This is a genomic window from Nocardia kruczakiae NBRC 101016 (assembly GCF_001612965.1).
In the GTDB taxonomy this organism is placed as follows: Bacteria; Actinomycetota; Actinomycetes; order Mycobacteriales; family Mycobacteriaceae; genus Nocardia; species Nocardia kruczakiae.
The window spans coordinates 230,687-288,357 of the sequence record NZ_BDBL01000003.1; the positions used below are offsets into that span (position 1 = coordinate 230,687).

Genomic DNA, 57,671 nt, shown 5'->3' on the forward strand with positions numbered 1-57,671 from the left:
CCACCGCGGTCGCCTGCGCCGAGCCCGCACCCGCGAACCCGGCGACTCCCCCGAATTCGAGTATCCACACGACCGTCCTCCCGGGTATCCACTACACCTCGAGCATCGTCGACGGATCGGTGCGGATCAGCACCGACAGCGGCTCACTCACGGTGCGCGGCAATCAGTTCCAGGCCCTCGACGGACAGGGGAATCTCGCCGCCGGGTTCCCGCTCACCTACCGCAAGGACGACAAGGACTGGCCGATCGCGGCACGGATCGACGGCAACACCGCGATCCTGACCCCTGGCACCGATCCCGCCTCGGCCCGGCCCGCCACTCCGGTGGAGCTTCCGCGTCCGGTCGCGTCCGAAGCTCAGTTCCAGAATGCGATGGCCACGGCCGCAACGGAATTCGGTTTGGCGATCAGCGTCGGTACCTTGATAGGCACACTCATCGGCCTCCCGCTGGGCTGTATCGCGGGCGCGCTGACCGTGGGAACCATCACCTTCCCGGTCTTCTTCGCCGGTGCGCTCGGCGGATGCCTGGCCGGCGCCGCCGTCGGCGTCGCCTTGGGGTCCGCCGCCGGAATCATCCTGGTCGGCGTGCCCGTCGGCATCGCCGCCCTGATCGACTTCACCAACCAGGTCACCGCCCCCGACCCGGCGACCACACCCGCTCCCTAGCAACGACGAAGAGACACAACCCGATTGCCGTTGCGGCCGCGCTCGCAACGGCAATCGACATTATTCCTGCCCGCCCCGGCGTCGGGCCAGTCGAGTGCGCCGGTCGCTGATGATGCAGAAGGGCTACGCCGAGGGATTGCGAAGGCACCACGGCGATCCGAGCGCAGGACTTCTTCTTCCGGAAATTCGCCCGCGACAACGGCATTGCGCTCGCGCACGTACTCGGGCAGGTCCGCGCCGAATCCGACGCCGACCGCGGCCGATTGAAGAACGAGGAGGTTCTGCTCTCGCGTGCCCTCGAGGACGTCCAGGAGATCATCGGCAGGCTCACCGCCCATCTGCTGGCAGCTGCCGAAGAGCCTCCCGTGGTGTACAAAATCGGCCCGAACGCTGTCCGGTTCCTCCTTGCCGTCGGCGATCTACTGGTGGCCTGGCGCCTCATCGTCGCCGCCGAAACAGCCCTCACCACCATCGAAGCCGGGCAGAACACCGCGTTCTACGCCGGCAAGGTCGCAGTGGCCTCGTTCTTCGCCAACTCGGTGCTCCCCCACGCCACCGCCGAACTCGCCGTGGTCTCCGCGACGGACGCAACCGTGATGGACCTCGCGGAGGCCGGCTTCTGACCGGCGGCGGGCAGACACCGGCAGGGGTATCAGGGATATTCTGACTGGTACCTGCCGGCGGAAGTTGACGAGTAGCCGATGGTCGAGAGCGATCCGTACAAGACACAGCGTGATGGCGGTGTCGACGTCGTCACGGAGTTGCATTCTGCGGGTTTCACGGACGCCGAAGAGATCGGACGAGGTGGTTTCGGGCAGGTGTTCCGTTGTACCCAACCGGCGGTGGATCGCACGGTGGCGGTGAAAGTGCTGAGCGGCGAACTCGACGAGAACCGCGCGCGCTTCTTTCGCGAGCAGCGAGCCATGGGGCGGCTCACCGGGCATCCGAACATCGTCGACATGCTCGAAGTGGGCGTGACGGGAACCGGCCGGCCGTACCTGGTGATGCCCTATCACGCTCGCGGTTCCCTCGACACCCGCATCCGCCACGACGGTCCCTTGCCGCTGCCCGATGTGCTGCGGCTCGGGGTGAAGATCGCGGGCGCACTGGAAACCGCCCATCGCGCCGACATCCTGCACCGCGATGTCAAGCCCGGCAACATTCTGATCACCGACTACGGCGAGCCGGCGTTGACCGACTTCGGTATCGCCCACATCACCGGCGGCTTCGAAACCTCCACCGGCACGATCACCGGATCCCCCGCCTTCACCGCACCGGAAGTACTGAGTGGGGCCGCGCCCAGCCGAGCATCGGATGTGTACGGGCTGGCGGCCACCCTCTTCTGCGCCTTGACCGGGCACGCCGCGTTCGAGCGCCGCAGCGGTGAACAAGTAGTCGCGCAGTTCCTGCGCATCACCCGGCAGCCGGTTCCGGACCTGCGCGAGCAGGGAATCCCCGGGGATGCGAGTTCGATCATCGAAGCGGCGATGTCGCACGAACCGTCCGATCGCCCCACCGCGGAGTCACTGGGCGAACAACTGCGGCAGGTGGAACGAAGCCATGGATTCGCAGTCGACGACATGGCGCTGCGCAGCGAACCGGGTACCGAGAAGCCGGCCGGGACCAGCCCGCTGGGTGCCGCGGGAAGTGGTACCCGCAGCCTCCCGCTCGAGTTGACCAGCTTCATCGATCGGCACTCCCAGGTGACGACGATCAAGAATTTGCTGACCGGGTCGCGGTCGGTCACCCTGACCGGAACCGGCGGAGTGGGCAAATCCCGGCTCGCACTGCGGGTCGCCCACCAGCTCAGGCCGGATTTCAGCGGCGGGGTGTGGCTGGTCGAGTTGGCCGACCTGCGCGACGCCACCTCGGTTGTCGATGTCGTCGCCGCCACTCTCGGTCTGCGGAACAGTGGTCCTGAGCCGACCCTGGATGTCATCGTGCGATACCTGTCCACCCGCGATCTGCTGTTGCTGCTCGACAATTGCGAACACGTGATCGACGCGGTGACGACACTGACGGAATCGCTGTTGCGCGCCTGCCCGCGTATCCGCATCCTGGCCACCAGCCGCGAGGCACTGAGTGCCGCCGGCGAAACGGTGTTCGCGGTGCCCCCGCTGACGGTTTCGGCTCCGGCGGGCAGGACGGCTCGCCGCACCGCTCGTGCGGACGCCGTCACGCTGTTCGCCGCACGGGCGGCAACGGCCGTACCCGGATTCGATGTCACCGACCGCAACACCGACACCGTTGCCCGGATATGCGCCCGATTGGACGGATTGCCCCTGGCAATCGAACTCGCCGCGGCTCGGCTCCGGACCATGTCCCCCGACCAGATCCTGTCCCGACTCGACGATCGCTACGCGCTGCTCACCCGCGGGAGTCGTAGCGCCCCGAAACGCCAGCAGACCCTCCAGTACTGCATCGGCTGGAGCTACGACCTGTGCACCAGGTCCGAGCAACGCCTGTGGAACCAGCTTTCGGCATTCGCTGGCGGGTTCGAGCTCGATGCCGCCGAATATGTCTGTGGCCCCGATCTCGGCGACGCCGAACTACTCGACGCCGTGGCCGCGCTGGTGGACAAGTCGATTCTGATCCGCGAAGACACCGACAGGACCGTCCGCTTCCGCATGCTCGAAACCATCCAGGAGTACGGCAGACGCAGGGCGCGAGACGAGGGCGAATACGCCGAATCGAATCACCGCCAACGGGATTGGTGCGAACGACTCGCACTGGCAGCGGAAAGGGATTGGGTGGGCCCACGGCAGCTGCAGTGGGTCGGGCGACTGGAACGGGAACTGCCGAATCTGCGGAAGGCATTGGAGTTGAGCGTGTCCGAAGGGGCCGAGAGTGCACTGCGGATGACCGCTGCTCTCTATCCCTTCTGGACGATAAGAGGGCGACTCACCGAGGGGCGCCGGTGGCTCGAGCACGCGTTGATCCATACCCCCCACATACAGACCGTCGACCGCGCCAGAGTCCTCTACCAAGCCGTCGAGACAGCCGCGATCCAAACCGACTTGCCGGCCATCGCCGACAAAGTCTCGGAGCTCGAAACTCTGGCCGAAAACATCACCGACCCACTCGTCACCGCCCTGCTCGCCCACGCCCGCGGATACGAGTGCCTGGCGAGCGGGGACCTGCCTCGTGCGAGCGCCCTACTGACCGATGCCATCGACATCTACGCCGACACCGGCGAATCGGGGCTACAACTCGACGCCCAGATCTCGCTCGGATGGTCGTACACACTGCAGAACGACACCGATCGCGCCCTCCCCTATTTCCGCGATGCTCTCACCGCCACCGAGTCGGCCGACGAGACCATGCGTCGATCCTGGACACTGTGGGCTGCGGGATTCACATTGTGGCGACGGAACGAAACCGACGGCGCCACGAGCTATTTGCAGGAGGGCATTCGCGCCGCGAGACTACTGGAAGACCCCCTCGTCGCCGCGGCTTGCGCGGAAATCCTGGCCTGGCTGGCCGCCGAGGACCGCCATCACCGGCGCGCGGCGGTGTTGATGGGTGCTGCCGATGCGTTGAGCAGCGTCGCGGGCAGCTCGGCCTTCATGTTCCACGATCTGCTCGTCTACCGTGAAAACTCCGAGCGAAGCAGCCGCACGGTGCTGGGATCCCGAAACTTCGACACCGCCCGACGAGAAGGCGCAGCGATGGACTTCGACACGGCGGTGTCCTTCGCCCTCGGCGAGGGGTCCGAACCCGCCGGGCCGACAGCACATTCGGACCGGCAACTGACCAAGCGAGAACGCCAGGTCGCCGACCTCGTCGCCCAGGGATACACCAACAAGTCGATCGCCGCCAGGCTGGTGATTTCACAACGCACCGCGGAAGGCCATGTCGAACATATCCTGACCAAACTGGGCTTCACCTCGCGCGCCCAGATCGCCGCATGGGTCGCCGGGCAACCGCCGGTGTGAACAGGCCACGTCAGCCGCTGACCGTCGGCGGCTCACCGGTCATTCGTGTCCTCGTGGGGGTCGAGAGTCAGGCGAGCACCCAGTTCGGGAAAGGTGCGTATCGCTTGCAACGCGGCCGCCAGCTCAGCGACGGTCGCCGGATCGTCGAGTTCGCCGTCCAGACGCTCCTCGAGCCGGCGCATCCGATAACGGACGGTGTTCTCGTGGCAGTACAGCACGCGCCCGGCCTCGGCGGCGGAGGAGCGCGCGTTCAGCCACGCCTCCGCCGTCGTGATCAAGGTACTGCGATCGTCGTCGGCCATCGTGAGCACGCGCCCCAGGACCCGCCTGACGAAACGGCGAGTCGTGTCGAGGTTGCCCATCACGAGTTCGGCCATGGGGGTGTCGGGTAGCTGCCGTATGCCGGTGGCATCGGGTTCGACCGTTTCCACTGCGATTTTCGCGAAGCGCAGTGCGCGCGGCGTCCGGTCGAGCCGGTTGTACGGCGGACTCATCCCGACGCGAGCGGACGCGAATTTGGCGACCAGCGAACGTATTTCGTCGGTGCGGCGCCGCCCGCAGGACAGAATGACGATCTCGTGTTCCGGCCCCGTCCGCCACGCGGAGGCCACATCGAGGGCACGCAGCCGATCCTCGAGTCCGGGCAGCGCGGGCCGGCCGAGCTCGGGTGTCTCGGCGACGAGGACGAGAAATGAACCGTCATAAGGCATATCGAGCAGCTTGGCGATTTCCCAGGCGGTGTGATTCTCGTCGGAAGGGCCATTGAGCAGGGCCGCCACCAGCGCCGAGCGCCGCCGATCCGCGAGGATCATGGCCTCGCCGACCGCGGCGCGATAGGACTCGGTGAGCGCGGTCGAATAGTCGTCGGCCATGGCCCAGATGTCGGTGGCGACGTTCAGCAAGGCATCGATCGAACACTGCCCCGAAGCACGGGCGGAATCGAGCAGTCGCTGCCAAAGAAAAGCGAATCCGAGCCGAAAAGCACGCAATACCTCGGGCAGCGGCGCCCCTTGGCCGGCACGCTCGCGGCCGGTCGAACGCGGTGCCAGCAGCGCCCGCGTCCGGCCGTGCGCCAGCCGATGCAGCATGTACTCGAGATTCGATCGGGTCGACCGGCGCAGTTCCGCGCGCGGCACCACGCCCGGCTCACGGTAGATCTCGATCTGATGAACGATGCGGTCGACCAGGTCGTCGGTCAGCTCGTCGAGCCGCCCGGTCAGGCCGTTCGCTATCGGCACGATCAAGGAATCGGGAACGCTGCGGGGCACGATGCGAGGCTACGGCCACGCGGCACCGGCGAGAATATCGCCGGGCACAGAATTCCCGGTCGTCCACTGTCGCCCGCCATATGGGCCCGGGGCGGTCAGGTGCAGACGATTGTGGATGTGAGCAACCTCGCCATCAACCTCAAGGACGCCGCCGGCCAGTTTCCGGACCGTGCCGCGATCCGCCTCGACGATCAGGTCCTGACCTACGCCGCGTTCGACGATCTGAGCGCGCGCGTGGCCGGGCGGCTGCGCGAACTGGGCGCACAGCCCGGTGAGCGAATCGCGATGATGCTGCCCAACGTCACCGCGTTCCCGATCATCTACTACGGCATCCTGCGGGCCGGCCTGATCGCAGTACCGATGAATCCCCTCCTGAAGGAACGCGAAGTCCGGCATCACCTCGCCGACTCGGGCGCCCGAATCCTCTTCGCGTGGCATACCGCCATCCCCGAAGCCACCACCGGAGCGGCACAGACGGAGGTGCGCCTTCTCACCGTCACCGACGATGCCGCGACCGAGTTCGCATCGTGGCCGGACTCGCCGGAAGTGACGGTCCGCGACGACGAGGACACCGCGGTTCTGCTCTACACCTCCGGCACGACCGGCACCCCCAAAGGCGCGCAACTGACCCACGCCAACCTGCGGGCCAATGCCGCCGTCGCCGCACGCACATTGCTCACCGCCACCCCGGACGACGTGATCATGGGCTGCCTGCCCCTGTTCCACGCGTTCGGGCAGACGTGCTGCCTCAATGTCGCCGTGCTCAGCGGAGCCACCATCACATTGGCCCCACGCTTCGACCCGAAGCTGGTACTGAAGCTGATCGAACGCGACGGCGTCACGATCTTCGAAGGCGTGCCGACGATGTACGTGGCCATGCTCGGCGCGGGCCCCGACATCGCCGACACCGGTACGTTGCGGCTGTGCCTGTCCGGCGGCGCGGCGCTCCCGGCAGAGGTGCTGCGAGGATTCGAAGAGCGATTCGGCATTCCGGTCCTCGAAGGGTACGGACTGTCGGAGACCTCGCCGGTCGCCTCGTTCAACCGCGTCGGCGCCGCGCGGCCCGGGTCGATAGGCACCCCGATCGAGGGCGTGCGGATGCGCGTCGTCGATGCCGACGGCAACGATGTCGCGCCCGGTGAGGCCGGCGAGATCGCCATCCGCGGCCACAACGTCATGAGCGGCTACTGGGATCGCCCCACCGCGACCGCCGAGGCGATCAGGGACGGCTGGTTCCACACCGGCGATATGGCGAAACAGGACGAAGACGGCTACTTCTACATTCTCGACCGCAAGAAGGACCTGATCATCCGGGGCGGTTTCAACGTCTACCCGCGCGAGATCGAAGAGGTCCTCTACGAACACCCGGCCGTCCTCGAAGCCGCGGTGCTCGGCGTGCCCCACTCGACCCACGGCGAGGAAGTAGCCGCCGTCGTCGCGCTCGCACCAGGGGCCGAAGCGACCGCCGACGACTTGCGCGACTACGTCAAAGCCCGCGTGGCGGCCTACAAGTATCCACGCCACGTGTGGCTGGTCGACGCCCTGCCCAAGGGACCGACGGGCAAGATCCTCAAGCGCGACCTCGTTGTCCCGCAAGGATTGTGGTGAATCCGGTGTTGGGCAGAGCGGTGGCCACGGCACGGAAGGACCGGCACTGCGGCGGCGGGTTACTCGACCGGAGAGGCGTGCGCGGCAACGACCCGCCAACCACGCGAGTCGTCGTGCGCCCAGGTGCGGGTGTAGCGCATTCTGGCCGCGAATGGTGACCCGTGGACGCTTCCCTCGACGAGTCCGAGGAACCAGGTGACCCCGGTTGTCCCTTCCACCAGCACAGTCAGCTGTTCTTCCTCGAGCTTGCTCACAATCTGAGCCTTGGTGCGGTGCAGCTCGAGATCGTCGGCCTTGGTGAACGTGTCGGCGCCGAGCGTGAAGATCAACCGATCATCGAGTAATTCATCCAGGGCCTGGACATCCCCAGCCAGCTGCGCGGTCTGAAGTCGCCGTTCGGCATCCCGCAAGTCCTTCTCCATGGCCTTCATCCTGCCAGCCGGGACGAGGACACCACTCCCGCTACGAATCCGGCGGCGGTGAGCTGAGCGAGAACGCGTAGCGTCCGGGACTCGTCAGCCTGGCCATTCACCGGTCAGGCGACGGGCCGCGGTCGCGCCGGCGCGGTCGACGGCCGCTTTGACGCCGGCGAAGATCGCGCCCTGAACAATGGCGGCGATCAATACCTCGCGCCAGGTCCGGTCCTCGTCGGTGGCGTCGGGTGCGTTCTCGTCGTGACCGAGCAGTTTCCATGTCTGCTTGAACACCAGTCCGGCGAGGAGGCCGCTGAGGGCTCCCAGAATGAGACCGACCGGCTTGTAAGCAAGCTTGACCGCTGTCATCGGCTCACCTGTTCCGTCGGTTACGGACGAGCAGCACGACACAGGTCCGCTGGTAGGAACTGGTGTTGTGCCGTTGTGTACTCGACACGACGATCACCTCCGTCTTCTCGCTCGTGCCCGGGCACACCACGCGACGCGGGCCCGATCTTCTGTGCGATGCGTACCCCGGATCAGTCGGCTCACACCGACGCGGCGCGTGGCCCGATGGGCCGGTGCCGGTCGGTGACCGTCCAAGTCCGCTCCTAGCTCAGCGTTTTCAGCGCCGCGGCATCGTAGGCCTTCAGCTCGTCGATCCGGCCGCCCAAGACCTTGGCTGCCCATTCCGGGTCCTGCAGGAGGGCACGGCCGACGGCGACCAGGTCGAACTCGTCGCGCTCGAAGCGGTCGAGGAGGTTGTCGAGGCTGCCGAGTTCGGCGCCTCTGCCGGTGAAGGCGTGGAGGAAGTCGCCGTCGAGGCCGACCGAGCCGACGGTGATGGTGGGCTTGCCGGTGAGCTTCTTGGTCCACCCGGCGAGGTTCAGGTCCGAGCCGTCGAACTCCGGGAGCCAGTAGCGGCGGGTGGAGGCATGGAAGGCATCGACGCCGGCAGCGGCGAGCGGCGCCAGGATGGCTTCGAGTTCCTGCGGGGTCTCGGCGAGCCGCGCGCTGTAGGCCTCCTGCTTCCACTGCGAGAAGCGGAAGATCACCGGGAATCCGGGCGATACCGCCGCGCGGACCGCGGCGACGATCTCGGCCGCGAACCTGGTGCGCGCCACCGGATCTCCACCGTAGGCGTCGGTACGGCGGTTCGTGTGCGCCCACAGGAACTGGTCGACGAGGTAGCCGTGGGCGCCGTGCAGTTCGACGCCGTCGAAACCGATCCGCTCGGCGTCCGCGGCGGCCTCGGCGAACGCGGCGATGACGTCGTCGAGATCGCGCTGCGTCATCGCTTCACCGGTCGGCTCGGTGCCGTCGACGCGGATACCGGAGGGGCCCATGGCCGGGGCATCGGGGTAGGGCTGTTCGCCGCGATTGCGGACCATGCCGATATGCCACAGCTGCGGCACGATCGTGCCGCCGGCGGCGTGTACGTCCGCGGCGACCTTCGCCCAGCCCGCCAGCTGCTCCGCGCCGTGGAATCGCGGAACCCGATCACTCTGTCCGGCCGACTCGTGGCCGACGTAGGTCCCCTCGGTGACGATGAGGCCGACACCGGCGGCGGCGCGGCGCGCATAGTAGGACCGCACATCGTCACCCGGAACGCCGCCGGGAGAGAACATGCGCGTCATCGGCGCCATCACGATGCGGTTGGGGACGGTCAGGCCGTTGAGCGAAACGGGGCGGGACAGGATTTCCGCTGCGCGGGAGGTGTCGGACACGGTGACGGTCACTGGGTACTCCTCGTAGAAACTTGACAACTTTTATGGTTGATAACCTCAAGCATTGCCCACGGTAGGGGTGAATAGTTGAGATGGTCAAGTTTCAGGACATAGGATGAATTGCATGGCCGAGGCTCCGCACATCGACACCGCCCAGCTCATGGAGCTGCTCTCGGTGTCGCTGGGCGTCTACTACAGCGAATTCACGGTCGCGGCGGCGAGTGAGAACCTCACGGCAAGTCAGGGCAAGACGTTGACGGTGCTGCGCCGGGGCCCCGCCGCGATGCGCACCCTGGCCGAGACCCTGGCGTGTGATGCGTCCAACGTCACGGGGATCATCAACCGGCTGGAGAAACGGGGCCTTGTCCGACGGGAGGCCAGCTCAACCGACCGCCGCGTCACCAATCTGGTCATCACCCCCGAGGGTGAGCGCGCCGTCGACGCGATCCGCGCGAAAATGCACCGGACCCGAGAAGGCCTGAGCCGACTCGGCGACGAGGACCGTGACCGTCTGTCCACGCTCCTGGAACGGGTCTTCGTCCAACCCTGATATTCGACAAAGACCGTGGCTCGGCAGGGTAAGTGCCGAACCCCGGTACAGGGCAGCAACTTTGCCGACGGCGAGGACTGGTTGACCGCCGTGAAGTACTGCGCCGCCGCCATGACAGCGATCGGCGCGGTCGCAAGGCTCGTGTTGCCAGAATGCGCCGTGAACTTGCCAGAAATCGGATGTTTCGACGGCTAACGTTTTTCGTGCGCCCAGGCCGGTCGCGGCGGGTGCTGAGGCCGCCGAGTGCGCAAAGTAGCCCGCTCCTGGAACTGAACGCGGATCCGCACGTAGGAGGGGAGATCCGCGCTCAGGCCGGACCCACCGTGCCGACTTGATAGTTTGAAGTCGTTGTGCGGCTGGGCGCGAGAGGGAATCTCTGTTGGATTCGGAGTATCGGTGGGAGGACGAATCGTCGGCGACCGCCGAGACGCCCGCCGAGCGGATCGAGTCCTGGCACCATTACCTGCGGAGCCGACAGGGGTCGGTGGGATTGGCGTTCGCCGACACCGTCGACGACTTCGCCTGGTCGACCACCGCACAGCGGGTCGGCGAACTGCAGATCGTGCGCTTCGATTCCGATCCCGTGCATTACCGCAGAACCGGACGAGATGTGCGGGGCGACGGCGACGACAGCTACCGGTTGCTGCTCCCACTGCGCGGGGAATTCAAATTCGCGCAGGGTGACGCCGCGGAGGTCGTCGCTCCCGGCAGGGCGGCGTTCTTCCATTGGGGATCACCGCTGGTGATGCGTCAGGACGAGCCACTGCGCGCGCTGATCATGAGCGTTCCGGAGGCGTCGGTGGATCTGTCCCGCGCCAGGAACGCTCCCCTCGCGCTCGACGGACGGCGCCCCCTGGTGCGATCGCTGGTGCGGCAGATCGGTGAGCTGCACGCCGGTCACGGCGACTGGACCGCAGCGGATTTCGCCGTAGCGTATTCCAGCGCCCTCGTATTGCTCGACGGAGTGCTCAACCACGACCGAACCCGCGTCGCAGCGGGCGGCAAGTACGCGAATCTGGCCGCCCGCGCCCGCGAGATCATGGGAATCCACGCCGATGACAGCAGACTGACACCGGACGCTGTCGCCGATCTGTGCGGTTGCTCGCGACGAACGCTGCACAGCGCGCTCACCGAGGCGACGGGCCTGGCCCCGGCGGCACTGCTGCGCACGATTCGCCTCGACCGTGCGCGGCGACGCTTGTCGTCACCCCTGCAGGTGAACATGGACACGATCGCCCACCAGACCGGGTTCACCACGACACGCCGCTTCCGCGAAGCCTTTCAGCGCCGGTACGGCCGGAGTCCGGAGCAGATGCGCGCCGAACTGTACGGGCCGTAGCGGATTCCCACCGGCGAGCCGGCTGCCCACGAACGAAAACGTCAGGCGGACTTGGTGTTTACGCCTGAATGACCTCGACGCGCACCAACGCGTTCGGCGAGTCACAACTGGCCCACGACTGGTTCTGACCGTACTGCACCGGGCCGTACTTCCAATAGGTGAACGGGACGGGCCACGCGACGCAGGTGAGCTTCACCTGCTGCCAGGTAGGCAGCTCGCAATTGGACATTCCACCGGTATTGAAGATGTTGTAGACGTGACAGTTCGCCTGCCACACCGGCACATCGGCGTTGGCCACACCCCCGCCGACGAGCGCGGCGGCAGCCGTCGCCCCGGTAATGACCGCACTGGCTGCGAGTCGCTTCGCGAGAATCATGTCGAAACCTCCTGAGCAGTTGTGCCTGAAAGATCGCTGAAGATTCGCGGACGTTACGCCCGTCGGTGCGCGACCGATGAACACGGCAGCGGGAGTGGGCCGTAGGTCGGCCAACTCCTGCTGCCGGATGCGCTCTCGGCACGGTCGCCAGAAGTTGACCCACAGCGTTTACCAAAGCGTGGTGCTTTCATCCCGTACCGCCGGATCGCGTCGTGATCACGTCGGAAACCGCGATCGCCCAGCAGGATTCGGCGGGCGGTTTCAGACTGGTGCGGTGACCGACTACCTGCTGCGCCCGATCGGAGCCGTCGAATCCGAGCTCACCGACCGCGCTACCGCACCGCGCCAGGCCGACGAGGGCGCCCCACCGGCGTGGGTGGTGCTCGACGAGCGTTACGCCGAAGCGCTGGAAGGCCTCGCGCCGGGTATGGACCTGGTGCTGCTGACCTGGCTCGACCGCGCCGACCGGGACACTCTGGCGGTCCATCCCCGGGGCGACACGAGCCGGCCGCTCAGCGGTGTCTTCAGCACGCGCGCACCACACCGTCCCAACCCGATCGGGGTGCACGAGGTCCGGATCCTGTCCATCACCGGCACCCGGATCCGCGTCGCCCATCTGGAAGCCTTCGACGGAACTCCGGTTCTCGACATCAAACCCGTTCTGACCGCGTCCGCGGCGAACCGGTGAGATGAGGGCGATCGCCGGCCAACTCCCGGCGGGGCGCCGCGGTCAGTCGTTGTCGCAGAGCGCTTTCAAGGTCCGCGGGACTTCTTCGGCCGGCAGATAGCATCCGGTCTGCTCGAAACCGCCGATGGTGTGGGTGGTGTAGTCGCCGTAGCCGATGCGCAGGAAATCGTCGCCGCTGAGGCCGTGCACCGTCCAGTCGAAGGCCACCCGAGCGCGGGCGACGAGCGTGCGCAGGGCCATCAGATGATAGCCGCGCGTGACGAATTGAGCTGGGATACCGCGCAATCCGATTTTCAGCGGGCGCGCCACCGCATCGGCGCCGCCGAGGTCGACCACCATGCCGAGGTCCTGATGCCGGTACGGCGTGGGCTGCCCGCCACGCAGCGTCGCCACCAGATTCCTGCCGAGGTGGCGGCCCTGGCGCATGGCGTGCTGCGCGGTGGGAGCGCACAGTGTGCCGGCATCGGCGGTCAGGTCGGGGACCGCCGCCGCATCGCCGCAGGCCCACACACCGGTGAGTCCCGGCACGGTGAAATCGGCGTCGGCGACGATGCGGCCCTTCGTCGTCGCCGCGCCCAGATGTCCGGCCAAGGGGCTGGGGACCACACCCGCGGTCCACAGCACCGTCCGCGTCGGGATGAAGCGGCCGTTGGTGAGCTGAACACCATGGGCGGTAACCTCTTTCGCCGACGTGCCGGTGATCAGTTCGATGCCGCGGTCGGCCAGATTCCGCTTGGTCTGTTCCCCGAGTCGCTGTCCGAGTTCGGGCATGATCCGGTCGCCGTGCGTGACCAGATGCCAGCGCACCATGCCGGATTCCAGCTTCGGGAAATACCGGCGCGCGGCGGCCCGGGTGACCTTGTTGAGCACGGCCGCGGTCTCGGTGCCGGCGTATCCGGCGCCGATGGTGACGAAGTTCAGGCGCTCCCGGTCTTCCTCCTCACCGCCGCGCACCGCCGCGATGTCCAGTTGCTGCAGCACGTGGTCACGCAGGAACATGGCCTCGGCGAGCGTCTTCATCCCGAATCCGTACTCGTCCAGTCCGGGCACGTCGAGGACGCGGGTGATGCTGCCCGGAACGAGCACCAGATGGTCGTAGTCGAGGGCATTTTCGGTGCCGGCGGATCCGCGCACCACGACCTGCCGGGTATCGGGATGCACCCCGATCGCCATGCCCGGAACCACCTCGGTGCGCCGCAGCACCCGCCGCAGCGACACCGTGATCGACCGCGGATTCAGCACACCGGAGGCGACCTGCGGCAACAGCGGCAGATAGAGCAGCCCCGCATCCGGTGTCACGAGTTGGATGAATGCTTCGTCGGAGCCGAGATGACGTTCCAGGTAACGGGCACATTCGACGCCGGAGAAACCACCGCCGATGATCACGATCTTCGCGGGACTCACGAATTCACTCTACTGATCGCATCGAAGACGCGGGTCCGAGTTCGTCGGCGGGCCCAGGCCGTGGTCGTGACGGCGAAAGGCGAATCGGCGCAACACATACCGGCGACAATCGATCGCCGGGCGGTTCGCCCGCTACGCCGTGGCGTCCGGGACCGGGCGGGCCGGGGGCTGCGGCGCCAGCTGGACACCGGCCAGACCGGTCCAGCACAGGCTGGCGGTGGTGGCGACGGCCTCATGTTTGGGCAGAGGTTTGCCGGTGGCGACCCAGTCCCGCGCACACGATTGGGCGATCGCGACCAACTCGGCCGTGATCAGCCAGCCGTGTTCGGCGCGCGGCAGCGGATGCGGCGCCAGCGCCCGGGCGAGCGTCTCGATACAGATGGTGGCGGCCCGATGCGCGATGCGCTGCGCCGACGGTTCGTCGGCCACGGCGGCCCCGGCCAGCAGGGCGGCACTGCGTGGCCGGATGTCGGCGAAGTCGAACACCGCCGCGACCGAGGCCTCCACGATGGCCCGCATGCCCTCGGCGGGTTCGAGTGCGGCGGTGAGTGTCTCCTCCAGTTCCTGCATCGCCTCGTGCAGCACGGCCAGATACAGTTCCAGCTTGCTCGAGAACGACTTGTACAGGACGGGCTTACTGATCCCGGCCCGGCAGGCGATCTCCTCCATGCCCGCGGCCCGATACCCGCACGCGGCGAACAAACCCGCCGCCGCGGCCAGGATCACCCGCCGGCGTTGCTGCCTGGCCTGCGTCATCTGTCTGTCCACCACCTGGCACCTCCTGCGCCCACGGTACCGACGCCCCGGTTCGGCACAACCGCGACCCGCACGATCACGCCGATTTCGCCGGCTTACGCCCGTCCGGCCGCGCCTACGGAGCGAGGACTATTCGCCCGAACACTTCGCCCGCGTCCATCTTCCGGTGCGCGAGAACGGCATCGTCCAACGGAAGTACCGCGTGGACCACCGTGCGGAGTTCGCGCAAACGATCGCCACGGTCGGCCGACGAGGTCGTCACCGCCACCGCGCCGGCGCCAGTCGGTCCGGCCACGCTGTACCGGCGCTTCCCGACCAAGCGGATCCTGGCCACCGAGGCGTTCGCGGAACAGATGCATGCCTGCCGGGCCGTGGTGGACGAGGGACTCGCGGAGCCGGACGCGTGGCGGGGCTTCTGTCTCGTGGTCGAGAAGCTCTTCGCACTGCACGCTCACAGCCGGGGCTTCACCGAAGCCTTCACGGCCGCCCTTCCGCTCTGACGCACGCCGATACCCGGAGGTGGCGCGGGTCACTGCTTTCCGGTCGCTCACCGGCCGATTGCCGGGCGAGCGGGCGGCGCATGTAACCTTTCCTCCCAGGAACTCGCACCTGAGGCGGGTTCACCCCAGCCTGGTGTGGTCAGAAGGGAGATACCGATGGGTAAGCGTGGGCGTAAGAAGCGCAGCCGCCGTAAGAATGCGGCCAACCACGGCAAGCGGCCCAACTCCTGAGCCGTCGCGCCGTGCGCCCCGGGACCGCCCAGCGGACTCGGTGCACTGCTGAAAACGACAATGCGGCACGCCATCATGGATGGCGTGCCGCATTCGTCTGTGCGGTCAGGACTCGCGTTCCACGCGGGTTTCGGTGATCGTGATCGACCGCCGGATGTCGAGAGTGAGCCGCTCGCGCAGCGATTCGGGGGCACGATCCCCACCGCATTTGCGGCTCAGCAGGCGCTTGAGCTTCTCTTCCAGACCGTATGCCTCGATGCACGGCGAGCAATGGTCCATGTGGTGCTGCAATCGCGCCCGCGTGGCCTCGTCGCATTCGCCGTCGAGAATCAGCCAGACGTCGGTCAGTACCGCCGAACAGTCCAGTTCCATCTCGTCCCCGGCGCCCCGATCGTCGTGCTCGTGCCCACTCGTGCTCACTGGGTTACCTCCTGACGCGCCCCGTTGCCCGTTCGGTTCCGGTCGAACCCCCGCTCGTGCGCGACATCGGCCAACAGCCCCTTGAGCTGTTTGCGTCCGCGGTGCAGCCGGGACATGACGGTGCCGATCGGGGTCCCCATGATGTCGGCAATCTCCTTGTAGGGGAAGCCCTCCACGTCGGCGTAGTACACCGCCATCCGGAATTCCTCCGGCAGCGACTGCAGTGCCGCCTTGATGTCGTCGTCGGGCAGCGCCTCCAGCGCCTCCATCTCCGCCGAGCGAAGACCGGTGGAGGTGTGCTCGGCCGTGGCGGCGAGTTGCCAGTCGGTGATCTCGTCGGTGGGGTACTGCGCGGGCTGGCGCTGCTTCTTGCGATAGGAGTTGATGTAGGTGTTGGTGAGGATCCGGTACAGCCAGGCCCGCAGGTTGGTGCCCTCCCGGAAGGACCGGAAGCCCTGGTACGCCTTGGCGAAGGTCTCCTGCACCAGATCCTCGGCGTCGGCCGGGTTGCGGGTCATCCGCAGGGCCGCACCGTAGAGCTGATCCAGCAGCGGCAGCGCGTCGCGCTCGAAGCGCCGCGCGAGTTCGGCCTCGTCGGCTGTCGAGCGCACCGTCGAATCACCATCGATCTCCGTGTCCTCGGCGTCGCGAGCCTCGGCATCCTCGGACGCCGTGTCGTCGTCCACCGGGTCGTCGGGGATCTCGATATCTTCCGGCCGGGAACCGCCCGCGGTGTCACCGCGGGGGCGATCGGCCGCCAGTTCGTCGTCGCTCGTCACGGAAGTCCCTTCGGTCGCCGTAGCATCTGAATCTACCGCGCGCGAGGGCCGCCGATCGAACCCGGTGTCCGGGACGATGATGTCGATCAGCGGGTACGACAGCGAGTCGCCGGTCGTTACCGGGCGTTCGTCGACGAGGACGGTCACCGGCATCTCCTTCGAACTTTTCCGAATCTCGAGCGGCTGCGAAGGCAGCTGCGCTGTGCTGGCGGAACAGTGCAACATGCACGACGCCGACTGTGTTCCCACCGCACGCGTCACACCGGCCGACATGCGATTGCCGGGTGTGAACCGGCGCCGCTAGGGTGACCGGCATGGCCGCATCGACACCCGCGATCCGGGCACTGACCCAGGCGAAGGTGCCCCATGTGGTGCATTCCTATCCACACGATCCGCGCAGCGAGTCCTACGGCGACGAGGCCGTCACCGCCCTGTCGGAGCGGGTGGGTGTGACGGCCGCGCAGATCTTCAAGACGCTGGTCATCGAGCTGTCGACCGGCACGCCCGCGGTCGCGGTGCTCCCGGTTCCGCAGTCGCTGTCGCTGAAGGCGGCGGCCGCGGCGCTGGGCGCACCCAAGGCGGCCATGGCCGACAAGGCGAAGGCCCAGCGCATCACCGGTTACGTCCTGGGCGGCGTGTCGCCGCTCGGACAGAAGCGCGCACTGCCCACCGTGCTGGACGAATCCGCCCTGAGCTGGGATCGCATCCTCTTCAGCGCCGGCAAGCGCGGGCTCGAGATCGAACTCGCCCCCGCCGAGCTGATCCGGCTGACCGGCGCGGTCACAGCGCCCGTCGTCGCCTGATTCCCCGCAGCCCGGGAGATCCGACCACACGGATCGGAAATATTTGCATGTAACAACTAGTTGGTGTATACAAATACTTGATTGATACAAGTAGTTTTCGGCCGATATGCGGTCGAGTGGGCGAAAGCGGGAGGTCCGATATATGGACAGCGAGCAGGTGATCGATCAGATCGCCCAGCAGCTGATTCGTCTGGGGCGGATCCGGGAGCGGACGAACGCCCAGGTGGCGGCGACCTCGCACGGCGATATCGACCTCTCGGCCTACCGCATCATCTTCCGCCTGCTCTGGGACGGCCCGATGCGCTCCGGCGCGCTGGCCGAGGCCATGTACTCCGACGCCTCCACGATCAGCCGTCAGGTGGCGGCCCTGGTCAAGCGTGGCCTGTTGCGCCGCGAGGCCGATCCCAGCGACGGCCGCGCCAGCGTCCTGACCGTCACCGACGCCGGCAAGGAGATGGCCGCCCAGCTGCGCGCGCGGCGCAACGAGATGATCGGCCGCATCCTGACCGACTGGAACGACCCCGACCGCGAGCAGTTCGCGGTCCTGCTGCACCGCTTCGTCGACGACTACGAATCCGCACGACCGGCGATACTCACCCTCCCCTCCCCCACGGAAGGCCCTGCGCCGGAGAAGAATTCGTGACCACGACCACCCCGGCCGCAGCCGGCACCGCACCGAACGCCGCGGGCTTCACCCACCGGCAGGTACTGGTGATCATGAGCGGCCTGATCCTCGGCATGCTGCTGGCCTCGCTGGACCAGACCATCGTGTCCACGGCCATCCGCACCATTTCCGACGACCTCAGCGGCTATTCGCTGCAGGCGTGGGTCACCACCGCCTACCTCATCACCGCCACCCTCAGCACCCCGCTGTACGGGAAATTGTCGGACATGTTGGGGCGCAAGCCCTTCTATCTGGCGGCGATCGCCATCTTCGTCGCCGGATCGCTGCTGTGCACCATGGCGCAGTCGATGTACGAACTGGCCGCCTTCCGCGCATTCCAGGGGCTGGGCGCGGGTGGACTGATGTCGCTGGCGCTGACCATCATGGGCGATATCGTCTCGCCGCGTGAGCGCGCCCGCTATCAGGGCTACTTCCTGGCCGTCTTCGGCACCTCGAGCGTCGTGGGGCCCGTGCTGGGCGGCCTGTTCGCCGGTCAGCCGGCCATTCTGGGCATCGACGGCTGGCGCTGGGTGTTCCTGGTCAACGTCCCGATCGGACTGCTCGCCTTCGCCGTGGTCACCAAGGTCCTGCAGCTGCCGCGCCGCCCGCATCCCGGTGTGCGAATCGACTGGTGGGGTGTGCTGATGCTCGCGGTCGGCATCGTCCCGCTGCTGGTCGTGGCCGAGCAGGGCCGGGAATGGGGCTGGGGCAGCCCGGACGCCATCGCCTGCTATCTGGTCGGCGCGGTCGGCGTGCTCGGCTTCGTCGCGGTCGAGGCGAAACTCGGCGATCTGGCCCTGATTCCGCTGCGGATGTTCAAGAATTCGACCTTCGCTCTGGGCGTGGTCATTTCGTTCGTGGTGGGCGCCGGCATGTTCGGCGGGATCTCCCTGCTGCCGCAGTATCTGCAGGTGGTGCGCGGATCGAGTCCGACCGTCGCGGGACTCCAGATGCTGCCGATGGTGCTCGGCATGATGACGGCCTCGATCATCGCGGGCCAGACCATCTCCCGCACCGGCCGCTACCGTATCTTCCCGCTGATCGGCGCCGGCCTGCTGACGCTCGGACTGTTCCTGCTGCATCTGATCGGCGCCGACAGCCCGCTGTGGCTGGTGATGATCTTCATGGCGATCACCGGATTCGGCCTCGGCAACCTCATGCAGCCGCTCACGCTGGCATTGCAGAACGCACTGCCGCCGAAGGATATGGGCGTGTCCACCGCCGCGGCCACCTTCTTCCGGCAGATCGGCGGCACCTTGGGCGTGGCGGTCTTCCTGTCCATTCTGTTCGCACAGCTGACACCGCACATCAGCGACGAATTGCACAGTGCGGCAACCCGACCGGCCTACCAGCAGGCGGTGGTCGACGGTGCGCACAGCAGCAATCCGGCCGATGCGGCACTGTCGAAAGGCCTACTGTCCCACGATGTTTCGGCAGCGGGACAGGTGATGAGCGACAGTTCGGTGATCCAGCGGTTGAATCCGACGCTGGCCCGCCCGTTCCAGGTCGGTTTCGCCGATTCGATGGATACGGTATTCCTGGCCGTCACGGCCATCGCCGGGATCGCGCTGCTGCTGGTGGTGTTCTGGAAGGAAGTGCCGCTCCGCACGGCGGGTGGGCTGCAGGCGAGTGCGGAGCCGGATCCGGCGGCGACTCCGCAGAGGTGATCCGGCGCGGGCGGCAACACTCCGCTGGACACGCTGCGCCACACCCACGATTCCCGCCAATTACCCGAAGCTCACCTGTCTCTGTGCGTTACTTGTCGGGCAGTTCGTTCTCCCCCCGATTCGATCCGAACCGAGGATGTGATGCGAAATGATCCATCGTCCGCGCGTACGTAGCCTGCTCGCCGCGACCGCCGGCGCCGCCCTGCTCACTCTGGGATCCGGTCTGCTGACGGCAGCGCCGGCCGGCGCTGCTCCGAGCGCGCCGGTCCCCGTCCACGATCCGAACTATCCGCTCGGCGGCGACGCCGAACATCCGGGCACGCCGGATAAGGATCCACAGGCGGAGAAGGCCGAGAAGCTGGGCGGCCACACCACCACCGACATCATCGAACTGGCCACCGACACCACCACGAAGATCGTCGAGATGGGCGCCGACGCCCTGAAATGTGGGCTGAATATCGCGATACCATCCGTGAAATGTGACTAGCGCAGGCGGACAGCGCCGGGCCGGGTTCAGATCAGGCTGATCTGCCCGGCCTGTTCGCTGCCCGCGCCCGGCACCGGCTCCAGCAGTTGCGGACCGTTGTTGCGCACCGAATTCACCAGTGGCGAGACCGGCCGCGCGACGATCGACGAAATCACCTGCGGCTTCGGGGTTTCCAGTAGTTCGTGCGGCGCCGGATGGTCGGGGTCGAGCCAGGCGTCCCAGTGTTCGCGCGGCATCATCAGCGGCATCCGATCGTGGATGCGGGTCAGGTCGCCCACCGCGTCGGTGGTGAGGATCGTGCAGGACATCAGCGGGGCCATATCCCGCTGCGCCGGATCCCGCCACACCGACCACAGGCCGGCCATGTACAACCGGTTCCCCTCCGCATCCGACATGTAGTACGGCTGCTTCACGGCCTTGCCGGACCCGGTCGGGTGCGGTTCGGTGAGCCACTCGTACCAACCGTCCATCGGAACCAGACAGCGGCGCTTCTTCACCGAATCCCGGAACGAGGGTGCGGTGGCGGCACGGTCGGCGCGGGCATTGAACAGCGGCTTGCCCTTGGCCGGAACCCCCGGCTCGGCAGCCTTGGTCCAGACCGGGATCAGCCCCCAGCGCATGCGGCGAATCCGCAACGCCGGATCGTCGTCGGGGTGGTCGTGATCGTGGCGGCGCACGACGGTGAGGATCTGATTCGTCGGGGCGACGTTGTAGTTGGCGCCGTTTCCGGATTCACCGCCGCGCGCCGGCTTTCCCGAGGCGGCGTCGCCACTCGGCGCCCCGTCGGCGGTTTCGTCGAGGGCATCGAGTTCGACCGCCAGCCGGGCAGGATTCGCCGTGGTCGCATATCTGCCGCACATATCTCCATGCTGCCATTCCGGACCGACAGAATCCGTAGGCTCGGCTATACCCGCACAACGAGACGAATCCAACTGAAGGCGATTGACATCACATCTTGGATGTGAGAACTTTTTGCCATAACTCTCTCATTAGGGGTCGCCGAATCATGTCCACCACCGAGTCCACCGCCACCACCGAGTCGGCACAGGCAGCCGAAACCGCTCTGCCCACCGAGCTCTCCTCACTGAATCCGGCCACGGGCGAGATCATCGCCACGCACCCCATCGCCGACGACGAGGCGGTGCGCGCGGCCGTTGCCAAGGCCCGCGCGGCCGCCGCGACCTGGGGCGGCCTCGGTTTCGCCGACCGCAAGCGGGCGCTGCTGCGCTGGTCCAGCCGCCTCGTCGCCCGTGCCGACGAATTCTGCGATCTGATCCACGCCGAGAACGGCAAACCGCGCGACGACGCGTACCTGGAATTGATGCTGGCCCTGGAACACATCGCCTGGGCCGCCAAGAACGCCGAGAAGGTCCTCAAACCGAAGAAGGTCTCGCCCGGCGCGCTGATGTCGAATTTCGCGGCCTCGATCGAACAGCGGCCGCTGGGCGTGGTCGGGGTGATCGGCCCGTGGAACTATCCCGTCTACACCCCGAACGGCTCACTCGCCTACGCGCTGGCCGCCGGCAACACCGTGGTGTTCAAGCCGAGTGAATACTCCACCGCGATCGGCAACTTCGTCGGCCAGGCCTTCGTGGACGCCAACCCCGACCTGCCCGAGGGCGTTTTCGTCACGATCAACGGCTTCGGCGCGACCGGTGCCGCGCTGGTGCGTGCCGGGGTCGACAAGATCGCCTTCACCGGCTCCACCGCGACCGGTAAGAAGATCATGGCCGCCGCGGCCGAAACACTGACTCCGGTGCTGCTGGAATGCGGCGGCAAGGACGCGGTGATCGTCGCCGCCGATGCCGATATCGCGGCGGCAGCCGACGCCGTGGCCTACGGCGCGACGATGAACAGCGGCCAGACCTGCGCCGGTGTCGAACGCGTCTACGTCGACAAGTCGATTCGCGAGCCGTTCCTGGCCGAGGTGAAGAAGATCCTGTCGAACGTGCACGCCGGATCCGACGACAAGGCCTCCTACGGTCCGATGACCATGCCGTCGCAGGTCGACATCGTGCGCCGGCACATCGAATCGGCTCTGGCCAACGGCGGCACCGCGGTGCTGGGCGGCCCGGAGTCGGTGCACGCGCCGTATATCGAGCCGGTGGTGCTGGTCGATGTCGACGAGAGCTCGGACGCCGTCTGCGAGGAAACCTTCGGCCCGACCGTCACCATCCGCACCGTCGACAACATCGACGAGGCGGTCGACCTGGCGAACAATTCGAAGTACGGCCTGGGTTCGGCGGTGTACTCGCGCAAGCACGGGCTCGAGATCGCCCGCCGCCTGCGCGCCGGTGCGACCTCGGTCAACTCGGTGCTCGGCTTCGCCGCCATCGCGTCGCTGCCCTTCGGCGGCGTCGGCGACTCCGGTATCGGCCGCATCCACGGTGCGCCCGGTCTGCTGGAGTTCACCAGCCCGCATTCGATCGCGGTGCAGCGCTTCGCCATTCCGGGTATGGCGCTGCTGAGCTACAAGCGCACCGAGAGCACGATGAAGCTGCTGCGCAAGGTGGTTCCGCTGCTGCACGGCCGCAACAAGTAGATGCCTCTCGATCGGGCCCGCACCCAATGGTGCGGGCCCTTTCGCGTGCCGAAGACGGCCGTGGCTACCGGCGAGATCCCGCATGAGGCCGCGAATGTCCGAATTCAGCAAATAAACGAGCATACGTCGGAGATCACAAAACCGCGCTCCCTGCACACGGGGGCAGCTCTCATGCGCGAAGATGGTCCGGTGAGTTTCTGGCCCGCGCCCCACATCGACCATGCCGTGCACGCGACCGTCACCCTGCCCGGGTCCAAATCGATCACCAATCGGGCATTGATTCTGGCCGCGCTCGCCGACCGCCCCTCGACGATCACCGGCGCCCTGCGCAGCCGGGACACCGAGCTGATGATCGCGGGCTTGCGCGCGATGGGCACCGAAATCACCGGGGACGGCGACACCCTCTCCGTCACCCCGCCGACGCAATTGCACAACGCCACCGTCGATTGCGGACTGGCCGGCACCGTGATGCGGTTCCTGCCGCCGGTGGCCGCGCTCGCGCACGGCGATGTCGCGTTCTTCGGTGACGAGCAGGCGCAGCTGCGTCCCCTGCACACGATCCTCGACGCGCTGCGCAGCCTCGGCATCGACATCGACGGCAACACCCTGCCGTTCGTCGTCCACGGCGCCGGGACGCTGCGCGGCGGGTCGGTCACCATCGACGCCTCCGGTTCCTCGCAGTTCGTCTCCGGGCTGCTGTTGTCGGCGGCGCGTTTCGAGACCGGGATCACCGTGCAGCACGAGGGCGCACCGCTGCCGTCCATGCCGCATATCGAGATGACGGTGCAGATGCTGCGGCAGGCCGGGGTGCGGGTGCAGGCGCCGGCCGATCCGCGCAAGGAACAGGTCTGGACCGTCGAGCCCGGGCCGATCCACGCCGTCGACTGGGATGTCGAACCGGATCTGTCCAACGCCACTCCGTTCCTGGCCGCGGCGGCGGTGACCGGCGGTGAGGTGACGATTCCGCACTGGCCGCAGCTGACCACCCAGGCCGGTGACGTGATCCGCGAAATCCTGGTCCGGATGGGCGCGGAGGCGCGGCGCTTCGACGGCAAACTGACCGTGCGTGGCCCGCAGTCCCTCGCCGGTATCGATATCGACCTGCACGATGTGGGCGAGCTGACGCCGACCGTGGCCGCGCTGGCCGCACTGGCCGACTCCCCGTCGCGGCTGCGCGGAATCGCCCATCTGCGCGGACACGAAACCGATCGGCTGGCCGCGCTGACCACCGAGATCAACCGCCTCGGCGGCAATGTCACCGAGACCGAGGACGGGCTGAGCATCGAGCCGGCCCCGCTGCGGGGCGGCCAGTGGCATTCCTACGCCGATCACCGGATGGCCACAGCGGGAGCGATTCTCGGCCTGCGCGTACCCGGCGTGAGCATCGAGGACATCGGCACCACCGCCAAGACACTGCCCGAATTCGTCACCCTGTGGGAATCGATGCTGGCGGGCGCCGGCGCCTTATCGGGTGAGGGAGCGGCCCACTGAGGCGCCGGGAGTACGACGAATCCGATGTCCGGGTCCGCCCGGGCAGGGGTTCGCGACCCCGCACCAAGACCCGGCCGGAACACCGAGACGCGGTGTCGGCCATGGTGGTTTCGGTGGATCGGGGTCGGTGGGGTTGTGTCCTCGGCGGCGATCCGGACCGGCATGTGGTGGCGATGCGGGCCCGTGAGCTGGGCCGCACTCCGATCGTGGTCGGCGACCAGGTCGATGTGGTCGGGGACCTGTCCGGTAAACCCGATTCCCTCGCACGCATAGTCCGCGTCGCCGATCGCCGAACGGTGTTGCGCCGCACCGCCGACGACACCGACCCCTTCGAACGCATCGTGGTATCGAATGCCGAGCAGCTGTTCATCGTTGTGGCGCTGGCCGATCCGCCGCCCCGGACCGGCTTCGTCGAACGTGCCATGGTGGCCGCGTATGCCGGTGGGCTGCAACCGATTCTGTGCCTGACCAAACACGACCTCGCCGCCGACTCCGAATTCGCCTCGGAATTCGCGGATCTGGATCTGACCATCGTCTACGGCGGCCGCGACGATCCGCTGGAACCCATTCGCGACCTCCTGCGCGATTCGCTGACCTGCCTGCTCGGTCACTCCGGTGTCGGCAAGTCGACGCTGGTGAATCGCGTTGTCCCCGAGGCGGAACGAGCCGTGGGAACGGTCTCCGGTGTCGGCAAGGGGCGCCACACCTCGACGCAGTCGGTGGCCCTGCCGCTGGAGGGCGGCGGCTGGGTCATCGACACCCCGGGCATCCGCTCCTTCGGCCTCGCCCACATCTCGCCCGACGACGTGATCGCCGCCTTTCCCGATCTGTCGGAGGCCATCGAGGACTGCCCCCGCGGCTGCACCCACCTCGGCCCACCCGCCGACCCGGAATGCGCACTGGACGAACTACCCGGCAAGGAACGGCGAGTCGCGGCGATCCGGCTGCTGCTGACGGCACTGAATTCCAACGATCCGTGGGTTGTCGGCAACGGCTGACGTCGGGTGCTCACTCGACGCGTTCCGGGCGCGGAGTCGCCGCCAGGCTCGCCTGCCCGATCCAGTGCGGCACCTGCCGACGAATCGACGCCGGGCCCACGATCTCGGTCGTTTCACCCCGTAGCGCCGCCGCCCAGCTCCGGTCGCCCCGCCAGATCTCGGTGAGCTGCCGCAACGTGCTGCGCACGGTCGCTGCGATCTCGAATCCGGGGTCGTAGTCGCAGATCGCCGCCGTACCGCGCTCGACCAACAGCCACCAGTGCGCCTCCTTGCCGGGGACATCGGTGAACTCGACCGCCAGAACCGTCCGCTCGTCGGGCCACGCCCGGATCGGTATCGTGCGACGGATATCCCACAGCAACAGGTGCGGATCCAGATCCCGGTCGCCGAGATCGCCGATCCAGCGCACGCCCCACGCTCCGAGCGCCTGTACGACGGTCGACAGCTCCCGCCCGGCGTCGGTCAGGATATAGGCGGCGCGTCCATCGACACCGATCTCGCGGCGCAGCACCCCGGATCGCTCCAGCGAGCGCAGACGACGGGAGAGCAAAGCGGGCGACATCTTCGGATTGCCCCGCCGCAGCTCGTTGAAATGCGTACTGCCCAAAAGTAATTCGCGCACGACCAGCAATGTCCACCGCTCGTCGAGGACATCCATTGCCTTGGCGATCGGGCAGAACTCCCCGTAGCCGGCCACACAACCAGTAGACCACTCTGCGCGCTCCGGGTACAGATGTTGAACTGGCCGACGCGACCGCCGCGGCCGGATGCTAGCGATATGACAGCTATCCATCACACCCAGCAATCACCCGTCGACCTCACCGAACGCACACACGCACTCTGGGCCCTCGGCGACTATCCCCGCGTCGCGGACACGGTCATCCCCGGCCTGGGCCGGCGCCTGGTTCGAGCCTGCGATATCCGCCCCGGCCGGCGAGTGCTCGATATCGCCGCCGGCGCGGGGAATGCGGCCATTCCGGCGGCCGAAGCCGGCGCGGATGTCATCGCCAGTGACCTGACGCCGGAAATGTTCGACGCGGGCCGGGCCGCGGCGGCCGCCCGCGGTGTCCACCTCACCTGGGAGACCGCCGACGCCGAGGCGCTGCCATACGACGACGGCCGATTCGACGTCGCCATGTCGTGCGTCGGCATCATGTTCGCCCCGTCGCATCGGGCGGCGGCCGACGAACTGCTCCGAGTGACCGCGACGAAGGCGACGATCGGACTGATCAACTGGACGCCGGAGGGATTCATCGGCGAAATGTTCGCCATCGTGAAGCGGTTCGCGCCGCCACCGCCGCCCGGAGCGCAATCGCCGCTGCTCTGGGGCACCGCCGACCACCTCCGGGACCTGCTCGGCGACCGCGTCACCGACCTGCACATCGAGCGCGAATTCGCGACGGTGGAATGTTTCGCCGACGGGGAACGCTTCCGGGACTTCTTCAAGGCCAATTACGGTCCCACGGTCGCCGTGTACAAAGCGCTGGCCGGCGACCCGGACCGCATCGCCGAACTGGACCGAGCCCTCGCCGACCTGGCCGCTCGCCACGACCTCGGCGGCGGGCGGATGCGCTGGGAGTACCTTCTGGTCACCGCCCGGCGGGCGTGACGCGGTTCCGATTCGCCCGCCGAGTGCGGAAACCGGCAGCGTTCAGGCCGAGGTCGGCAACCGGCGCTCGCCGTGCGTGATCGCGGCGGCCAGATCGTCGTAGCCGTTGACCAGTTCGGCCACCCGGAACCACGCCGCATGCACTGCCAGATCGTCGGTGGCGGTTTCCAGCAGGCGTGCGGCGCGGGCGTATGCCGCCATGAGCCGATCGATCACGGAACCGACGGTTTCGGTGTGGATCGCGGTGCCGTGCCGATGCTGCGGCACGTGGGCTTCGATCCATCGGTCGATCACACGCACGGTCTCGCGGCGCGATGCCTCGGCCGCGCGGCGATACTCGGCATCGTGCGACTGGGCCACGCCCGTGTGCAGTTCCGCGAGTTGCCGCGCGAGCGGGTCCAGCGGGTGCGCGGCCGGGCGCGAGTCGCGCACCATCCGCAGCAGCATCTCGGCGGTGGGCAGGTCGCCGATCACCTCGGCGCCGCCTCCCTCCAGCACCAGCAGCGGCGATACCGTGGCCACCCGGGTGCCCTCGATACCTGCGAGGTCACCGGTCACCGCGGGCACCGCCTCTGAGCGCGGTGGCGGAAACCGCACCGGAGGCCGCCGTCACGGCGGTCTCGGTGAGGCGGCGCGGTACGAATTGCGGCGTCGAACACATGGGCAGCTCCTGGTCGGTGTCGGCCTTCGATGAAACCGACCGTATGCCCCGCGTTAGCTGTTCGCCTGCCTCCCGGTCCCCGCTGTTGAGAAGTCACAGACGAGATCGCCGCGACGTGCTGACGAAGCACATAACCAGCGGGTGACTACGGCGTGAGCACCAGCCGGCCGCGCACTCCACCGGCGGACAACCGCTCGTGTGCCTCGGCCGCGCGCTCGAGCGGAAGGACATCGGCTACCCGCAAGGTCAGGCCGAGCGCCGCGAGTTCGGCGAGCGCGGTTCCGTCGGCTCTGATCCATTCCTGATGAATTCTGATGCCGCGCAACGGAACAGGGGCCGGGCCACCGGCCACGCCGGCGTACGCGCCGCCGTTGCGGACCGCCGCCGTGGCACGCACGCCCAAGCCCGCGGCGTCCAGCGCGCCATCGACACCTCCCGGAACCAGCGCACGTATCGCTTCGGCGAGGTCGGCGCACCTGCGAGGCACGGTCCATTCGGCGCCGAGTCCTCGAACGAATGCCGCATCCTCGTCGGCGACCTGCGCGACCACCCGCAGTCCGCTACGCACGGCCAACTCGACCGCGAAACCGCCGACCGCTCCCGCGGCGCCGGTCACCAGCAGGGTGTCACCGGCGCGAAGGCCGAGCAGCGCGAGAGCCTGGTGCGCGGTCAGCGCATTCAGCGGCAGGGTGGCCGCCTCCGTCACACCGACGTCCGGTGGCACCGGCGCGACCGCATCGGTATCGAGCACCAGATACTCGGCGTAGGCACCCAGCGGCCGGTCGAGCAGATCACGCAACCCGATAACCCGTTGCCCCACAACGAATGTCGAGTCTCCGGGGCCGATACTGTCGACGATTCCCGCTACGTCCCAGCCGATTCCGATGGTCTCGCGCGGCGCCATCAGACCCGCGTCGATCAGGGCGCCGCTGCGGGTCGCGATATCGACCGGATTGACCGCCGCCGCCTCCACCCGGATCCGCACCTGCCGCGGTCCGGGTTCGGGCACCGGCACCCGCACCACCTCGAGCGCCTGCGGGCCACCCACCCGCCGAACGACCACTGCCCGCATGTTGTTTCGAGAACTCATACTGCACAACTTAAGGAGAGCTACTCTCCATAGGGAAGTACGCACTCGAAGGTGCGTATCCCACCCGGAGGAGACCCGTGGCCACCCGAACCGCCGCCCAACGCCGAGCCCAGGCGAGCGCCGACTACGACGCGTACCTGGCACAATGCCCCGCTCGGCACCTACTCGACCGCATCGCCGACAAATGGGTGAGCCTGGCCGTCAACGCCCTCGCCGACGGCCCTCAGCGCTATAGCGACCTGCAACGCCGCCTCGCCAGCATCAGCCAGAAGATGCTCACCCAAACCCTGCGCAACCTCGAACGCGACGGTCTGGTCACCCGCACTGTCACCCCCGCGGTCCCGGTCCGCGTCGAATACGAGCTCACCCCACTCGGCCACTCCCTGCTACCGGTGATGCGCGCGGTCAAAGACTGGGCCGAGCAGCACATGGACCGGGTCCACGCGGCCCGCGCACGCTACGAACAGCAAACCGAAACCGCGCAGTAGAAACGCTTCTCTGATTACGGATCAGGGATGAGCAGTACCCGTCTCGACTCGGTGATGCCCCCGCGCGCTGCTCGGAGGCAATACTTGACAACGCCCCGCCACCGGCCGGATCCAGGAAGGAGGGAGAACCGATGACCGCGGATCCACTGCCTTCGTGGGCCATCCCCCGACTGCCGGTTACACCAGCGATGACCTGGCGTTCACGTTGCGAACCTTCGCACCGCCGACACTTCGGGTACGCCGGGAAATGACAGTCACACTGGACTCCCGGCAACGCCCCGAACCGGATCTCATCGTCGTCCACGCATCGGCGGATCGGGGCCAGCGCATGTAAAGGATGTTGGTGCGCATGGCCGCGCATCACGACAGCGGCCGGCCCACCTGATCGGTGGGCCGGCCGCTGTCGTGTGCCGGAATTACCGGCGGCGCTTGGTCTTCGCCGGCTTGCCCTGCTTGGCGCGGTCGCGCTCGGCCTCGCGGCGTTCGCGGCGGGTCATGCCGGTGGCGGGGGTGTCGCCGTATTCCTGGGCGGCGCTGCGGACTTCGGCGTGGCCGCCCTCGTCCGGGCCGGAGAAGCTCAGACCGCGCGGGCCGGATTCGTCGATTCCCTTGGCGCGCAAGGCAGCCGGGGCGTTCTCGGCGGCGCCGTTGCCCTGGGGGACGGCGGGGGCCGGGTGGGACGCGCCGACCGGGGAGCGCAGGCCGGCGCCGACCGCGGGCTGCGGTTCGGGAGCCTGCTGGACCTCCACCTGGAGGTTGAACAGGAAGCCGACCGACTCCTCCTTCAAGCCCTCGAGCATGGCGGCGAACATGTCGAAACCCTCGCGCTGGTATTCGACGAGCGGATCGCGCTGCGCCATCGCGCGCAGGCCGATGCCCTCCTTGAGGTAATCCATCTCGTAGAGGTGTTCGCGCCATTTGCGGTCCAGGACCGACAGCAGCACCTGACGCTCGAGGTTGCGCATGCTGCCGGGACCGGCCAGATCGTCGATCTCCTTCTCACGCCGCGCATAGGCGTCGTGGGCGTCTTCGAGAATGGCCTCGAGCAGTTCCTCGCGGCTCAGTTCGCCGATCTCGCCGTCCTCGGTTTCACCGGTCAGATCCTGGTATTCGATGCCGACCGAGTACAGCGTCTTCAGCGCCGTCCACAGCTTGGCCAGATCCCAGTCCTCGACGTAGCCCTCGGAGGTGGCGCCGTCGACGTAGGCGGTGATCACGTCGGTGATCATCGACTGAACCTGGCCCTCCATATCCTCGCCGGCCAGGATGCGCTGGCGTTCGGCGTAGATGACGGTGCGCTGCTGGTTCATCACCTCGTCGTACTTCAGAACGTTCTTGCGGATTTCGAAGTTCTGCTGCTCGACCTGGGTCTGGGCGCTCTTGATCGCGCGGGAGACCATCTTGGCCTCGATCGGCACGTCGTCGGGCAGGTTGAGCCGGGTCATGATCGACTCCAGGGCCGCACCGTTGAAGCGCCGCATCAACTCGTCGCCGAGCGAGAGGTAGAAGCGCGATTCACCCGGGTCGCCCTGGCGGCCGGCACGACCGCGCAGCTGGTTGTCGATACGACGCGACTCGTGCCGCTCGGTGCCCAGCACGTAGAGGCCACCGGCGTCGCGCACCAGATCGGCGTCGTCTTCGACCTGCCGCTTGACCTGCTCCAGCGCGGGCAGCCAGTTGGCCTCGTAGTCGTCCGGCGTCTCGACCGGGTCCAGGCCCTGCCGGCGCAGCAGCGTATCGGTGATGATGTCGGGGTTACCGCCGAGCACGATGTCGGTACCACGACCGGCCATATTCGTCGCCACGGTGACCGCACCCGGACGGCCCGCCTCGGCGATGATCTGCGCTTCCTGCTCGTGGAACTTCGCGTTCAGCACGTTGTGCGGGATACCGCGCTTGGTGAGCAGCTTCGACAGGTACTCCGAGCGCTCCACCGAGGTGGTACCGATCAGCACCGGCTGGTTCTTCTCGTGCCGCTCGGCGATGTCGTCGGCGACCGCGGCGAATTTCGATTCCTCGGTCTTGTAGATCAGGTCCGCCTGGTCCATGCGGATCATCGGCTTGTTGGTGGGGATCGGCACCACACCGAGGCCGTAGGTCTGGTGGAGCTCGGCCGCCTCGGTTTCGGCCGTACCCGTCATACCGGACAATTTGTCGTACAGGCGGAAATAGTTCTGCAGCGTGATGGTGGCCAGCGTCTGGTTCTCCGGCTGGATCTCCACACCCTCTTTGGCCTCGATGGCCTGGTGCATGCCCTCGTTGTAGCGACGGCCGACCAGAATGCGGCCGGTGAATTCGTCGACGATGATGACCTCGCCGTTGCGGACGATGTAATCCTTGTCGCGAGCGTAGAGTTCCTTGGCCTTGATCGCGTTGTTCAGATAGCTGACCAGCGGCGAGTTGGCGGCCTCGTACAGATTGTCGATACCGAGCTGATCCTCGACGAATTCGACACCGGCCTCGTGCACGCCGATGGTGCGCTTCTTGATGTCCACCTCGTAGTGCACATCCTTCTTCAGAAGTGGTGCAATACGGGCGAATTCGGCATACCACTTACTCGAAGCGTCGGCCGGGCCGGAAATGATCAGCGGCGTCCGGGCCTCGTCGATCAGAATCGAGTCGACCTCGTCGACCACGGCGAAGTTGTGCCCGCGCTGGACCAGATCGTCCAGCGAATGGGTCATGTTGTCACGCAGATAATCGAAGCCGAATTCGTTGTTCGTGCCGTAGGTGATGTCGGCGTTGTAGGCCGCACGCCGCTCGGCGGGGCTCATCCCGGACAGGATCGCGCCGACCTGCAGGCCGAGGAAACGGTGCACACGGCCCATCCACTCGGAGTCACGGCGGGCCAGGTAGTCGTTGGTGGTGACGATGTGGACACCGTCGCCGCTGATCGCGTTGAGATAGGCGGGCAGCACCGAGGTGAGCGTCTTACCTTCACCGGTTTTCATCTCGGCGACATTGCCGATGTGCAGGGCCGCGCCACCCATCACCTGCACCTTGTAATGCTTCTGATTCAGCACACGCCAGGAGGCCTCACGGGCGGCGGCGAAAGCCTCGAGCAGCAACTCGTCCAGGGTTTCGCCGTCGGCGTAGCGCTGTTTGAATTCGTCGGTCTTCGCGCGCAGTTCCGCGTCGGTGAGATCGGCGTATTCGTCGTCCAGACTGAGAACTTCGTCGGCCAGATGCGCGAGCCGCTTGACGGTGCGACCCTCACCAAAACGTAGCAACCTCGTCAGTGTCAGCGCAGGCACGGGTCTCGTCAGTCCTCTGGTCGATGTTGTCGTCTTGCAGTGCTACATCTTCGGCACACCGCACTACTCGCGGCATACCGAAGCCCCCGCCTCATCGTATGGGCGAAATTCCCGGCGCGCGGATAAGCGGCATCGTCCATGGTAATGCGGCCTCCATCGTAGGCGCCGCCGCGCCAGCACATCCATGGACAGCGGTGCCCCATCGGGGGCAGACAGTGATCGATCACACTTCGGCACCACACGGGCCCGGCGATCACCGCATGCGCAGGGCACTCATCCGCCAATGCCCGCGACGCAACACCAACCGCGCGGCGACGGCGAACCGGCGCTCCCCCCGCTCGTATCCGCCGCACACCTCCGCGGTGTGCCCGGTGACCTCGGCGAGTCTCACGGTGACGAGCACCGCCGTCCCGAGACGGCGTTCCGCGGCGGCCGTGCGGGCGAGCGTTTCGACGGCGGCCAGCACGGTCGGCTCGACCACCGAACGCAGCTGCCCGAGCGGACGCCGGCCGTCGATGACCTCCAGCACCAGCCGCAACGACTTCTCCGCGAAAGCCGCTGCAGCAGAACTATTTTCATCGCCTTCGCAGATCCGGCGCGGTGCCGGCGCACCGGCTCCGGAGGCCGGCGAGCGCCCGTCGTGGGCGGACCGGCGCGGTGCCCGCAGTCGCGGCACCCCGTGGTCGGCCGTCCCCCGATCGAGCGGCGTTCGATCACCGGAGCTTTTCGGATCCAACGGTGGTTCGCATATCGGCGCGCGGCGGGCGCGGCGGGTGTATACCGGGCTTGCGGAAGACTCGAGCATTCGACACTCCCCCTGGTCGGCATGCTTGGGCACGGATCGAACCAGCATGCCATGCCCGGCATCATCGACGACGGAATTCCGGCACCGACGCGACAAGTCCCACCCAGTCCCGCGCGGAAGGTTTGTGTCACCCCACAATGGAGAGCGGCAACGGAGAGGAGCATCGGACAGCGTGATCACGAGATTGACGCCGCAGGACGCGTCGTTCTTCCGGCTCGAGTCGAGCAGAAATCCCATGCACATCGGCTCTCTCGCGATCGTGCGCGTCGCCCCCGAGGACCCCGGTGACGGCTCCGCGTGCGTGGACTATCAGACACTGCTGGACCTGGTCGACAGCCGGTTGTCGATGGTGCCGCGCTACCGCCGCAGGGTGCGCGAGGTGCCGTTCAAACTGGGTCGGCCGGTCTGGGTCGAGGACAGTCGCTTCGACCTCACCTATCACGTGCGGCGCTCGGCGCTGCCGACTCCGGGCTCCGACGAACAGCTCTACGAACTGGTCGGGCGGCTGTCCTCGCGACCACTCGACCCGAGCCGGCCGCTGTGGGAGATGTACCTCATCGAAGGCCTGTCCGACGACCGCTGCGCGATCTTCACCAAAACCCATTCGGCGCTGGTGGACGGCGATACCGCGCTCGAGATCGGACACGTCATCCTCGACTCGGGACCCTCGCCGCGGGTGGTCGCGACCGATACCTGGGTGGCCCACCGCGAACCCGGCGAGGTGGAACTGCTGGGCATGTCGCTGGCCGAAATGGCGACCCAGCCCGCGGCGGCGTGGGAAGTCGTGCGCGATGCCGGTGCCAACGCGTCCGCGGTGGTGGCGGCCGCGGGCAAGGCCGTCGACGCCGCGGTCAGCCGGGTGCGCGCGGCCGGGCGCACGGCACCGGACAGTCCCTTCAACACCTCGATCTCGCGATGCCGCCGATTCGATATCGCACGGACCGACCTCGAGGACTATCGCCGCATACGACGACACTTCGACTGCTCGATCAACGACGCCATTCTCGCCGTGATGACCGGCGCCTTGCGGATCTTCCTGCAGTCGCGGGGTGAGGTCCTGGTCGAATCGGCGGTGCTGCGGGCGGTGGTGCCGATGTCGGTCTACGTCGACGGGCCGCCCGACGACACGGCGCGCCCGGCCAGCGAGGTCTCCTCGTTCCTGATCGATCTGCCGGTGGGAGAGCAGAATCCGGTGATGCGGTTGTCGCACATCTCGCACGCCACGGCCGAGAATTCCCGGCACGAACGCGCGGTACGGGCGCGCACCCTGGTGCACATGGCCGGCTTCGCCCCGGCCAGCCTGCACGCGATGAGTGTGCGGGCGGCGAGTACGTTCGCAGAACACACATTCAATCTGGTGATCACCAACGCCCCGGGTCCGCAGCGGCCGATGTACATCGGCGGCGCGCGGATGCTGGAGATGTATCCGGTATCGCCGTTGCTGCGCAATCAGGCGTCGAGCATCGGAATCACGTCCTACGACGGACGTGTGTTCTACGGTCTCAATGCCGACCGCGAGGCGATGGCCGATATCGCCGTACTGGCGGCGGCGGTGCGCGAATCCATGGAGGAGATGCTCGGTGCCTGCGTCTGATCAGGGCAAGCTACGCGTCTATGTCCCGGCCACCATCGCCATGCTCCGGGAATTGGTGGCGCAGCGCGAAATTCGCGCGGTGAACGACACCGCCTTCGCGGTCACCCCCGCGCTGCGCGAGGCATACGCCTCCGGCGACGACGAGGAACTGGCCGAGGCGGCGATGGGCGAGGCGGCGCGCGCGTCGCTGCGACTGCTGGCCGAGGAACGCGAATCCGCGCTGCTGCACGCCGACGACGACGCCGAGCCCGCCGGCACCGATCCCGACGCTGCCGCCGAAGACGGCGGATCGTCGTATTCGGCGCCGGTCTATCGCCGTGCCGTGATCGCCGCCGATGTGACGGGCACGACCCTGCGCCCGGATCTCGACGATGCGGTGGTCCGGCTGTCCGGGCCGATCACCTACCAGCGCATCGCCTCGGTGCACGTCGACCTGGCCGAGGCCGAACCGCAGGTCGCGAAGGCCGTCGACGTCGTCGATGCGGCCGATCTGGGCGATCCGGACGCGGAATTCGTGCTCGGCGACGCGGAGGATCACCAGCTGGCTTGGTACGCGGCACAGGAGTTGCCGTTCCTGCTCGACCTCCTCTGATCCGCCCGCTAACCTACGATGCCGTAACCTTGGCTCGAAGGGTGCGCCGCAGGCGCGTGATCACAGGAAATGAGCATTCGCACGATGGTGTCGAAATCGGTACAAAGCCTGCGGGCATGGCTCGAGGCCCCCGTCGCCGACGCGAAGATGGCCGGACGCACGCGCCTGGACGCGCTGCGTGGAGCGGCCGCCCGCATCACCACCCCGCTGCTGCCCGACGATTATCTGCATCTGGTGAATCCGTTGTGGTCGGCGCGGGAGCTGCGCGGGCGGATCGTCGAAGTCCGTAAGGAGACCGCGGATTCGGTGACCCTGGTGATCAAACCGGGCTGGGGTTTCGACTTCACCTTCACCCCCGGCCAGTACATCGGCATCGGTGTCCTGGTCGACGGACGCTGGCACTGGCGGTCGTATTCGCTGACCTGCCCGCCGGACTGGACCGCCCCGGACAACCGCGCCGAACGGGTGATCTCGATCGCGGTGAAGGCGATGCCGGAGGGCTTCCTGTCCAGCCACCTGGTCAACGGCGTGCCGCAGGGCACTGTCGTCCGCCTGGCCGCGCCGCAGGGCGGATTCGTGCTGCCGGAGCCGCCGCCGGCCAAGGTGTTGTTCATCACCGCGGGCAGCGGCATCACCCCGGTGATGGCGATGCTGCGGACCATGGATCGCCGCGCCGCCGACCGCACCGACGGCGACGCGATGGACGACATCGTGCACATCCATTCCGCCCGGACCGCCGAGGACGTCATGTTCGGCGCGGAACTGCGGGCGCTGCACGACAAGCATCCGGGCTTCACCGCCCATATCCACCTCACCGGTGAACAGGGCAAATTCGATCTCGCCGATCTCGATGTGCGGTTCCCGGACTGGCGCGAGCGCGAGACCTGGGCATGCGGTCCGGCCGGGCTGCTCAACGATGTCGAAAAGCATTGGGCCGCCGCGGGTATCAGCGACAAACTGCATGTCGAGCGGTTCGAGGTGGAACGGTCGGCGGTCGGCGAGGGCGGCACCGTCACCTTCGCCCGCACCGATCGCAGCACCGAGGTCGACGGCGCCACCAGCCTGCTCGAGGCCGGTGAGGCGGCGGGCGTGCAGATGCCGTTCGGCTGCCGGATGGGTATCTGCCAGACCTGCGTGGTCACCCTGACCGACGGGCATGTGCGCGATCTGCGCAACGGCGCCGAACATCAGGCCGGGGAGAAGGTGCAGACCTGCATCTCCGCCGCGGCCGGAGACTGCACCCTGGACGTGTGAGTCGCGTTCCGGTGGTGTTCACCCGCCCGCCCCGCGGCGGCGCGAGCGATCACCACCGGTAACCGATACCCTGAAGAGGACAAGACCGAGACCTCCCACCGAAGCGCAGCGGAGGCGATTCCACCGAAGCGCAGCGGAGGCAATCCGATACCGGCCCGCCGACGCGAGGCAGAGGCATTCATTTCGAAACCGCCGGAGCGAAGCGGAGGCATTGCAGGACCGTGGCCATCACCGACATCAAGGCGTATTCGCATCTGACGGCTGCCGATATCGAGACACTGGGGCAGGAACTCGACTCCATCCGCCGCACGGTCGAGCAATCGCTGGGTGAGCGCGACGCCGCCTACATCCGGCGCACCATTCGCGCCCAGCGCACGCTCGAGGCCGCGGGCAGGGCGGTCCTGTTCGCCGGCCGCAACAAATGGGCCTGGGTCGCGGGCACCGCGATGTTGTCGGTCGCCAAGATCATCGAGAACATGGAGCTCGGGCACAACATCAGCCACGGGCAATGGGATTGGATGAACGACCCGGAGATCCACTCCACCACCTGGGAGTGGGATATGACCGGAACCTCCGGGCAATGGAAACGGGCGCACAACTTCTCGCATCACACCTATACGAACATCGTCGGCATGGACGACGACGTGGGCTTCGGCATCCTGCGTATGACCCGCGACGAAGAGTGGAAGCCGATCAATCTCGCGCAGCCGGTGGCGAATCTGATCCTGGCCGCGCTCTTCGAGTGGGGTATCGCCCTGCACGATCTCAAGATCGAGAAACTGCAGGCCGGAGTTCCGCGCAGCGATCTGCTGTCCGAACCCAACCGGCAGTTCCTGCGCAAGGCCGGCCGCCAGGTCGCCAAGGACTTCGTGGTCTTCCCGCTGCTGAGCGGCCCGGGCTGGAAGGCCACGCTGAAGGCCAACGCGACCGCCAATCTGATCCGCAATCTATGGGCGTACGCGGTGATCTTCTGCGGGCATTTCCCGGACGGCGCGGAGAAATTCACCCAGGAACAGTTCGCGGACGAGACTCGGGCGGAATGGTATCTGCGGCAGATGCTGGGCAGTGCCAACTTCCAGGCCGGCCCGGCGATGGCGTTCATGAGTGGCAACCTGTGCTACCAGATCGAGCACCATCTCTTTCCGGACATTCCGAGCAATCGGTATCCCGAGATCGCCGAGCAGGTCCGTCAACTCTGCGACAAATACGACTTGCCGTACACCACGGGATCGCTGGGCAGACAATATGCTCTGGCATTCCGCACGATCCACAAACTGGCATTGCCCGATCGATTCCTGCGTCGTACCGCCGACGACGCCCCGGAGACGTCGTCGGAACGCAAATTCTCACTGTTGCCCCTGCCGCTGACGATCGGTGCGGAAGAGCCGTTGTCCGGTGTCGACCCGCTCACCGGCAGGCGACAGGGATTGCGGTCGGCACTGGTGGAAGCCAAGGCCGCGCTACGCGAGAAGGCCCGGCAGGAAAAGGCGGCGCTGCGCGAAGCGAAGCTCGCCCTGCAAGAGAAAGCTCGGGCCGAGAAGCAGATACTCCGACGCCGTGGACTGCGCGGACGAGCGACCGTTCGCGTCCGGTTGCGGCAACAACGGAAGCGACTAACCTAAGGCATATCGGGCACGATCACAATGCGGTATACGCCACAGTTGTAATCCGAACCGGAGATAACCTACGGGACCGTAACCTACGGTAGTGTAACCAGTATGGCGATCTCGGATGTCAAGGAATACGCCCACCTCACTCCCGAGGATGTGGAAGCGATCGGCGCGGAGCTGGATGCGATCCGCCGCGAAATCGAAGCCTCCCGAGGCGAGACCGACGCCCGCTACATCCGCAACGTGATCCGTTTGCAGCGCGCCCTGGAAATCGGGGGTCGCGCCACGCTGTTCGCCAGTTTCCTACCGCCGGCCTGGCTGGCCGGCACGGCGATGTTGTCGGCCGCCAAGATCATCGAGAACATGGAGATCGGCCACAACGTCATGCACGGCCAGTGGGACTGGATGAACGATCCGGAGATCCACTCCTCCAACTGGGAGTGGGACAACGCCGGCCCGTCCGAACACTGGAAGATCACGCACAACTACCTGCACCACAAGTACACCAACGTGCTGGGTATGGACGACGACATCGGCTACGGCCTGCTGCGCGTGACGCGCGATCAGCGGTGGTCGCCGTTCTATCTCGGCCAGCCGGTCTACAACCTGCTGCTGCAGATGTTCTTCGAATACGGCGTGGCGATCCAGCATCTGGAGCTGGGCAAGGTCGCGAAGAAGAAGTGGGCGCCCGATTCGCCGGAACGCCGGCAATTCGAGCAGGACCGCAAGCTCGTGCTGAAGAAGGTCGGCAAGCAGGCGGCCAAGGATTACCTGATCTTCCCGCTGCTGACCGGGCCGGCCTTCCTGTCCACGCTGACGGCCAATATCACCGCGAATATCGTCCGCAATGTGTGGACCAATGCGGTGATCTTCTGCGGCCACTTCCCCGACGGCGCGGAGAAGTTCACCAAGGGCGATGTGCTCAACGAAACGCAGGGCGAGTGGTACCTGCGTCAGATGCTGGGTAGCGCCAACATCACCGGCGGCGCGGTCATGCATTTCATGACCGGCAACCTCTCCCATCAGATCGAGCACCACCTGTTCCCGGACCTGCCGAGCAACCGGTTGCGGGCCATCGCCGTGCGGGTGCGGGAATTGTGCGACAAATACGATCTGCCCTACACCAGCGGCTCGCTGCCGGTGCAGTACGCGAAGTCGTGGCGCACCATCATCAAGTTGTCGGTGCCCAACAAATATCTGCGCCGCGGCACCGACGACGCTCCCGAAACAAAATCCGAGCGCGCGTTCGGCGGTATCGGCACGGTCGACCCGGTGACCGGGCGCCGGCGCGGGTTGCGCACCGCGCTGAAGGAAGGCAAGCGCCGGGTGGCGGAACGTCGGCAGACGGTCGGCTCGGCCGCCTGAGGCGATCACCGAACCCGAAGGGGCTCCGCGGAGACGATCTCCGCGGAGCCCCTTTCGTCTGCCGGTGTCCGGGCCTGCTTGACTGAACCGGTGTCACCGCAAGAAGCCAGCATCTACGACGTGATCCGGCGGCGCCGCGATGTGCGTGCCGAATTCACCGGAGATCTCGTCGACGATGCGACCCTGCTCCGAATCCTCGACGCGGCCCACCGCGCACCCAGCGTCGGCAATTCGCAGCCGTGGGATTTCGTCATCGTGCGGGACCCGGCGACATTGGCGCGGTTCGCCGCACACGTCGCCGAGAAGCGCACCGAATTCCGGGATTCGCTGCCACCGGAGCGGGCCCGTACCTTCGAACCGATCAAGATCGAGGGCATTACCGAGAGCGGGACCGGGATCGTCGTCACCCACGACGACAGTCGCGGCGGACCGCAGATTCTCGGTCGCGCGACGGTTCCCGAAACCGGTTTGTACTCCACCGTTCTCGCGATTCAGAACCTGTGGCTGGCAGCGACCGCCGAAGGGGTGGGCGTCGGCTGGGTGAGCTTCTACGACGCCCCCTTCCTCATCGACTTGATCGAGCTGCCCGCCGGCATTCGTCCCGTCGCGTGGCTGTGCGTCGGCCCCGTGCACGAATTCCAGCACACGCCGGATCTGGAACGGTTCGGCTGGCGCGACCGGCGTCCACTCGACGACGCGATCCACTGGGAGCGGTACTAGCGCCCCGCCCTACACCCGTTCGAGGACGGCGGACGCGCCGTGCCCTCCCGCGGCGCAGATGCCCAGTAGCGCGGTGTTCTTGCCGGTGAGTGCCAGTTCGTGGGCCATGGTCGTCACCATGCGGGCGCCGGTGGCGCCGAACGGGTGGCCGAGCGAGACCGAACCGCCGTGCACGTTGAGAATCTCCGGGTCTATCTCGCCGACGGCACGGTCGCGGTCCAGCCGCGATTTCGCCCACGTATCGCTGCCGAGGGCCGAGACCACCGAGAGGGTCTGAGCGGCGAAGGCCTCGTGGATATCGACGAAATCCACGTCCGACAGGGAGAGGCCGGCCTTGTCGAGCGCCCGCGGCATGGAGATGGCCGGACCGATCAGCACCTGGTCGGACGGGTCGACGCTGACGAAACTCCAGGACCGGAAGGCCGCCAGCGGTTCGACCCCGAGGGCGCGTGCCTTCTCCTCGCTCATCAGCAGCACCGCGGCCGCGCCGTCGGTGAGCGGACTGGCGTTGCCCGCCGTCACCGTGCCGTCGCGCCGGAAAACCGGGGCGAGGGTCGCCAGCTTCTCCACGCTGGTGTTCGCGCGCACGAGTCCGTCCCGGGTGACCGTCTTCCCGTCCGCGGTGGCGACCGGAAGGACCTCCCGGTCGAACCGGCCGGATTCGATCGCCGCCGCCGCGCGATGGTGCGAGCGGGCGGCGAAGACGTCCTGTTCTTCCCGGGTGATGCCGTGGATGCGGGCCATCTTCTCCGCCGACTCCCCCATCACCTCGCCGGTGGTGCGCTCGGCGATCTTCGGGCGTCGCGGCAGCAGATCCGTGAACGGCGCCAGCTGCGCCACCGCGGACAGGTAATCCTTCGGCTTCGGCTTGCCCAGGGCCAGCGGCGCGGCCGCGTGCACCATCTTCTGCGGCAGCTTCACCTCGGCATTACTGGTCGAATCGCTGCCACCGGCGACCATGATGTCGTATTCGCCGCGCTCGATGGCGGCCGCCGCCGCGGTCACGGCCTGAAGGCCGGAGGCGCAGGCGCGGGTCACGGTGTAACCCTCGCAACCGTGATCGAGGCCCAGATCCAAGGCGATCTCGCGCGCGACGTTGGGCGCCGCGCTCGGCAGGATCACACCGCCCCACACCATCGCCTGCACCTGATTCTTGGGCAGCCCGGTCCGCTCGAGCAGACCGCCGACCGCCAGCACACCCAGGTCGATGGTGTCCGTCCGGGTGTAGTCGGTGAAGGCGCGCAGGAACGGGGTGCGAGCACCGGCGACGATGACGGCGCGACGAGAACGCTTGGTGGCCATGCCCTTACAGTAGGGCGAGCAAGATCCCGATACAAGGTGTCACGGTAATCTCGCCGGTCCGGCGAACGGCGGACGGCCGGGGCGTTTCGGCCCCGGCCGTCCGGCTTCCGACACTCGCTATGCCAGCCTGATCAACCCGTAGTCGAAGGCATGGCGGCGGTACACCACCGACGGACGATCGGTCTCGCGGTCGTGGAAGAGGAAGAAGTCGTGGCCGACGAGCTCCATCTGATACAGGGCGTCGTCCACCGACATCGGAGTCGCGGAATGGACCTTGGTGCGCACGATATGGCCCGGTCCGGCGTACTCGCCCGATTCGGTATCGGTGCGGTCGGCCGACTCGGATCCGTCGGCGCCGGCGGGCAGGGTGTCTTCCACCAGGGCGGCTGTCGCCTCGGCAACCGATACCGGCGTCTTCTCTCCGTAGTGCACCCGGCGGCGGTCCTTGCTGCGCCGCAATCGGGCCTCGGTTTTGACCACCGCGGACTCCAGGGCGCCGTAGAAGCTGTCGGCACAGGCTTCGGCCCGGACCACCGGGCCCTTGCCGCGCACGGTGATCTCGACACGCTGACAGTTCTTGCGCTGGCGGCGGTTTCGTTCGTGGAACAGCTCGACATCGAAAAGGTAGATCGACGGGTCGAAACGTTCCAGGCGGGAGAGTCGGTCCGCGACGTGAATGCGGAAATGATCGGGTACCTCGACGTTACGTCCCTTGACCACGACGTCCGCATCGGGCGTCCGGGGCACATCCGAAATAGTCTGTTCGGCTCCGTTCAGTTCACCGGAACCCAGCTGGGTGCCCGTACCGGTCGAGGGATCTGCTTCTTTCACTGAAGGTCGTGAAGTCGTCACGCGTACCTCCCGGATCTGGCCGCACAACCGATTCATGTGCGGCGGGTTAGCAACCGCACCGAGCCGGACGGAGAGAGGGTTGCGCGGGATTCGGAAAGGGCTTGCAGACTGCCACCCGTGGCCCGCCACTCATGCCGGAAAGCTCGGTACGAAGTCGTCCGAGTCGCCACCTCCAAACTCTGGGTTCGGGTGTCAGATCGCTCTGTCAGCAACGCTATTACGCCGACGATCGGTCCGCCACTGTTCACGCAAATTTCTCCGACTCACGCGGCGCACGTCACCATCACGGCACGCACGTTCACACCTGTACCAGCCAGTACCCGCACCGATTCCGCCGCGGTCGCCCCCGTGGTGAGGACATCGTCTACCAGCACGATGTCGGCGTCCGCCAGGGTGACCAGCACCGAGCTCGATTCGATGCGGCCGGCGATCCGGCCCGCCAGGTTGTCCCGGCGCGCCGGCGCGCTCAATCCGACCGAGTCGCGCACCCCACCACGCGCCCACAACACGGGTGCGAGATGGCAATCGGACAGCCAACCGGTCGCGACGCGCGCCGTCCGCAGCACCGGATCACCTCCGCGGCGCCGTGCCGCGACCCGGCGACTCGGCGCCGGGACCAGAATCAGCGGACGGCCGGGAGCCCGCAACACGCCCAGGCCGCGGGCCAGTGCGCGGCCCAGCGGTGCGGCCAGATCCCGGCGGCCCGATTCCTTGGCCGCCACCACCGCGCGCCGCGCCGGCCCCGCGTATCCGCTCAACGCCCAGCACGGCACCCCCGGGTCGGTGCGCGGCCACACCCGCATCGGCCCCGCCCACAGTGTCGCGGCACATTCCTCGCACCATCCGGTTCCGGCCGATCCACATCCCCCGCAGTACTGCGGCAGGACCAAATCCAGCAGCGTCCGCATCGGCCCAGTGTGGCCGAGGGCACCGACAGGTAGCGCGTGGCGACTAGCCCGGCAAAACCGGAATCGCGTTGGCGCCCAAGCCCTGGACCTCTCGCCAGAAGCGTTCCGTATTGGGCTCCACCGATTGCAGCTGCATGACCGCGCGGGAATCGGCGACGTACTGCTCGTCCGGGGAGGCGCTGACCACGCGCACCGGGGTGGTCAGGTTCCGGCTGGTGAACGGATTCGGCTGCGATCCGTCGATGACGACCGACTGCACCGGATCGACGCTGCCCTCACGGGCCACGATCAGGGTGTCGGCGCCGAGCCAGTCGGCCGAGACCGCGGGCGTACTGAGGCTTACCGCCACCGGCTGCGGCGACGTGAGCGCGTACTTCCCGTCACCCCTGGGTACCACCACCGCGACATAGACCTTGCCGCCGATGATCATCGCCGCCCGCGCGCCGGTGCGGGAGATCCGCAGTTCGGTGATGGGCAGCCGCGGCGGAACCGATCCGGAGGAACTGGCAGGCGCCACCGCGAACAAGTCGGAGGAGTCGACGTCCTGGACCGACACATTGCCGTTGGCCTGGTCGTGCACGGCCCGGATGACGCGGTTGCCGTCCACGACCACCCACGCCGATCCACCGTCGAAGGCCCACGACGGCCGCGTGAAGCTGTTGCCCTGGGCAACCGGGAACGCGGTGCCGTCGTGGCTGCCGATGATCAACGTCTGCGCCGGAGCAGGCGCGGGCTGACCGCTGTCGGCCACCGCCGCGACGAGTTTGCCGTCCTCGGACAGCCCGACCGACTGCAGGTTGCGTGCGGCCCCGAAATATCCGGGTACCGGCACGACGGAGGTATCGGTCACCTTCATCAGGGCACCGTCGCGCACCACGTGCAGCCCGATCTTGTTGTGCGCGCGGTTGATCACGTTGTAGTTGCCGACGTCGGCGACCGACCAGCCGGATTCCGCATGTCGTTCGTCGAGGGGCTTACCGTCGCCGAACAAGAAGTACGGGCCCAGGATGTCGGCGCTCGACAGGGTTAGCACCACCTGGGCGGCCAGCAGTTCCCTGCTGTGTGGATCGAGTCCCCCCGTGCCGGTGAGGTCGACCCGGACGCCGCCGAGGCCCACGCCCACACCCTCCACATCGCCGTTGGCCTTGCTGATGCCCCGCACGGTCACCGGATCGGCCAGTACGTTGCGCACGGCGGGCGCGAGGGCCTGCTGCGGCCCCTGCGAGAGCAGCGACAGCAGGACCTTGGTGAGCTGCTCCTTCCGGGCCGAGACCCACCGCAGGTCCGGCACCATCGCGGTCCCGTCGGGGTTGGCGAAGTTCACGGTGAAGCGCCGATAGGACTTGTAGAAGGCATTGCTGTCGATCGCGACGCCCGCGGGCAGGTCGTCGATCCGCCACTCGCCGCCGACCTTGGTCATCTCGATCTTGCTCTCGAGCAGATTGTCGACCGGACTGTAGGCGCCGTCGGCTTCCAGCTGCCCGACCTTGCGGGCGCGGATCTGATAGGTCGCCGTATTGTCCGACCGCGATTCGCGCAGCGTATCCGGCTTGTCGACGATGACCGTGCTGGCCGTGTCGTCCCAGCTCTGCGCGGCCGCCGGGGTGAGGTACTGGCGAGCCGTCCGATGATGGTCGGTCGGGTCGGCGGTCGCCTCCAGGAAATCGTGCAGCAGCAGATCCGGGTCGCGCCCGACGATCGGCGGATGCGGGCCGGTGGAGGTCGGTTCGTGGTTGAGTGTGCCCAGCGCCTGCGGGGCCGAGGAATCCGGCAGATTGGCGCAGCCCGCGAGAACCAGCACGCAGCTGAACAGCGCGGCGAGCAGCGTTGCCAGACGGGTGCGGTTCATGGATTGATGTCCTCTTTGTCGGCGAGTGCGGTGTCGTCCGAACCGCCCGCGCTCTCCCCCGCCGGTTTCGGCGATCTCCGCTCGGCCGCCGGTTCACCCTCCGGCGATTCCGGTGAGTCCGCGGCCGCCGGCGTCGTACGGGCCGACGGTTCGGCATCGGCATTCGCTTCGACGGTACCCGGAACGCTCGCCGGGCCGTCGGGCCCGTCGCCCGGTGTCCGGGTCGCGGCCGGGTCCGCCGGGTCGGGCGAATCGCCTGCCGGATCGGTTTCCGGGGCCGGGTCCACCGGGTCGTCCGCCGCGTCCACCGAACCGGCGGGCAGGTCGGCCAGCCGCCGCTTGGGCGGTTCCAGCGACAGGGGGCTCGCGCCGAGTTTGCGTCCGCGCACCAGCGGCAGGGTCAGGCGGAAGCTCGCGCCCGCGCCGGGTTCGCCCCAGGCCTCGAGCCGTCCGTCGTGCAGATTCGCATCCTCGACACTGATCGACAGCCCGAGGCCGGTACCGCCGGAACGCCGCATCCGCGAGGGATCGGACCGCCAGAAGCGATTGAAGACCAGCTTCTCCTCGCCGGGCCGCAGTCCGACGCCCTGATCGCGCACCACCATCGCGACGGCGTTGGCGTCGACGTCGCCGCGCATCCGGATGAGGACGGGTTTGCCCTCGCTGTGGTCGATGGCGTTGGCGAGCAGATTGCGCAACACGCGTTCGACGCGGCGCGGATCGACCTCCGCGACCAGCGGTTCCTCGGGCAGATCCACCACCAGTTCGCAGCCGGATTCCTTGGCCAGATGCCGGACCGTGGAGACCGCCGCCCGCGCGCACATCCGCACGTCCAGCGATTCGATCTGCAATTCGGCCACACCCGCGTCGTGGCGGCTGATCTCGAGCAGGTCGTTGAGCAGGCCCTCGAACCGGTCCAGCTCGGTCACCAGCAGTTCGGCACTGCGTGCCAGCGCCGGATCGAGTTCGTCGCTGGATCCGTGGATGAGGTCGGCGGCCATCCGCACCGTGGTGAGCGGGGTCCGCAGTTCGTGGCTGACGTCGGAGGTGAAGCGGCGTTGCAGGTTGCCGAATTCCTCGAGCTGGGTGATCTGATTGGACAGACTTTCGGCCATCTCGTTGAACGACATGGCGAGTCTGGCCATATCGTCCTCACCCCGGACCAGCATCCGCTCCTTGAGGCGGCCGTCGGCGAAGCGTCCGGCGATCCGGGCGGCCGAGCGGATCGGCAACACCACCTGCCGGGCCACCAGCGCGGTGATCGCGGCCAGCAACAGCAGCAGCACGATGCCGCCGATCAGCATGGTGCCGCGCATCAGGCTCAGGCTGCGCTGCTCGTTGTTGAGCGGGAAGATCAGATAGACCTCGAGGGTCGGCACTTCCGAGCTCGGGCTGCCGATGATCAGCGCCGGCCCGCGATATCCGTCCGGATCCGAGATCGTCGCGAACTGGTAACTCACCTGGTTCTGCTGGACGAACCGGCGCAACTCGGCGGGAACCTCCAGCATCGGCCCGGCGGTCACCTCCTGCTGGCCGTCGCCGACCATCGCCAGGGCGACGTTGTAGGTTCCGGCCCCGCCGGTGGAGGAACTGCCGCCGGAGGAGAGTGCGCGCACGGCGTCCTGCAACCGGACCGCCTGGGTGCTCGAATCGGAGACACCCGTCAGCTGCGCCTCGACGGTATTGCGGGCGCGACCCATCTCCTCAACGGCCGCATTGACTTTCGCGTCCAGGAGGCGGTCGGTGATCTGACTGGTCAGCACCACACCGAGGATCGTGATGACGATCAGCGACAGGGTGAGCGTGGAAACCACCACGCGCAACTGCAGCGATCGCCGCCACGTGTGGCCCAGCGATTCTCCGACGGATTTGAACCAGGCCACCACAGCTGCCAGCAGCCGCTCGACGCGGCTTCTGGAGCCTGCGATCACGGCGGTCCGGCCTTGTAGCCCACGCCACGAACGGTCAGCACGATCTCAGGGTTCTCGGGATCCTTCTCGACCTTGGCCCGCAGTCGCTGCACGTGCACGTTCACCAGGCGGGTATCGGCCGCGTGCCGGTAACCCCACACCTGCTCGAGCAGCACCTCGCGGGTGAAGACCTGCCGCGGTTTGCGCGCCAGGGCCACCAGCAGATCGAACTCGAGCGGAGTCAGCGAGATCTGCTGACCGCTGCGGGTCACCTTGTGGGCCGGTACGTCGATGACGATGTCGGCGATCGACAGGAGTTCGGCCGGCTCGTCGTCGGTACGGCGCAACCGCGCCCGCACCCGCGCGACCAGTTCCTTCGGCTTGAAGGGTTTGACGATGTAGTCGTCGGCACCCGATTCCAAGCCCAGGACGACGTCGACCGTGTCGGTCTTGGCCGTCAACATCACGATCGGCACACCGGAATCGGCGCGCAGCACCCGGCACACGTCGATACCGTTCATGCCCGGAAGCATGAGGTCGAGCAGCACCAGATCCGGGCGTAATTCCCGGACCGCGGTGAGCGCCTGCGTGCCGTCGCCGACCACATGGGGGTCGAAACCCTCGCCGCGCAAGACGATCGTGAGCATCTCGGCGAGCGCCATATCGTCGTCGACGACCAGAATCTTCGGCTTCATAATTACTATGTTGTCATCTCTCCGGCTCGGAACGGGCAACCACGCCAACACTGGTTACATTACCGACGCACATGCCACCCTATCGGCCAATCATTTCCGCCAGTCGTTCGGTGAGTCGGACCGGATCGTCCTGCGGCGCATGGACCCACCACGGCCCGTGCCACCGCGATTCGGCCAACCCACGATAGACCGCCGCCGTACGCTCCTGCAGCGATATATCTCGTTCGTAGGCGTCGAGCGCGCGGGCGGTGTCGAGTTCACCTCGGCGCCGGGCGCGTTCGATCGCCAGCTCGGTCGGCACGTCGAGCAGCACCTGGATATCGGGCACCGGAAGTTCGAACCGGCCGAACTCCAATTCCGCTACCCACGAACTCGTTTCGCCGTCCGCCTGTTCGCCCGCCCGCGCGGCGCTGTAGGCGGCGTTGGAGGCGACATACCGATCGAGCAGCACAATATCGTTGTCCGCCAACAGTTTCGACAACTCGTCGCGGGCCTCGGCGCGATCCAGGGCGAACAGCAGCGCCATCGCGCTCACGGATGCGGCCACATCGCCGTGCCGGCCACGCAGCGCTTCGGCCGCCAGATCCGCGTGGATCGACCGGCCGTAGCGCGGGAAGGCCAGCGTGTCCACGCGCAGCCCGCGGTCGCGCAGGCCCGCGACGACGGCGTCGATCAACGTCCGCTTACCCGCGCCGTCGAGGCCCTCTACCGCGATGAGTGCACCCATAACGTGCAGGTTACAACTCCCGCGTCCACCCTGTTCGACGTACCCGCGGTGCACTATCTGAAAAGATCAGATTTCAAAAGACGCTACTTTTGGGGGCATCGCCTCGGATAACGGCCGCGGCGCCGGACGTGATCAAGGATGCGTCCCGAAACAGGAAGGCACCCATGTTCACCTCTCGCGTATTACGCACCGCCGCAGTCACTCTCGTGCTCGGAGCGGGCCTCGCCACCGGAACCGCGACGGCCGCGCAGACATCGGCCACGAACACGCCCATCGCCGACTCCCCGCTGGGGTCGGGATCGGCGAGCGGATCGAACGAGCCGGGCTCGATTCTGTGCTGGCTGCTGCACCCCAGCCCGACCTGCCAGCTCTGAGCGCGGCAGCGCAGGCACGAACGATGTCCCGCCGGGCTCGAAAGCACCGGCGGGACAACCGTTTCCGAACTCAGTACCGGTAGTGCTCCGGCTTGAACGGGCCCTCGACGTCCACGCCGATGTACTCGGCCTGGTCCTTGGTCAGTTTGGTGAGGGTGCCGCCCAGCGCCTCGACGTGGATGCGCGCGACCTTCTCGTCCAGCACCTTCGGCAGGCGGTAGACCTCGTTGTCGTACTCCTCCGGCTTGGTCCACAGCTCGATCTGCGCGATGACCTGGTTGGAGAAGCTGTTGCTCATCACGAACGAGGGGTGGCCGGTGGCGTTGCCCAGGTTCAGCAGCCGGCCCTCGGACAGCACGATGATCGACTTGCCGGAATCGAAGGTCCACAGGTCGACCTGCGGCTTGATGTTCAGTTTGGTGGCTCCGGAGTTCTCCAGCGCCGCCATATCGATCTCGTTGTCGAAGTGGCCGATATTGCCCAGGATCGCCTGATCCTTCATCGCCTTCATGTGGTCCAGGCCGATGATGTCCTTGTTGCCGGTCGAGGTGATCACGATGTCGGCATCGGCGATCGCCTGCTCGACGGTGACGACGTCGAAGCCGTCCATCAGCGCCTGCAGCGCGTTGATCGGGTCGATCTCGGTGACCTGGACACGCGCGCCCTGGCCGGCCATCGACTCCGCGCAGCCCTTGCCCACATCGCCGTAACCGCAGATCAGCACCTTCTTACCGCCGATCAGCACATCGGTGCCGCGGTTGATGCCGTCGATCAGCGAATGCCGGGTGCCGTACTTGTTGTCGAACTTGGACTTGGTGACCGAGTCGTTGACGTTGATCGCCGGGAAGGTCAGCTCACCGGCCGCGGCGAACTGGTACAGCCGCAGCACGCCGGTGGTGGTCTCCTCGGTGACGCCCTGCACCGATTCGGCGATCGCGCTCCACTTGCCCGCATCGGCGGCCAGACTGGCGCGCAGCAGGTTGAGGAACACCTTGTACTCGGTGGAATGCGACTCGTCCTCGGGCGGAACGACTCCGGCCTTCTCGAACTGGGCGCCACGCAGCACCAGCATGGTCGCGTCGCCACCGTCGTCGAGGATCATGTTGGCGGGCTCGTTCGGCCAGGTGAGCATCTGCTCGGCCGCCCACCAGTACTCCTCCAGGGTCTCGCCCTTCCAGGCGAAGACCGGCGTGCCCTTGGGCTCGTCGATCGTGCCGTGCGGGCCCACCACGACCGCGGCGGCCGCGTGATCCTGGGTGGAGAAGATGTTGCACGACGCCCAGCGCACCTGCGCACCCAGTTCGACCAGGGTCTCGATAAGCACCGCGGTCTGGACCGTCATGTGCAGGGAACCGGAGATGCGCGCACCCTTCAGCGGCTGCACCTCCGCGTACTCGCGCCGCAGCGCCATCAGACCGGGCATCTCGTGTTCGGCCAGCCGAATCTCCTTGCGGCCGAACTCGGCCAGCGACAGATCCGCCACCTTGTAGTCGATGCCGTTACGGACATCGGGAGTCAGGTTCGTCTGAGCGGAAAGTTCTGAGGTCGTCATGCGCCTGGATCAGCCTCTCGGTGGATGTCGGTTCGACAACTCAGGCTAGTCGCTCACACGCGTTCGGTGTACGCCGACGGGGTGCGGCCGGGTCGGCAGCGCATCACCGGCGCCAGACGTAGCGGACCTGGGGACGCCCCGCGCGGCCGTAGTCCGATCGGCGTTCCACCACGCCGTCGGTAGCCAGCTGCTCCAGATAGCGCCATGCCGTGACCCGCGAAACGCCCACGGCACGGCCGGTTTCGGTCGCCGACAGCCCGTCCGGCGCCGCGCGCACCGCCCGGGATATCTCCTGGAGCGTCTGCGGCGCAATACCTTTCGGGGCGGCCGCTTTCGGATCGGCGGTACGCAGCGCGCTCAACGCCCGATCGATCTCGTGCTGGGTCAGCGACGCGTCACCGGCCGGCAACGCGGCCCGGAACTCCAGGTAGCGCTCGAGCTTGTCGCGAAAAGCCGCGAAGGTGAAGGGTTTCAGCAGATACAGCGCTATCCCGTGCGCGACCGCGGCACGCACCATCTCGAGGTCGCGCGCCGAGGTTATGGCGATCACATCCGGTCGCGGCCGCAGGCGGGCCAGGGCGGCGGTCACCTCGAGCCCGCCGATATCCGGCAGCCCCAGATCCATCAGCACCAGATCGATCGGGGTTCCCGCCGCGGCGGCGTGCGTCGCCGTCCGGATCGCATCGCGGCCGGTGGCGGCCACACCCACCGGCTCGAATCCGGCCACCCGCGCGACGTACGAGTGATGCGCCTCGGCGATGCGCGGTTCGTCCTCCACGATCAGCACCCGGATCGGCTGCCCCGTCATCGCACCGGAATCCTCACCACGACAGCCGATTCCGGGCTGCGTTCGGCCCGCAGCGTACCGCCGTATCGGGTCACCAGCCGCCAGACCAGCGCCAGGCCGAGTCCGTGGTGTTCGGCCTTGGTCGTATATCCCCGTTCCATCGCCTGCGCGAAATCCTCCTCCGACATTCCCGGCCCGCTGTCGGCGACCCTGACCATCAGCGCCGACGCCTCCGAGCGGACGGAGACCTCCACCCACGCGTCCGGATCCTGCGCGACCGCGTCCACCGCGTTGTCGACCAGATTTCCCACCAGGGTCACCACTTCCTGCGCGGTCAGCGGGGCGACCGATTCCAGCGCGGTGTCCTCGGCGACGGTCAGCTCCACCCCGCGTTCGATGGCCCGGTCGACCTTGCCGAGCAGCAGTGCGACCAGGACCGGCTCGTGGACCGCGTCGGTCAGGCGGTCGATGAGTTCTTGGGAGAGCCGCAGTTCGGCCGTCGCGAAGTCGACAGCGCGATCGACATGGCCCAGCTCGACCATCGTGATCACCGCGTGCAACCGGTTGGCCGCCTCGTGCGCCTGCGCCCGCAGCGATTCCGCCAGACCGCGCGCCGAATCCAGCTCGCCCATGATGTCGCGGAGTTCGGTGTGGTCACGGATGGTGAGAACCGTGCCGAGGCGCCGCCCCGCCCAGGAGACGACGTCCTGGTTGACCACCAGCACGCGGGCGGCTGTCACATGCATCTCGTCGCGGACCACGGTGGCGTCGAGGCGCCGCAGCGACACCGGCAGATCGGCGCGGCGCACCGGGCCGCCGGGCAGTTCCAGCAGGCGTCTGGCCTCGTCGTTGACCACCGCCGCCTCCGGATCGTGGCGGTCGAACACGATCAGCCCCTCGTGCACGGAGTGCAGCACGGCATCGTGATGTTCGTAGAGCGTCCGGAGTTCGGCCGGGCCCAGTCCGTGGGTCTGGCGCAGCAGTCGGCGGCGCAGCAGGTATGCGCCCAGCACGGCCAGCAGCAGACCCGCACCGGCCGCACCGAGAATCAACGGCAGCTGCGCACGCACCTGATCGCCGATGCGGGCCCGGGTCACACCCGCCGAGACCAGCGCGACGACCCGGCCGGTGTCGTCGGCGACGGGGGTGACCGCCCGGATCGACGGGCCCAGCGACCCGGGGTAGGTCTCGGTGAACGTCTCACCGGCCAGCGCCCGGTCGATGTTTCCGCTGAACGGCTGTCCGATCCGGCCGACATCGGTGTGGGTGTAGCGGGTGCGGTCGGGTGCCATCACCACGATGAAATCGACCCCGGTCCGCTGCCGGATCCGTTCGGTCACCGGCTGCAGCACGGCCGTGGGATCCGGCGTGCGCACCGCGGCCGCCGTGGACGGCGCCTGGGCGAGGGCCACCGCGATGCCGGTCACCCGGCGAGCCGTCGCATCGTCCTGTTCCCGGCGCACCTCCCACACCGCCAGCGCCGACCCGACCGCGATCACCACCACCAGGACCGCCAGCTGCACCACGAAGACCTGGCCGGCCAGCGTCATGCCCCCGGCGCGCCGCACAGGCGAACTCGCGGTCCGGCCTTTCGCCCGCAACGGTCCTCCCGTGAACGAAACGTACGTAATGGTGACCGAGGTCACGGTCCCCACCATCATCACAGTACGAACCCGAGGCACAGATCGGGCAGCACCGGAGGCACATCATGAGCGACACGACACGGACGCACCGTCGCGACCGTACCCATTGGCTCTATCTCGCCGTCATCGTGGCGGTCGTGGCCGGCGTACTCGTCGGCTGGCTGGCGCCCGGCTTCGGGAAGTCGGTGGGCGAGCTGGGCACCATGTTCGTCAACCTGATCAAGATGATGATCTCGCCGGTCATCTTCTGCACGATCGTGCTCGGTATCGGTTCGGTGCGGGCCGCGGCGCGGGTCGGCAAGATCGGCGGCCTGGCGCTCGGCTACTTCCTGGTCATGTCGACGGTGGCGCTGACGATCGGTCTCGTGGTCGGCAATCTGCTGCGGCCGGGCAGTGGGCTGAACGTCCACGAACACGTCGGCGCGGCGGCCGGTTACGTGAAGCAGGCCGAAAGCGCCGGCGGCACCTGGCACTTCCTGGAAGGCATCATCCCGACATCGCTGCTGTCGTCGCTGACCGCGGGCAGCGTGCTGCAGACCTTGTTCGTGGCCCTGCTCGTCGGCTTCGCCGTGCAGGCGATGGGCACGCAGGGCGAACCGATCCTGCGCGCGGTGGGGCTGGTACAGAAGCTGGTGTTCAAGATCTTGACCATGATCCTGTGGCTGGCACCGATCGGTGCCTTCGGCGCGATCGCGAACGTGGTGGCGGCCACCGGCCTGGATGCGGTGAAACAGCTCGCGGCCCTGATGCTCGCCTTCTATCTGACCTGCCTGGTCTTCGTCTTCGGCGTACTGGGCGCGTTGCTGCGGGTGAGTTCGGGCGTATCGATCGTCAAGCTGGTTCGCTACCTGGCGCGCGAATATCTGCTGATCTTCTCCACCTCGTCCTCCGAATCGGCGCTGCCGCGGCTGATCGCGAAGATGGAACACCTCGGTGTCGAGCGCTCGACCGTGGGCATCGTCGTCCCGACCGGATATTCGTTCAACCTCGACGGCACCGCGATCTACCTGACGATGTCCTCGCTGTTCATCGCCGACGCGATGGGTAAGCCGCTCTCGCTCGGGCAGCAGATCGGCCTGCTGGTGTTCATGATCGTCGCCTCCAAGGGCGCGGCGGGGGTGACCGGAGCGGGACTGGCCACCCTGGCCGGTGGTCTGCAGAGCCATCGCCCGGATCTGCTGGACGGGGTGGGCCTGATCGTCGGGATCGACCGGTTCATGTCGGAAGCCCGTGCCATCACGAACTTCTCGGGCAATGCCGTCGCCACCGTCCTCGTCGGGACCTGGACGAAGACCATCGACGACGTCCGGCTGCGCGCCGTGCTGGACCGGGAACTGCCCTTCGACGAGACGACGATGGTCGACACCGAACCCGCCGAAGCATCCGGAACCGCCGAACGAACCGAACTGGTCCCCGTCTGACGCCGCGACTATCCCGCGAGCCGGTAGACGGGCAGGGTGCGCTCCCGCTTGCGCGGCGCGATATTGGCTCGGCCGAGATCGCCCGCGTAGTGCGCGGCCACCTTCGGATCCATCACCCGTCGCCACAGCGGCGGGACGGTGGCCAGCAGAATCATCGTCGCGTAGCCCGCGGGAAGTTGCGGGGCCTCCTGGGTACTGCGCAGCGTCTGGTACCGGCGTCCCGGATTGGCGTGATGGTCGCTGTGGCGCTGCAGGTGAAACAGGAAGATATTGGTGACCAGCCGGTCGGAGTTCCAGCTGTCGGCCGGCGAGCAGCGCGCCCAGCGGCCACCGGGCAGACGGCGGCGCAGCAACCCGTAGTGCTCGACGTAGTTCACGGTTTCCAGCAGGCCGAAGCCGATCACGGCCTGCAGCAGCAGATACGGCAGCATACCGGGGCCGAACACCGCCAGCAGCGCGCCGTAGAGCACCGCCGTCATCGACCACGCCTGCAGGATGTTGTTGCGCACGTTCCACCAGCCGAGGCCCTTACGGTGCAGCCGGTCGCGTTCCAGCCGGATCGCCGAGCGCAGTCCGCCGAAGATGCTGCGCGGCAGGAACATCCAGAGCGATTCGCCCAAGCGGGCGCTGGCCGGATCGTCCGGGGTGGCCACCCGGGCGTGGTGGCCCTTGTTGTGTTCGACGAAGAAATGCCCGTATCCCGACTGCGCGAGCGCGAGCTTGGCCAGCCATCGTTCCAGCCGTTCCACCCGATGCCCCAGCTCGTGCGCGGCGTTGATGCCGATACCGCTGACGAAACCGAGCGTCGCCGCCAGTCCCAGCTTGTCCACCACGCCGAGTTCGTCACCGGACCACATGTAGGCCGCGATCACCAGTCCGGTCAGCTGGATGGGCAGGAACAGATAGGTGCACCACCGGTAGTAGCGATCGTGGGAGAGCCGCTCGTAATCCTCGTCGCGCGGGTTGGTGCCGTCCTCGCCGACGAACCAGTCCAGCAGCGGTATCACGATCAGCACGATGATCGGCCCGATCCACCAGAACGCCTCGACGCCGGTCCGGGCGACCAGCTGGGAAGGGAGCAATGCGCAGCCCGGGGCGATCAATCCCAACATCCATAGATGCTTCTTGGGATCAGCCGAACCCGAGCGTTTGCCGACCGTTTGCACTGATTGCCCCACTTGAATTTACCTGGACTCCTGCCAGGTAAATATGTAGCGGCTCCGAGGCCGTTACGCCCGGTTCAAACCCGCAAAGTGGTGACCGTTACACACGCGGACCCGAAGTCACAGACAGCGTGGGCCCGAATCCGCTGCGCCGCACCGGGTGAGCAACCACCGTTTCCACCGAGACCACGCAGGTCAGTGACTGTTCGTCCCCGTCGTTCCGGCCGCGGGAGGCCGGTGCGGTTGCCGTCCGGCACCCCAACCGGCGCCGGAACGAATCGTTATCTGTCACAGGACGGATTTCGGGCTACCGGCCGCCGGTCCGGTCCCGGGCGGCGAGAATCGCCTCCACATACGGTGCGAGCAGTCTGCTCAACTCCTCCGGGGCGTCGCGATGCAGTGCGGCCGGGGTCGGAATGTAGCTGATGGCGATGCGCACCAGGGCGTGGGCGAGCACATCGGCCTCCGCCGCCGATGCCCCCACCCAGCTGTTTTCGAAGGCCGCGGCCAAGCGCCGGGCGGCATGTTCGATGAGCGGACCGGCGTCGAGCGTGATCAGCCGCAGCAGATCCAGCTTGGCCTCACCGACCACCAGCGACTGCACCAGCGGGTCGGCCGCACTGTCGAGGATGAAATTTGCCAGACCTTCGCGGAACGCCGCCCGCGCATCACCGACGTTGTCCGCGATGGCCGTTCCGACATGGTCCACGAGGTGATCCGCCAGCCGCAGCGCATAGGCCTGCGCCAGCCCCGTCCGGGAGCCGAATTCGTTGTACAGCGTCTGCCGGCTCACCCCGGCCCGCGTCGCGACGTCGCCGAGCGTGATCTTGGCCCAGTCCCGCTCGATCAGCAGTTCGCGCATCGCATCGAGGACCGACGTGCGCAACAGGGTGCGCGCCGCTTCCTGATACGGGACCCGGGATCCGTTACGCGGCATACCCGCGACGGTGTCACGGGCGGCTTCCGCAGTCAAAACGACTCACGAACGTTCGATCTCGACCATGAAGAAGTCGGCCTTGGCCGCCCCACAGTCCGGACACGTCCAGTCGTCGGGAATGTCCTCCCAGCGCGTCCCCGGCGCGATACCCTCGTCCGGCCAGCCCTGCTCCTCGTCGTATTCGAAGCCGCACTGGATGCACTGAAAAATCCGATAGGGCCGACTCACCGTACCTCCTCGAAATCGATCTTCTCCCGTACCCCGCAGTCCGGGCAGCACCAGTCGTCCGGCACCGACTCCCATGGGGTGCCCGCCGGAAACCCTTCCCGCGGAGCACCTTTCGCCTCGTCGTAGACGTAATCGCAGACAGGGCAACGAAAAGCGCCCATCACGCCTCCTGTGTCATGCGGGACACCCGAACCCGGTCGGCACGGCGAGCCGCTGCGCGATTGTCGCTCACCGTGCCTCCTGGTAGCGCGCGAGGACCTTGTCCCGCTTGCGCGGTTGCACGTTCGCCTGAGTGAGGTCGCCGTCATAGTGGGCCACGACGCGCTTGTCCATCACGCGCCGCCACAGCGGCGGGAAGTAGGCCAGCAGGATCATGCTGGCGTAGCCGCTCGGCAGATTCGGCGCCCCGTCCCAGCTGCGCAGGGTCTGATAGCGCCGGGTCGGATAGGCGTGGTGATCGCTGTGCCGCTGCAGGTGGTACAGGAAGATATTGGTGACGAGGTGGTCGCTGTTCCAGCTGTGCCGCGGTGTCGGCCGTTCGTACCGCCCGCGAGCCGTGCGCTGCCGCAGCAGACCGTAGTGCTCCAGATAGTTGACCGCCTCCAGCAGGCTGAAGCCGACCACCGCTTGCAACACCAGATACGGCAGGACCTCGAGTCCGAAGCCGGCCACCAGCGCCGCGTAGAGCACCAGCGACATCGCCCACGCGCTGAGCACATCGTTGTGCAGGCTCCACGGTCGCTTCCCGAGCCGTTCCAGCCGGGTCCGCTCGAGCCCCCACGCGGAGCGCAGACTGCCCCACACCGTGCGGGGCCAGAACGCCCAGAACGACTCACCCACACGGGAACTCGCGGGATCCTCCGGCGTTGCCACCCGCACGTGATGGCCGCGATTGTGCTCGATGTAGAAGTGGCCGTAGCACGTCTGCGCCAGCGCGATCCGCGACAGCCAGCGTTCCAGATGCACCTTC

56 protein-coding genes (2 of these 56 running past the window's edge) are annotated in these 57,671 nt (G+C 67.3%); 26 read left to right on the top strand and 30 right to left on the bottom strand.

Annotated elements, in window-relative coordinates; all coding sequences use genetic code 11:
- The 3 genes from NK1_RS04050 to NK1_RS04060 form a co-directional block, all read left to right on the top strand.
- Positions 1–665, top strand: the 3' portion of a protein-coding gene (locus NK1_RS04050) for a DUF8020 domain-containing protein (protein ID WP_063007211.1). Its footprint begins 58 nt before the window's first position; the window shows 665 of its 723 coding nt (coding positions 59–723); the start codon falls outside the window, past its left edge; its stop codon occupies positions 663–665.
- A 263-nt stretch (positions 666–928) separates the two neighbouring features.
- Entirely contained in the window at positions 929–1,288 is a 360-nt protein-coding gene (locus NK1_RS04055) for an acyl-CoA dehydrogenase C-terminal domain-containing protein (protein ID WP_063007212.1), read from the top strand.
- A 78-nt stretch (positions 1,289–1,366) separates the two neighbouring features.
- On the top strand, positions 1,367–4,600 hold the full coding sequence (locus tag NK1_RS04060; protein WP_063007213.1) for a protein kinase domain-containing protein: 3,234 nt from the start codon (positions 1,367–1,369) through the stop codon (positions 4,598–4,600).
- A gap of 32 nt (positions 4,601–4,632) precedes the next feature.
- Here NK1_RS04060 and NK1_RS04065 read toward each other — a convergent pair whose 3' ends face one another.
- The gene (locus NK1_RS04065) at positions 4,633–5,868 is read right to left on the bottom strand and encodes a PucR family transcriptional regulator (RefSeq protein WP_063007214.1); all 1,236 of its coding nucleotides are present in this window, start codon (positions 5,866–5,868) and stop codon (positions 4,633–4,635) included.
- 117 nt (positions 5,869–5,985) lie between these two features.
- Between NK1_RS04065 and NK1_RS04070 the strand changes: the two genes are divergently transcribed.
- Positions 5,986–7,476, top strand: a complete 1,491-nt coding sequence (locus tag NK1_RS04070) for a long-chain-fatty-acid--CoA ligase (RefSeq protein WP_063007284.1) — start codon at positions 5,986–5,988, stop codon at positions 7,474–7,476.
- A 59-nt stretch (positions 7,477–7,535) separates the two neighbouring features.
- Here the strand turns inward: NK1_RS04070 and NK1_RS04075 are convergent, their stop codons facing one another.
- The 3 genes from NK1_RS04075 to NK1_RS04085 form a co-directional block, all read right to left on the bottom strand.
- A complete protein-coding gene (locus NK1_RS04075) occupies positions 7,536–7,898 on the bottom strand; it encodes a nuclear transport factor 2 family protein (RefSeq protein ID WP_063007285.1) in 363 nt (120 codons plus the stop codon).
- 93 nt (positions 7,899–7,991) lie between these two features.
- Entirely contained in the window at positions 7,992–8,258 is a 267-nt protein-coding gene (locus NK1_RS04080; protein ID WP_063007215.1) for a DUF4235 domain-containing protein, read from the bottom strand.
- Between the two features lie 242 nt (positions 8,259–8,500).
- Positions 8,501–9,628, bottom strand: coding sequence for an NADH:flavin oxidoreductase (locus NK1_RS04085; RefSeq protein ID WP_063007216.1), 1,128 nt, complete (start codon positions 9,626–9,628; stop codon positions 8,501–8,503).
- Positions 9,629–9,740: 112 nt separating this feature from the next.
- On the opposite strand from NK1_RS04085, the gene NK1_RS04090 reads away from it, so the two are divergent.
- On the top strand, positions 9,741–10,166 hold the full coding sequence (locus tag NK1_RS04090) for a MarR family winged helix-turn-helix transcriptional regulator (protein ID WP_063007217.1): 426 nt from the start codon (positions 9,741–9,743) through the stop codon (positions 10,164–10,166).
- Between the two features lie 379 nt (positions 10,167–10,545).
- Positions 10,546–11,505: a helix-turn-helix transcriptional regulator gene (locus NK1_RS04100; protein WP_063007219.1), complete on the top strand. Its 960-nt coding sequence runs from the start codon at positions 10,546–10,548 to the stop codon at positions 11,503–11,505.
- 58 nt (positions 11,506–11,563) lie between these two features.
- Here the strand turns inward: NK1_RS04100 and NK1_RS04105 are convergent, their stop codons facing one another.
- The gene (locus NK1_RS04105) at positions 11,564–11,881 is read right to left on the bottom strand and encodes a hypothetical protein (RefSeq protein ID WP_063007220.1); all 318 of its coding nucleotides are present in this window, start codon (positions 11,879–11,881) and stop codon (positions 11,564–11,566) included.
- Positions 11,882–12,155: 274 nt separating this feature from the next.
- Here NK1_RS04105 and tsaA point away from each other — a divergent pair, with 274 nt between their 5' ends.
- On the top strand, positions 12,156–12,569 hold the full coding sequence (gene tsaA, locus NK1_RS04110; RefSeq protein WP_063007221.1) for a tRNA (N6-threonylcarbamoyladenosine(37)-N6)-methyltransferase TrmO: 414 nt from the start codon (positions 12,156–12,158) through the stop codon (positions 12,567–12,569).
- A 42-nt stretch (positions 12,570–12,611) separates the two neighbouring features.
- On the opposite strand, the gene NK1_RS04115 is transcribed toward tsaA, so the two are convergent.
- Together NK1_RS04115 and NK1_RS04120 are read right to left on the bottom strand one after the other, a co-directional pair.
- Entirely contained in the window at positions 12,612–13,973 is a 1,362-nt protein-coding gene (locus NK1_RS04115; RefSeq protein ID WP_063007222.1) for an NAD(P)/FAD-dependent oxidoreductase, read from the bottom strand.
- A 132-nt stretch (positions 13,974–14,105) separates the two neighbouring features.
- A complete protein-coding gene (locus NK1_RS04120) occupies positions 14,106–14,744 on the bottom strand; it encodes a TetR/AcrR family transcriptional regulator (RefSeq protein WP_063007223.1) in 639 nt (212 codons plus the stop codon).
- Positions 14,745–14,941: 197 nt separating this feature from the next.
- On the opposite strand from NK1_RS04120, the gene NK1_RS04125 reads away from it, so the two are divergent.
- Positions 14,942–15,229 carry a hypothetical protein gene (locus NK1_RS04125; RefSeq protein WP_218023047.1) on the top strand — a complete coding sequence of 96 codons (288 nt, stop codon included), beginning with the start codon at positions 14,942–14,944 and terminating at the stop codon, positions 15,227–15,229.
- A gap of 156 nt (positions 15,230–15,385) precedes the next feature.
- Positions 15,386–15,460 carry a 50S ribosomal protein bL37 gene (locus tag NK1_RS36305; protein ID WP_369801531.1) on the top strand — a complete coding sequence of 25 codons (75 nt, stop codon included), beginning with the start codon at positions 15,386–15,388 and terminating at the stop codon, positions 15,458–15,460.
- 105 nt (positions 15,461–15,565) lie between these two features.
- On the opposite strand, the gene rsrA is transcribed toward NK1_RS36305, so the two are convergent.
- Complete coding sequence (gene rsrA, locus NK1_RS04130; protein ID WP_036504643.1) at positions 15,566–15,832, bottom strand: mycothiol system anti-sigma-R factor; 267 nt, start codon at positions 15,830–15,832, stop codon at positions 15,566–15,568.
- A 44-nt stretch (positions 15,833–15,876) separates the two neighbouring features.
- Complete coding sequence (locus NK1_RS04135; protein ID WP_051024905.1) at positions 15,877–16,509, bottom strand: sigma-70 family RNA polymerase sigma factor; 633 nt, start codon at positions 16,507–16,509, stop codon at positions 15,877–15,879.
- Between the two features lie 464 nt (positions 16,510–16,973).
- Between NK1_RS04135 and ybaK the strand changes: the two genes are divergently transcribed.
- From ybaK to NK1_RS04155, 4 genes are all read left to right on the top strand, one after another.
- On the top strand, positions 16,974–17,462 hold the full coding sequence (gene ybaK / locus NK1_RS04140; RefSeq protein ID WP_063007287.1) for a Cys-tRNA(Pro) deacylase: 489 nt from the start codon (positions 16,974–16,976) through the stop codon (positions 17,460–17,462).
- 142 nt (positions 17,463–17,604) lie between these two features.
- A complete protein-coding gene (locus tag NK1_RS04145) occupies positions 17,605–18,105 on the top strand; it encodes a MarR family winged helix-turn-helix transcriptional regulator (protein WP_063007224.1) in 501 nt (166 codons plus the stop codon).
- Between the two features lie 74 nt (positions 18,106–18,179).
- Positions 18,180–19,793: an MDR family MFS transporter gene (locus NK1_RS04150; protein WP_084460582.1), complete on the top strand. Its 1,614-nt coding sequence runs from the start codon at positions 18,180–18,182 to the stop codon at positions 19,791–19,793.
- Positions 19,794–19,941: 148 nt separating this feature from the next.
- On the top strand, positions 19,942–20,280 hold the full coding sequence (locus NK1_RS04155) for a hypothetical protein (protein WP_063007226.1): 339 nt from the start codon (positions 19,942–19,944) through the stop codon (positions 20,278–20,280).
- A 26-nt stretch (positions 20,281–20,306) separates the two neighbouring features.
- Here NK1_RS04155 and NK1_RS04160 read toward each other — a convergent pair whose 3' ends face one another.
- Positions 20,307–21,140 (bottom strand): SOS response-associated peptidase, encoded by an 834-nt coding sequence (locus tag NK1_RS04160; protein ID WP_063007227.1) that lies wholly within the window; start codon positions 21,138–21,140, stop codon positions 20,307–20,309.
- Positions 21,141–21,286: 146 nt separating this feature from the next.
- Between NK1_RS04160 and NK1_RS04165 the strand changes: the two genes are divergently transcribed.
- The 3 genes from NK1_RS04165 to rsgA all read left to right on the top strand — a co-directional run bounded on the left by NK1_RS04165 (position 21,287) and on the right by rsgA (position 25,311).
- The gene (locus NK1_RS04165) at positions 21,287–22,822 is read left to right on the top strand and encodes an aldehyde dehydrogenase family protein (RefSeq protein WP_063007228.1); all 1,536 of its coding nucleotides are present in this window, start codon (positions 21,287–21,289) and stop codon (positions 22,820–22,822) included.
- Positions 22,823–22,993: 171 nt separating this feature from the next.
- Complete coding sequence (gene aroA, locus NK1_RS04170; protein WP_063007229.1) at positions 22,994–24,313, top strand: 3-phosphoshikimate 1-carboxyvinyltransferase; 1,320 nt, start codon at positions 22,994–22,996, stop codon at positions 24,311–24,313.
- Positions 24,310–25,311: a ribosome small subunit-dependent GTPase A gene (gene rsgA / locus NK1_RS04175; RefSeq protein WP_063007230.1), complete on the top strand. Its 1,002-nt coding sequence runs from the start codon at positions 24,310–24,312 to the stop codon at positions 25,309–25,311. Before aroA ends, rsgA begins: the two co-directional genes overlap by 4 nt.
- Before the next feature lie 10 nt (positions 25,312–25,321).
- Here rsgA and NK1_RS04180 read toward each other — a convergent pair whose 3' ends face one another.
- On the bottom strand, positions 25,322–26,008 hold the full coding sequence (locus tag NK1_RS04180; RefSeq protein ID WP_063007231.1) for a winged helix-turn-helix transcriptional regulator: 687 nt from the start codon (positions 26,006–26,008) through the stop codon (positions 25,322–25,324).
- An 81-nt stretch (positions 26,009–26,089) separates the two neighbouring features.
- Between NK1_RS04180 and NK1_RS04185 the strand changes: the two genes are divergently transcribed.
- Positions 26,090–26,920 carry a class I SAM-dependent methyltransferase gene (locus NK1_RS04185; protein ID WP_063007232.1) on the top strand — a complete coding sequence of 277 codons (831 nt, stop codon included), beginning with the start codon at positions 26,090–26,092 and terminating at the stop codon, positions 26,918–26,920.
- A 42-nt stretch (positions 26,921–26,962) separates the two neighbouring features.
- Here the strand turns inward: NK1_RS04185 and NK1_RS04190 are convergent, their stop codons facing one another.
- Positions 26,963–27,478: a DUF4254 domain-containing protein gene (locus tag NK1_RS04190; protein ID WP_157104065.1), complete on the bottom strand. Its 516-nt coding sequence runs from the start codon at positions 27,476–27,478 to the stop codon at positions 26,963–26,965.
- A 248-nt stretch (positions 27,479–27,726) separates the two neighbouring features.
- A complete protein-coding gene (locus NK1_RS04195) occupies positions 27,727–28,671 on the bottom strand; it encodes an NADP-dependent oxidoreductase (protein ID WP_245660335.1) in 945 nt (314 codons plus the stop codon).
- 77 nt (positions 28,672–28,748) lie between these two features.
- On the opposite strand from NK1_RS04195, the gene NK1_RS04200 reads away from it, so the two are divergent.
- Positions 28,749–29,159 carry a winged helix-turn-helix transcriptional regulator gene (locus NK1_RS04200; RefSeq protein ID WP_063007235.1) on the top strand — a complete coding sequence of 137 codons (411 nt, stop codon included), beginning with the start codon at positions 28,749–28,751 and terminating at the stop codon, positions 29,157–29,159.
- A gap of 416 nt (positions 29,160–29,575) precedes the next feature.
- Here NK1_RS04200 and secA read toward each other — a convergent pair whose 3' ends face one another.
- Entirely contained in the window at positions 29,576–32,413 is a 2,838-nt protein-coding gene (secA, locus tag NK1_RS04210) for a preprotein translocase subunit SecA (protein ID WP_063007237.1), read from the bottom strand.
- Positions 32,414–32,666: 253 nt separating this feature from the next.
- Positions 32,667–33,461, bottom strand: a complete 795-nt coding sequence (locus NK1_RS35985) for an Rv3235 family protein (protein WP_369689799.1) — start codon at positions 33,459–33,461, stop codon at positions 32,667–32,669.
- Between NK1_RS35985 and NK1_RS04220 the strand changes: the two genes are divergently transcribed.
- The 6 genes from NK1_RS04220 to bluB all read left to right on the top strand — a co-directional run bounded on the left by NK1_RS04220 (position 33,391) and on the right by bluB (position 40,353).
- On the top strand, positions 33,391–34,812 hold the full coding sequence (locus tag NK1_RS04220; RefSeq protein ID WP_063007239.1) for a WS/DGAT/MGAT family O-acyltransferase: 1,422 nt from the start codon (positions 33,391–33,393) through the stop codon (positions 34,810–34,812). The two genes, NK1_RS35985 and NK1_RS04220, sit on opposite strands and share 71 nt — an antisense overlap.
- A gap of 40 nt (positions 34,813–34,852) precedes the next feature.
- A complete protein-coding gene (locus NK1_RS04225) occupies positions 34,853–35,404 on the top strand; it encodes a DUF6912 family protein (RefSeq protein ID WP_063007240.1) in 552 nt (183 codons plus the stop codon).
- A gap of 84 nt (positions 35,405–35,488) precedes the next feature.
- Positions 35,489–36,658 (top strand): ferredoxin reductase, encoded by a 1,170-nt coding sequence (locus NK1_RS04230; protein ID WP_063007288.1) that lies wholly within the window; start codon positions 35,489–35,491, stop codon positions 36,656–36,658.
- Between the two features lie 221 nt (positions 36,659–36,879).
- Positions 36,880–38,280 carry a fatty acid desaturase family protein gene (locus tag NK1_RS04235; RefSeq protein WP_063007241.1) on the top strand — a complete coding sequence of 467 codons (1,401 nt, stop codon included), beginning with the start codon at positions 36,880–36,882 and terminating at the stop codon, positions 38,278–38,280.
- Positions 38,281–38,376: 96 nt separating this feature from the next.
- The gene (locus NK1_RS04240; protein WP_036504532.1) at positions 38,377–39,633 is read left to right on the top strand and encodes a fatty acid desaturase family protein; all 1,257 of its coding nucleotides are present in this window, start codon (positions 38,377–38,379) and stop codon (positions 39,631–39,633) included.
- 90 nt (positions 39,634–39,723) lie between these two features.
- The gene (gene bluB / locus NK1_RS04245) at positions 39,724–40,353 is read left to right on the top strand and encodes a 5,6-dimethylbenzimidazole synthase (protein WP_063007242.1); all 630 of its coding nucleotides are present in this window, start codon (positions 39,724–39,726) and stop codon (positions 40,351–40,353) included.
- 9 nt (positions 40,354–40,362) lie between these two features.
- Here the strand turns inward: bluB and NK1_RS04250 are convergent, their stop codons facing one another.
- The 7 genes from NK1_RS04250 to NK1_RS04280 form a co-directional block, all read right to left on the bottom strand.
- A complete protein-coding gene (locus tag NK1_RS04250; RefSeq protein WP_063007243.1) occupies positions 40,363–41,655 on the bottom strand; it encodes an acetyl-CoA C-acyltransferase in 1,293 nt (430 codons plus the stop codon).
- A gap of 117 nt (positions 41,656–41,772) precedes the next feature.
- Positions 41,773–42,486 carry a ribosome hibernation-promoting factor, HPF/YfiA family gene (gene hpf, locus NK1_RS04255; RefSeq protein ID WP_245660336.1) on the bottom strand — a complete coding sequence of 238 codons (714 nt, stop codon included), beginning with the start codon at positions 42,484–42,486 and terminating at the stop codon, positions 41,773–41,775.
- Between the two features lie 284 nt (positions 42,487–42,770).
- A complete protein-coding gene (locus NK1_RS04260) occupies positions 42,771–43,415 on the bottom strand; it encodes a ComF family protein (RefSeq protein ID WP_063007244.1) in 645 nt (214 codons plus the stop codon).
- Positions 43,416–43,458: 43 nt separating this feature from the next.
- Positions 43,459–45,264, bottom strand: coding sequence for an MtrAB system accessory lipoprotein LpqB (lpqB, locus tag NK1_RS04265; protein ID WP_063007245.1), 1,806 nt, complete (start codon positions 45,262–45,264; stop codon positions 43,459–43,461).
- A complete protein-coding gene (gene mtrB / locus NK1_RS04270) occupies positions 45,261–47,147 on the bottom strand; it encodes an MtrAB system histidine kinase MtrB (protein WP_157104075.1) in 1,887 nt (628 codons plus the stop codon). The genes lpqB and mtrB overlap by 4 nt, the downstream gene beginning before the upstream one ends.
- 44 nt (positions 47,148–47,191) lie before the next feature.
- Positions 47,192–47,869: an MtrAB system response regulator MtrA gene (gene mtrA, locus NK1_RS04275; RefSeq protein ID WP_030515021.1), complete on the bottom strand. Its 678-nt coding sequence runs from the start codon at positions 47,867–47,869 to the stop codon at positions 47,192–47,194.
- Positions 47,870–47,948: 79 nt separating this feature from the next.
- Positions 47,949–48,596: a dTMP kinase gene (locus NK1_RS04280; RefSeq protein ID WP_063007246.1), complete on the bottom strand. Its 648-nt coding sequence runs from the start codon at positions 48,594–48,596 to the stop codon at positions 47,949–47,951.
- A 164-nt stretch (positions 48,597–48,760) separates the two neighbouring features.
- Between NK1_RS04280 and NK1_RS04285 the strand changes: the two genes are divergently transcribed.
- Positions 48,761–48,970, top strand: coding sequence for a hypothetical protein (locus tag NK1_RS04285; protein WP_063007247.1), 210 nt, complete (start codon positions 48,761–48,763; stop codon positions 48,968–48,970).
- Positions 48,971–49,040: 70 nt separating this feature from the next.
- On the opposite strand, the gene ahcY is transcribed toward NK1_RS04285, so the two are convergent.
- The 3 genes from ahcY to NK1_RS04300 all read right to left on the bottom strand — a co-directional run bounded on the left by ahcY (position 49,041) and on the right by NK1_RS04300 (position 52,859).
- On the bottom strand, positions 49,041–50,522 hold the full coding sequence (ahcY, locus tag NK1_RS04290) for an adenosylhomocysteinase (protein ID WP_063007248.1): 1,482 nt from the start codon (positions 50,520–50,522) through the stop codon (positions 49,041–49,043).
- Between the two features lie 103 nt (positions 50,523–50,625).
- Positions 50,626–51,330, bottom strand: coding sequence for a response regulator (locus NK1_RS04295; RefSeq protein ID WP_063007249.1), 705 nt, complete (start codon positions 51,328–51,330; stop codon positions 50,626–50,628).
- Positions 51,327–52,859, bottom strand: coding sequence for a sensor histidine kinase (locus NK1_RS04300; RefSeq protein ID WP_063007250.1), 1,533 nt, complete (start codon positions 52,857–52,859; stop codon positions 51,327–51,329). Before NK1_RS04300 ends, NK1_RS04295 begins: the two co-directional genes overlap by 4 nt.
- Positions 52,860–53,017: 158 nt before the next feature.
- On the opposite strand from NK1_RS04300, the gene NK1_RS04305 reads away from it, so the two are divergent.
- Positions 53,018–54,373: a cation:dicarboxylate symporter family transporter gene (locus NK1_RS04305; RefSeq protein ID WP_063007251.1), complete on the top strand. Its 1,356-nt coding sequence runs from the start codon at positions 53,018–53,020 to the stop codon at positions 54,371–54,373.
- An 8-nt stretch (positions 54,374–54,381) separates the two neighbouring features.
- Here NK1_RS04305 and NK1_RS04310 read toward each other — a convergent pair whose 3' ends face one another.
- The 5 genes from NK1_RS04310 to NK1_RS04325 form a co-directional block, all read right to left on the bottom strand.
- Positions 54,382–55,485, bottom strand: a complete 1,104-nt coding sequence (locus NK1_RS04310; RefSeq protein WP_063007252.1) for an alkane 1-monooxygenase — start codon at positions 55,483–55,485, stop codon at positions 54,382–54,384.
- Between the two features lie 358 nt (positions 55,486–55,843).
- Positions 55,844–56,473, bottom strand: a complete 630-nt coding sequence (locus NK1_RS04315; protein ID WP_063007290.1) for a TetR/AcrR family transcriptional regulator — start codon at positions 56,471–56,473, stop codon at positions 55,844–55,846.
- A 42-nt stretch (positions 56,474–56,515) separates the two neighbouring features.
- Positions 56,516–56,701, bottom strand: a complete 186-nt coding sequence (locus NK1_RS04320) for a rubredoxin (protein WP_030515012.1) — start codon at positions 56,699–56,701, stop codon at positions 56,516–56,518.
- Positions 56,698–56,862, bottom strand: coding sequence for a rubredoxin (locus NK1_RS33455; RefSeq protein ID WP_084460583.1), 165 nt, complete (start codon positions 56,860–56,862; stop codon positions 56,698–56,700). The genes NK1_RS04320 and NK1_RS33455 overlap by 4 nt, the downstream gene beginning before the upstream one ends.
- A 67-nt stretch (positions 56,863–56,929) precedes the next feature.
- Positions 56,930–57,671, bottom strand: partial view of an alkane 1-monooxygenase gene (locus tag NK1_RS04325; RefSeq protein WP_063007253.1) — the 3' portion only. It continues 485 nt past the right edge of the window; the window shows 742 of its 1,227 coding nt (coding positions 486–1,227); its start codon lies beyond the right edge, outside the window — the gene reads right to left on this strand; the stop codon is at positions 56,930–56,932.

Coding starts and splice junctions, on each gene's coding strand:
- NK1_RS04060 (WP_063007213.1), top strand. CDS start 1,367: ATGGTCGAGAGCGATCCGTACAAGACACAGCGTGATGGCGGTGTCGAC.
- NK1_RS04075 (WP_063007285.1), bottom strand. CDS start 7,898: ATGGAGAAGGACTTGCGGGATGCCGAACGGCGACTTCAGACCGCGCAG.
- NK1_RS04080 (WP_063007215.1), bottom strand. CDS start 8,258: ATGACAGCGGTCAAGCTTGCTTACAAGCCGGTCGGTCTCATTCTGGGA.
- NK1_RS04090 (WP_063007217.1), top strand. CDS start 9,741: ATGGCCGAGGCTCCGCACATCGACACCGCCCAGCTCATGGAGCTGCTC.
- NK1_RS04105 (WP_063007220.1), bottom strand. CDS start 11,881: ATGATTCTCGCGAAGCGACTCGCAGCCAGTGCGGTCATTACCGGGGCG.
- rsrA (WP_036504643.1), bottom strand. CDS start 15,832: ATGGAACTGGACTGTTCGGCGGTACTGACCGACGTCTGGCTGATTCTC.
- ybaK (WP_063007287.1), top strand. CDS start 16,974: ATGGCCGCATCGACACCCGCGATCCGGGCACTGACCCAGGCGAAGGTG.
- NK1_RS04145 (WP_063007224.1), top strand. CDS start 17,605: ATGGACAGCGAGCAGGTGATCGATCAGATCGCCCAGCAGCTGATTCGT.
- NK1_RS04150 (WP_084460582.1), top strand. CDS start 18,180: ATGAGCGGCCTGATCCTCGGCATGCTGCTGGCCTCGCTGGACCAGACC.
- NK1_RS04155 (WP_063007226.1), top strand. CDS start 19,942: ATGATCCATCGTCCGCGCGTACGTAGCCTGCTCGCCGCGACCGCCGGC.
- NK1_RS04160 (WP_063007227.1), bottom strand. CDS start 21,140: ATGTGCGGCAGATATGCGACCACGGCGAATCCTGCCCGGCTGGCGGTC.
- NK1_RS04165 (WP_063007228.1), top strand. CDS start 21,287: ATGTCCACCACCGAGTCCACCGCCACCACCGAGTCGGCACAGGCAGCC.
- aroA (WP_063007229.1), top strand. CDS start 22,994: ATGCGCGAAGATGGTCCGGTGAGTTTCTGGCCCGCGCCCCACATCGAC.
- NK1_RS04185 (WP_063007232.1), top strand. CDS start 26,090: ATGACAGCTATCCATCACACCCAGCAATCACCCGTCGACCTCACCGAA.
- NK1_RS04195 (WP_245660335.1), bottom strand. CDS start 28,671: ATGAGTTCTCGAAACAACATGCGGGCAGTGGTCGTTCGGCGGGTGGGT.
- NK1_RS35985 (WP_369689799.1), bottom strand. CDS start 33,461: ATGTGCATGGGATTTCTGCTCGACTCGAGCCGGAAGAACGACGCGTCC.
- NK1_RS04225 (WP_063007240.1), top strand. CDS start 34,853: ATGCTCCGGGAATTGGTGGCGCAGCGCGAAATTCGCGCGGTGAACGAC.
- NK1_RS04230 (WP_063007288.1), top strand. CDS start 35,489: ATGGTGTCGAAATCGGTACAAAGCCTGCGGGCATGGCTCGAGGCCCCC.
- NK1_RS04240 (WP_036504532.1), top strand. CDS start 38,377: ATGGCGATCTCGGATGTCAAGGAATACGCCCACCTCACTCCCGAGGAT.
- NK1_RS04250 (WP_063007243.1), bottom strand. CDS start 41,655: ATGGCCACCAAGCGTTCTCGTCGCGCCGTCATCGTCGCCGGTGCTCGC.
- NK1_RS04260 (WP_063007244.1), bottom strand. CDS start 43,415: ATGCGGACGCTGCTGGATTTGGTCCTGCCGCAGTACTGCGGGGGATGT.
- lpqB (WP_063007245.1), bottom strand. CDS start 45,264: ATGAACCGCACCCGTCTGGCAACGCTGCTCGCCGCGCTGTTCAGCTGC.
- mtrA (WP_030515021.1), bottom strand. CDS start 47,869: ATGAAGCCGAAGATTCTGGTCGTCGACGACGATATGGCGCTCGCCGAG.
- NK1_RS04280 (WP_063007246.1), bottom strand. CDS start 48,596: ATGGGTGCACTCATCGCGGTAGAGGGCCTCGACGGCGCGGGTAAGCGG.
- NK1_RS04285 (WP_063007247.1), top strand. CDS start 48,761: ATGTTCACCTCTCGCGTATTACGCACCGCCGCAGTCACTCTCGTGCTC.
- ahcY (WP_063007248.1), bottom strand. CDS start 50,522: ATGACGACCTCAGAACTTTCCGCTCAGACGAACCTGACTCCCGATGTC.
- NK1_RS04295 (WP_063007249.1), bottom strand. CDS start 51,330: ATGACGGGGCAGCCGATCCGGGTGCTGATCGTGGAGGACGAACCGCGC.
- NK1_RS04300 (WP_063007250.1), bottom strand. CDS start 52,859: ATGACGCTGGCCGGCCAGGTCTTCGTGGTGCAGCTGGCGGTCCTGGTG.
- NK1_RS04305 (WP_063007251.1), top strand. CDS start 53,018: ATGAGCGACACGACACGGACGCACCGTCGCGACCGTACCCATTGGCTC.
- NK1_RS04310 (WP_063007252.1), bottom strand. CDS start 55,485: ATGTTGGGATTGATCGCCCCGGGCTGCGCATTGCTCCCTTCCCAGCTG.
- NK1_RS04315 (WP_063007290.1), bottom strand. CDS start 56,473: ATGCCGCGTAACGGATCCCGGGTCCCGTATCAGGAAGCGGCGCGCACC.
- NK1_RS33455 (WP_084460583.1), bottom strand. CDS start 56,862: ATGGGCGCTTTTCGTTGCCCTGTCTGCGATTACGTCTACGACGAGGCG.